Here is a 55,831-nt window from a genome sequence, read left to right as displayed (position 1 = left end):
GCAGGCGCAGCACCGTGCCGCTGTCGGAATTTGCGGGCACATTCATCCTGACTGTGCCGGTAGGCGTCGGCACCATAATGGGGCCGCCCAGCACAGCTGTTTTGATATCAACCGGCAGGGTCTCACGCAGGTCCACACCATCACGCGTGTAAGTGGCGTCGGGCTGCACGGTTACGGTAATCAGCGCATCGCCATCCGGCCCGCCCTGCACGCCGGGATTACCTTTGCCGCGCAGGCGCAGCACCTGACCATCCTCTATCCCCGGCGGGATTTTTACATCCAGCGTGCTGCCATCAGGCAGGGAAACGCGCGACGTGGTGCCGTTGACCGCATCCTGAAAGCTGACTTTGAGCGCGTAGGACGAGTCCGCCCCCTGTCGTGGCCCGCCCCGACGCCCGCGCGCGCCGCCAAACCCGCCGAACATGCTGCCGAACAGGTCATTGAGGTTTTCCTCATTAAACCCGCCGCCTGCGCCACCGCCATGAAAGCCGCCGCCATAGCCGTGGGGAGCCCGTTCCTGACCCGAGGCGTCTATTTCACCCCGGTCAAAACGGGCGCGCTTTTCCGCATCGGACAGCAGATCATTGGCCTGATTGACGGCCTTGAACTGCTCTTCGGCCTTTTTGTCATCCGGGTTGAGGTCCGGGTGATATTTCTTGGCCAGCTTGCGATATGCCTTGCGGATGTCATCCTGGCTGGCTGTCCTTGCTACACCAAGAACCTCGTAGGGATCACGTCCGCTCATGCAACCGGTTTCTCCATGTCTTGCCCAATGGCGGAACCCGCGCCGGGCATTGTCTTTGTCTTTTTATCCATTGCCTTAAATAATGGGAATGCTCCATGCCCCGGTCAATGGAAAGCCGCACCGAAATGGAGCGCCGCACCGGGGCCGCGCTGTGTCCACAAAGCCCCGGCCCGGAGCGTTGGCATAAAGTTGGGGCGGAACATCTGGCGCGCCAGCCTTTATCCTCTATAGGTTCAAAGGCAGAAGAGGAGATACCAAGCGCGTGAAGGGCTTGTGTATCCCGGATTGAATGGAGAACCGGCCATGGCTGACAGACCCCGTTTCCTTGATGACCTTGCCGGTGTGGCAGGTGGTGCCGTTTCCGCCCTGACAGGCGTGCGCGAGGAAATTCACGCCATCGTCCGCAGCCGTGTGGATGAAGTGCTGACCACGCTACAGGTCGTCCGCCGGGAAGAATTCGAAGTCATGCGTGAGCTGGCCGCACAGGCCCGCATCGGGCAGGAAGAGGCCGAACGCCGCCTGAACGCCCTTGAAGAGCGTGTACGCACGCTTGAGCACGCATCGGCGCACAAGGCTGAACAACGCGCCTTTACCCCTTTTGCCAGTGTGTCAATCCGTTCATATCTCACGCAGGCACGGAGAACCGCCACCATGCCAGCCCTGACGAGCGATTCCACGCCAGTACCCGCCAACCCGCTTGACCTGATGGAACAGGTTATCGGGGGGCTGGGCTGGACATTCGACCGCTGCACCCCCACCGAAATGGCCGCCGAAGCCCCGGCTCGCTGGTGCGATTACGGCCTGTTCTTTTCATGGTCGGCCGAACTGGGCACGATCCTGTTCACCTGCGCGTTTGACCTGCGCACAAGCGCAACCCGCCGCGCAGCCCTGTATGAACTGATCGGCCTCGCCAACGAGCAGATGTGGATTGGCCATTTCAGTGTCGATGCGGAAGACGGCGTGCTGCTGTTCCGCCACGCGCTGCTACTGCGCAACACGCAGGCCGTGGCCGATATTTTTGAAGACATGATCGACATCGCCCTGAACGAATGCGAGCGGTTTTACCCCGCGTTCCGTTTTTTCCTGACGGAAAAGCTCTCCGCCTCCGAGGCGCTGGGCATGGCCCTGCTGGACTGTCAGGGCGAGGCCTGAGCACCCAAGCCCGCGCATGAACAGGATTTTGCTATGAGCACACCCACACAACTGCCCTCTATCCTTCTGGTCGGGTGCGGCAAAATGGGCGGCGCCATGCTTGATGGCTGGCTGGCCTGCGGGCTGCCGCCCTCCGCCGTGATCGACCGCCACCGCGACAGCCTGCCCGCGCCGCATATTCTCGTGCCTTCGCTGGATGACCTGCCCGCGGACTTCCAGCCCGATATCATCATACTGGCAGTCAAACCCCAGAAGGCCGATGCCACTCTGGAAATACTGGCCCGACGCTTTGCCCGCGCAACCCTGCTATCCGTCATGGCGGGGCGCAGCATTGCCAGCCTGAGTAGCGTTTACACTGCCGCCGCCGAGGGCACCGCCCCGGTTTTCATTCGCGCCATGCCCAATACCCCCAGCACGCTGGGTGCGGGCATGAGCGGCCTGTACGCCCCGCCCACCGCCACCCCTGAGCAGAAGCAGCAATGCGACAGCCTGATGCGCGCCGTAGGCGAAACCGTGTGGGTGGAAACGGAACAGCAAATCGATGCCGTAACTGGTATTTCCGGCAGTGGCCCGGCCTATGTGTTCCTGCTGGCCGAACTGCTTGAAAAAGCCGGGGTGGAACAGGGCCTGCCACAGGCCACAGCCCGCACGCTGGCCCGGGCCACGCTGTACGGAGCCGGGCAGATGCTGCACAGCCTGCCAACCGATGCCGACGAACTGCGCCGCAATGTCACCAGCCCCGGCGGCACCACCGCTGCGGCACTGGGTGTGCTGATGGCCCCCGATGCCTGGCCCGCCAGCACATCGCAGGCCGTAGCCGCCGCCGTACGCCGCGCAGGTGAACTGGCTGGCTAAGCCCCCACCCACGATTGCAGCCCCAGCCTGACGACTCCACCCGGAAAGTGCCACCATGACAACCGATCCGTTCGAAACAGCCCTTGTAACCTCCGCCCTGTCTTTGGCGGCTGAAAAGGGCTGGGGGCAGTTTGGCGTGCAGGATGCCGCCCGCGCGGCGGATCTGTCCGAAACCGAGGCGCGCAGGCGTTTTTCCTGCAAAACCGGCATTACTCTGGCACTCGGTCGTATGGCGGATGATGCAGCCCTTGCGGACGAGGCAGGCTATGGCTCCACGCGCGAGCGGCTTTTTGACCTGCTGATGCGCAGGCTCGATGTGTTTCAGGCCCACAGGCCGGGTGTACGCGCCCTGCTTAAAGCCATGCCGTTCGACCCGCCAATGGTTCTGGCCCTTGGTGCCGCCACACTGCAAAGCATGCGCCAGATTGCTCAGGCAGCGGGTATCAACGCCTCTGGCTGACGGGCATGGCCCGCGCCTCCGCCCTGACCGCGATCTGGACTGCGACATTCCACACATGGGAAAAAGACGACAGCCCCGATATGGGCCGCACCATGGCGGCACTTGATCAGGCACTGGACAAGGCCGGGCGCTGGGGGCTGTTTACCAGCAGCAATACCGCTCAGGACGAAGACACAGGCCTGCCTGATCTGCCCGATGATACTCTGGCCGATACCAACTGGCCGAGCAGCACTACAGCATAGGGTTTCGAAATCTCGCCCAGCCGGTCTTTACGAAAGCCTGCGGTTCAGCCTAAAAGGAAACCGCTGGGCAGGACGGTTTATCCCGTCCACCATAATGGGGCGTAGCCAAGCGGTAAGGCAGCGGATTTTGATTCCGCCATGCGGAGGTTCGAATCCTCCCGCCCCAGCCATTTTTTCCAGCTTTTTCACACTACATCTCATCGGCTGGCAGGCATTGAAGCCCTTTCAGCCCCACCACACCCAGCCGCCCTGTGCAGGGTATCTCTCTTCCGTGACTTTTCTTTTTGTCGCGATGAGTGCCAAAGTGCTCCCCCTTAAAAACACCGGCGCCGGGCGCGGTCTTTTCTGCCCCTCAGGCCACCCGCGCCGGATGTCCGTTCTGTCTCTCACTTCTTCCACGGCCATCCCCCATGTCTGAACCGTCTTCTCCCTCTCTTTTCAGCCAACCCGGCCTGCCTGCCGTTCTGGGCGGGCGTGCCCTTTCGGCCTTTGCCGCACAGGTGCTGGCCGTAGCCGTGGGCTGGCAGATTTACGCCCTGACACACAGCACAGCGGCTTTGGGTTTTGTCGGACTGGCGCAGTTCCTGCCCATGTTTGCGCTGATTTTGCCCGCAGGCCACGCCGCCGACCAGCATAACCGCCAGAAAATCGTCCTGACCTGTCAGGTGCTGGAAATGCTGGCAACAGCCGCCACGGCCTATGCCGCCTTCACCCACAGCCTGACACCGGGCATGCTCTACGCGCTGGTTGCTCTTTTTGGAGCCTGCAAGGCGTTTGAAATGCCAGCCCAGCAGACATTCCTGCCCTCTCTGGTCACGCCCGCCCTGTTTCCACGCGCGACAGCCCTTTCTGCCTCGCTGTTTCAGGTCGCCAGCATTGCCGGGCCATCGCTGGGGGGGCTGCTATACGGTGCCGGGGCGGCATTATGCTACAGCCTGTGTGCCATAGGCTTTGGCATGGCGGCTCTGGCCACCGCCTCGCTGAATATCAAAAGACCCGCCAAGGCCCGCCAGCCTGCAACGCTGGCCAGTGTTTTTGGTGGCATTGCCTTTCTGCGGCGCAAACCCGCCATGTTTGGCGCGATTTCGCTGGATCTGTTTGCCGTGCTGCTGGGCGGTGCTACCGCGATGCTGCCGGTTTTTGCCACCGATATCCTGCATGCGGGGCCAGTCGCCCTTGGCTTTTTGCGAGCCGCCCCGGCCGTGGGCGCGCTGATGGTAGCCGCCGTTCTGGCCCGGCACCCGCTGGGCCGCCATGCGGGGCTGTGGATGTTTGGCGCTGTCGGTATTTTCGGCCTTGCCACCATTTGTTTCGGCCTGTCACGCTCAGCATGGCTTTCGGTTATCATGCTGGCGATACTGGGCGGGGCGGATGTTGTTAGCGTCATGGTGCGTGGCGCGCTGGTACAGCTTGGCACACCGGATGAAATGCGGGGCCGCGTTTCCGCCGTGAACATGCTGTTTATCGGCTCATCCAACCAGCTTGGCGAATTCGAAAGCGGGATGCTGGCCTCACTTACCGGCCTGTGGGGGCTGTTGTGCTGGGTGGAGTCGGCACCCTGCTGGTGGCGGCAAGCTGGATGCTGCTCTTCCCCGGTCTGCGCAAGCTAGACCGGCTGGAGGATATTACCCCCGAGGGATGAGGGATGTTGCCCCCCGGAGACTGGACATAAAAAACCGCGCTGGCTTAAAACCAGCGCGGTTTTTTTTATACGCTCTGCCTGAACAGACGGAATGACAGCTTGTGTCAGACCGCTTTTTTCAGGTTGGGGCTGGCCTTGAAACGCACCGTCTTGCCGGCCTTGACCTTGACCGGCTCACCCGTGCGGGGGTTCAGCGCCTTGCGGGCCTTGGTCTTGCGCACAGTGAACGTGCCGAAAGAAGGCAGGGTAAAGCCACCTTCGCGCTTGAGTTCCTGCACGATCGCATCAATCAGATCATTAGCGGCCTGATTGGCAGCAACACCGGTGCAGCTGATCGAATCCTGGATCACCGCCGCAATAAAGGCTTTGCTCATTGAGTTTCTGGCTCCCTACTTTTTCAGACAGAATTTTAGAGACAATAATTACCTGGCCGTGACGCCCATACTTTATGGGCTTGTAGTCATGTTTTTCTGAAAAACCAACCCAAAAATGTCCCCTCTTTCGATTCTTTCCGACAGGGACAGCAGAAAGGACGGTCGCATTTTGCAGTATTCACCCCTATCCATAACGGGGAGCTTACGAGAAATCGCCATTCCCTGCGGAATTATGTGACCTTTTCCACCCGGACAGAGGGTATATATATCCGTAAAAAATAAATTAATTACTCATTCTGTTCTCCTTATTATTACAAAAAACGCACTACCGTTTTTCTGTTTTTTATTCGTAATAACTACCCTGCGCCGCCCCCCCTTATCCGTGGAGGCATGAAGTCACGTTTTGAGGAGTGGATTTTTGTATTTTATTTATTCCACTATTTTTTGTTGACTAATAAAATATAACACCATAAAGATTCGTTCCATTGACGCGCAAAGAGGCCGCCAAAGTCACTGCGCGCGTTAACACCACTGCCGTCAGGAAAGTTCCCATGACTCCCGCACGAATGCCATGGCCGCCGCGATGTCTCGCGGCACCAATTCAACAGGCTTTTCCTTTCCCCGGCTGAACGCAGCGTCTGGCCGGGAGCTGATTTTTCCCGATCCAGGACAGAAAACCATGCGTGACTCGATCATTCTTGAAATCAACGGCGTTTTTGTCGGCACCGTCATTTCTTCCGGCAACCCGCGCCAGAAGCGCTTCTATGCCGTGCATGAAAGCGTGCACGCCCTGCATAACCATGTTTTTTCAGACCGCGATGATATCCGCCGTCTGGTTATCGGGCATTTTCATCATTCAACGCCTCGGAACGCCCTGCCTGCCTGAGCAGTTCGCGGATAAAAATCTGCAGCACATTCCGGCTCTGATCGATGGCTCTGAACGCAATATAGTGTTGCGAAACAAAGTGATAGGCAGCAGGCAGAATGGGCCGCAGGCGGCCTGCGCGCCGGTACGGGGCTGCTGACTGCTCGGGCAGAAAACCAATGAACCGGCCTGACAGGATCATCATCAGCTGTGCTTCCATATGCACAATACTGCCACTGGCGCGCGGGTGGTTGATGCGTTGCAGGTCTTCAAGCTTACGATAAGCCCGCACGGAAAAACGCGCACGGTCTATCATGTCCTTGGTGATCAGCTCATCCGCCATGTCAAAAAACGGATGACCCTGCCCGCAATACAGCGCATGCGGCTCCTCACACAGGGACAGGTAGCGCACACCGGGGGCATGGCGGGCAAACGGGCCTATCGCCACATCCCGCGTGCCATCCGCCACCTGTAATTCCAAATCCTGCGGGATACCCAGTTGCAGATCGACATGCACGGTGGACACCTGATCGATCACGCGGGCCAGCACATCCTGCAACCCGATATCCGGGTTGTTGATAATACCGCCGATACTACCAATACGTAGTCGCCCGCCCAGTTCCTGCGGGGCCTGACTGACACGCGCCTGAAAAAGCTCAATACTTTCAAAAAGGTCCTGTATGGCTTCAAGGGTTTCCTGACCGAACGCGGTCAGGCGGAACCCCTTGCGCCCACGCAGGCACAAAGGCCCGCCCAGACGCTGCTCAAGAGACGCCAGATGCGTGCTGAGTGTGGACTGGCTGAGGTTGAGGGCAATCTGTGCCGCGGCAAAGCTGCCGGTTTCAGCCAGCACGGCAAAAACCCGCAGCAACCGCAGGTCTATGTTATCGAGCCGCCGGACACGGGTTGCCCCGGAGACAACGCGCTTGGGCGGAAAGCCCGGCTCCACCGCCAGAGCTTTCTGACGGCGGGCCGGGTTGGGTGGTGTCGAACGCTGCTCTGGTTTATCGCTCATTGTTCCTGAAATACAGGATACGGCCGATCAGATTAAGCAGAAGCTGCGCCGCCAGAATGGGCGTTACGCGGGCGGGGTCGTAATCGGGGGCGACTTCCACCAGATCCACCCCGGCAATACGGCCGCGCGCGGCAAGCCCCGCCAGAAATTCCAGCATTTCATAATACAGGAATCCGCCATGGCTGGGGGTACCCGTGCCGGGTGCTATCGAAGGGTCGAACCCATCGATATCGATCGACACGTAGTAGTTTACTCCAGCAGGTATCCGCTCCAGCAGAGCCTCAACCCCCATGGCGCGCACCTGTCGCACGCTCAGAATATCCGAACCGAAACCGCGCGCATCATCATACCCTTCGCGCGCGGTGGAGGACACGTTGCGGATACCGATCTGGGTCATGCCCGTGATATGCGAACGCTCAGCCGCCCGGCGCATGGGGTTACCATGGCCATGGCGCACGCCGTGACGCTCGTCCACAAAGTCCAGATGCGCATCAATCTGCACGAGGTGCATGGGCGGCTGGTCATCAAACGCGCGGATACAGGGGATATTGATCGAGTGATCTCCCCCCAGCACCACCGGCAACGCCCCCGCTGCCAGAATGGCGCGCACCCCGGCCTCTATGCTCGCATGGCTGCGCTCGGTATCGGTATGAACGATATCGGCATCGCCCACATCGACAATGCGGCTACCCTCACCCCCCAGATAGACGCGGTCATCCTCATGATCATAGGCCCCTGCATGGCCGAATGCGAACAGGGTGGACGCCTCGCGGATACTGCGTGGCCCAAAACGAGCCCCCGCGCGCCACTGGGTGCCGCCATCAAACGGTGCGCCCAGAATGGCAATATCCGCATCAATAGCCGACCAGTCTGTCTGGATCGGGTATTTTCCAAAACTGCAAATGCCGACAAAAGGCAGGTCCAACCTGCCGCTGTCATACCCGTTGGCACTCATGCGCCCCTCCCTGCCGCGATAGCGCACAGCAATTCAAACATAATGGTTGCGCCTGCCAAAGACGTAACCCCCCCCACATCGAAGGGTGGCGAGACTTCCACGACATCCGCTCCGACAATATCGAGCCCGTTCAGCCCCCGGATCATGCGCTGGGCCTCACGCGTGAGGAACCCGCCCGCTTCAGGCGTGCCAGTACCCGGTGCTACGGCCGGATCGAGGCAGTCGACATCAAACGAGATATAAACCGGGCCATCGCCCACGCGGGCGCGAATGGCCTGCACAATGCCGTCCGGCCCCAGTTCCGTGGCTTCATCCATCAAAATCAGCTGAAAACCGGCATTGCGGGCGTAATCATAGTCGCGCGGAGTGTACAGCGAGCCGCGCAGGCCGATCTGCAACGTGCGTTCGCAATCGATCAGCCCTTCCTCCACCGCGCGGCGGAACGGTGTGCCGTGCGTGTAGCGGTTTTTACCGAAATACGAATCCGCCGTGTCAGTATGGGCATCGAAATGGATCAGCCCCACCGGACGTTCCGCCGCAAGACCGCGCAGAATGGGCAGGCTGACCAGATGGTCGCCCCCTGCCGCTACGGGAATAGCCCCGGCAGCCGCAATACGGGCAAAATGGCGGCTTATCAGGTCAAGGCTGTCCATCACGTCAAACGGATTGACCGGGCAATCGCCTATATCCGCCACTTTCAGCGTATCGTACGGGGCTATGCCATTGGCATTGACCTGCCGCATGAGCGATGAGGCATTGCGCAGCTCACGCGGGCCATGGCGCGCACCGGAGCGATTGGTTGTGCCACCGTCATAGGGAATACCGGTAAAAACGACATCATACCCTTCCGGGCCTGTCGCCAGCGGCAGGCGCATGAAGGTCGGCACCCCGGCAAAACGCGGCACCATGCTGGCATCGGCCACCTGCGTTTCCACGGCATGTGGTTGGGTGCTCACAGATCAAACTCCTTGCGCAGGGCAGCGGAGAGCAGACGCACGTGGTCATCCATCAGCCACTGACCCTTTTCCGCCGTGGAGCCCTGCGCGCGCGCCAGCACGCCCGAAGCGGGCACCACACCGGGACGCAGGGGCCAGCGGTCATAGGTGGGGAAATCGGCCGGGCCATCCGTCGGCACTTTTGTCATATCCACCAGATCCTCGCGCAGCAGCAGCATGAGGGAGGTTTCAAGCAGGCTGGCATGCTCCAGCTCAGTGCCGGGGAAACCATCGGGGAACAGCTTGTCCAGCGTAGAGCGCTCGACAAAATCCCAGTATTCGAGGCGCATGGCCACAAAATCCGTAATCCCGTCGCGCCGGATTTCGCGCATGGCCAGATCCAGCCCTTCGACCGCAGGCCAGGCGTTTTCAAAATGCCCGTTCACCAGCACCAGCCGCCGCACGCCATTTTGCGCCAGACGATAGACCACATCGCGGATAACCAGCGACAGCGTGGCCGCATCCAGCCCGATACAGCCGGGAAACTGCTCACCTCCGCCAGAACGGGGCTGCGACTTGTAGCCATAAGGCAGAGTGGGGGCCACAAGCCCGCCCAGTTCCGCCGCCACGCAATTGGCAACACCGGAGGGCAGAACCTGATCGACATTCAGCGGCAGGTGCGGGCCATGCTGCTCCGTGGCACCCAGCGGCAGGAACACAACCGGGTTGCGGGCAATCCGCTCCGCAAAGGCGGGCCAACTCAGTTCGGCAAGCTGAACGGTTTCAGACATGATGAACGTATTCCTCTAGTTTTGAAAAACGATCTTGTTCTTAAAAAACACCCGGCACAGGCACTGTTCAGTGCATGGCCGCCCCGCCATCCACACTCAGGCACTGCCCGGTAATGAACCCCGCATCGGGCGATGCAAGGAACAGTGCCGCACGCGCTATTTCGTCAGGCTGGCCAATGCGGCCCATCGGGTTGGACATGTCCTGCGCACGGGTTTTTTCATCCTGTGCGGCAAAGTTGAGCAGGGGCGTATCCACCGGGCCGGGTGCAATGGCGTTCACCCTGATCCGTGGGCCAAGTTCACGCGCCCATGAGCGCGTGAGCGAGAGCATGGCCCCCTTGGTGGCACAGTAGAGCGACGCCCCGGCCCGGCCCAGATACGCCAGTTCGGAGGCGATATTGAGAATGCACCCGCCTTCCCCCATGAAAGGCAGGGCCGCCTGCGCCACCAGAACCGGCGCGCGCAGATTGACCGCCAGCGTCAGGTCGAGCGCCTGCTGCGTAACCTGTGCCAACTCCTGCTCCAGCATGACACCAGCACAGTTCACCACCACATCGATACGCCCATCCAGCAGGGCGGCAGCCTGTTTTACAGCACCCGCCGTAGCCTGTGGGTCCGCCAGATCAACCGTTACGATCTCTAGCCCAGAGCGGGTATCAGCCTTGATATCCAGCCCGACAACACGCCCGCCCGCAGCCTGCCACGCAAGGGCAATGGCCTGCCCGATACCTGATGCGGCCCCTGTTACCAGCACATGCTGGCCTGTCCTGCGTTCACTCATGATCCACGCCCCTAAAACGGATGTTCGCCGCGATCGACGCCGAATGTCTGCCCGGTAATGCTGGCGGCATGGCAGATGCCAGAAACAGATACGTGCTGCTGATATCGTCAGGGTTCATGAAACCGGACAGAGCCTGCCCATCCAGTATTCCCTGCATCAGATCAGCCTCATCACGGCCTGAGCGCTCGGCCATAGCGGCGAGCGAGCGTAGCGAGGCCTCGGTTTTGACCCAGCCGGGCGCTACCGCGTTCACGCGGATTCCGCGTGGCCCGAGTTCTTTCGCCCATGTTTTGGTCAGGCCGATAATCGCGTGTTTGGACGCCACATACGCGCCAAACAGCGGCTCTGCCACACGGCCCCAGATGGATGCGGTGTTAAGAATGCACCCGCCCTCACCCATATGCGGCAAGGCCAGCCGCGTAACATGATAGGTGCCCACAATGTTGGTGTGGATAACCTGCTCAAACAGGCCCACAGTTTGCTCATCCTGCGCCGTTACAGGCGTCAGGCGCTCAAGCCCTGCATTGTTGACCAGCACATCCACCGGGCCGTGATCGTGCAGAATGTCGGCCATGGCAGCCGCATTCCCGATATCGGCCACATAGCCGCGCGCGCCGAGCGTTGCGGCCACTTTGGGCATGGTTTCATCCTGCGCGACAAGGCTGAGCGAAGCCCCTGCGGCGGCAAAGGCACGGGCAATACCCAGCCCTATCCCCCTGCTGGCGCCGGTAATCAGAACCGACCGGCCAGAAAAATCGAACGCTGTCATGCGCCCTCCAGCCCACCTTCGCGCATGCGCCCGCGCAGGAGGTGAAGAATATCCGTGCGGATATGAAAAAACCGTTCACTATCACGCAGGGTTTCATCACGCACGGAACCTATCATGACAGGATATCCATATCCGCCATAACCCGCGCGGGCCTGCTGCCAAACACGATGATACGGTCGGCCAGAAAAACCGCTTCCTCTACGTCGTGGGTTACAAAAATAGTTGTCTTGCCCGATTTTTTCTGGATTTTCCGTAGTTCATACTGAAGGTCTTCACGCAGATTGGCATCGAGCGCGCCAAAAGGCTCATCCATCAGCAGCACATCAGGGTCCGCCGCGAGCGTACGGGCAATGGCCACACGCTGGCGCATACCGCCCGAAATACGCGAAGGATAACTGTTGGCGAAATCCGCAAGACCAACAAGATCAAGAAAATATCCGGCTCTTTCGCGCTTCTGTGCCTTTGTCATATCGCGGCGAAAACGCATGCCAAACTCGACATTTTTGCGCACGCTCAGCCACGGAAACGACGAATAGGACTGAAACACCATGCCCCGGCGGATATCCGGCCCACCCACAGGCTGCCCCTGCAACAGGATACGCCCGGAGGACGGTGTATCCAGCCCGCCGATCATGCGCATGAGGGTGGTTTTGCCACAGCCCGAAGGCCCCAGAAACACCACGAACTGCCCTGCGGGAATATCCAGCGAAAACGGCTCCTGCACGACAGGCACGGCGCCGAAAGTCTTTGTTACGGACTCGAAGCGCAGATACGCGTCCTGCCCTTCGGGTGCGAGACCCATGCTGTTGTCCGTATTACCGAGCGTGTTACTCATGACGACTGATACCTGAAAAGATAGCGGTGCAGCAGGCGCAGGCACTGATCTGTCAGCAACCCGATCAGACCGATCATGATCACACCCGCCATGACCTGATCCGTTTTCATGAACCGGCGCGCGTCCAGATAACAAAACCCAGACCGCTATCCGAGGCCACGATTTCGGCAATGATGACATACGTCCAGCACCAGCCGAGGCTTATGCGCATGCTGTCCATAAGCTGTGGCAACATGGCGGGCAGCGCCACCGTGCCTAGTGTCTCGTGCGGTTTGGCCCCCAGCGTATAGGCCGTTTCAAAATACTCACCGGGGACACGCTTCATATCGGCGGCCACCATCAGCACAAGCTGGAAGAACGTACCCAGCCAGAGCAGGAAAATCTTGGTTTCCTCCCCCACGCCAAACCAGATGATGGCCAGCGGCACCAGTGCGGGCACAGGCAGGTAGCGGATGAAATCGATCAGCGGCTCAAGAAACGCACCTATAATCCTGTAGCCGCTCATCAGAATACCAAGCGGCACCGCAATCAGCACGGATAGTAGGAAAGCGGACCATACCCGGCCAATGGAAATCAGCGCATTGGGCATGGCCACGCCATCGGCACACATGGTCCAGAACGCGCGGGCCACGGTTGCAGGAGAGGGCAGGAAGATGGGCGCTACAACATGCAACGCCACAATAAGCCACCACGCCCCCAGAAATGTCGCGGCCCCCAGAAAGGCCGCAACCACAACCGCTGCACGCGGCACCGCCGAGCGAAAACGCAGCAGCCCCCCGGAAGAGGATGCGCTGCTCATGGCGTGGACAGAGCCGCGATCGGCGCACTGTTGATGGCGCGTGTTGCATCCAGCTTTACCGAGGCCGCGCCGTTTTCAACATTCAGATCCATGAGGGTGTTAAAAATACCGTTAATGGGTCCGGGTTTCTGCGGTGTGCCCATATAGGCGGAAGACTGTTCAAGCCCGGTATACTCAAGGCTGCCATTAATGCTTTTCTGGAAATCATCAACTGACAGGTTGAAATGCGGCGCAGCCATGCGCGCAAATTCCGCATTATGGGTTTTGTGGTAGTCCACCGCCTTGTAGATGCACGACAGAAAGCGCGAATACTTGCCGGGATTGGCCGCCAGATCATCATTGCGGGCAATCATCACATCCACAATATAATCAGGATAGTCAGCCGAAGACACAAGAACTTTTGGCTTACGGGCCTCATCAATGCTCATGATCTGCTGCAGGAACGGCTGATAGGTTACAACGGCCGCAAGGCTCGTATCGGCAAAAACCGCAACGCTATCGGAAGTCAGGATTTCCTTGATCTTCATATCCGCAAGCGACATGCCGTGCTTGTGCAGTTCAAGCTGCAAAAGCATAAGCCCGGGCACATTGCTTTCTGATGCAATGGTCTTGCCCTTGAGTTCCGTTACGTCGTGGATAGCCCCGTCAACCACAACACCATCGCCGCCCATGCTGCGGTCAATCGGCCCGATGATAACGCCGGGGGTATCATTGTCGCGCGGGCGGCCCTGATACTCGCTGATGGTGCGCATTTCCATCTCGATGCTGCCATGGGCCATGGCGGCCATGACATCGGCGCGTTCATCCGCGAATTTCAGATCCACATTCAGGTTGGCATCGTGGAAGCAGCCATATCCTGCGCCACAAAAACAGGTGCGAATCCGGACCAGACAGGCGCCATGATGCGGATCGTATCCTCCGCATACGCACCAGTAGAACAGGTCAACCCCAGAGCAACGGCCAGTACTTTGACAGACTTCATCTCACACCCCACTACCACAACGTTACGTTAACATATTAATCGCACGTTTGGTTAAGGTGTATCAAAATATTCCGAACATTATATCGATATCTGCCAATGTATGGCGCAGACCTCACACGCGCCACCACCCCACCGAACCGGGCATGATAGCGTAATTCATTAGACCCATAACAAGACTCAATACATTGTATTTGTTGAGTTTTTTATTTTTTGGTCAGAGTGAAACAGACAGCGGAGCTATGATGAAGGGCGGCGCAGCGTTTCATCCGGCAAACGGAACTGAGTGCATGGAACGCATCTGTTACAACGAGTTCAGAAACAAGCAGGGGGCCGGACTCGGCATGGTATATCCCTCTGGAACGGATATCAGGGCTCACCACAAGACGGCGAGAACTTCCAAACAGGATCGCTCGTCGCAAGCAAGACCATCATGACGCAATGGCGTCGCTCTCACGATGGCTATAACATAACAGTCAGCATGATCGCAGACTGCCCCCGGGCAGGCTCATGCACTGCCTTTGGCGGTAGCCATGCTCGACGCTCTTGCCACCATTCCTCTGTGAATGGTGGCAAGCAAAACCTCTGTCAGGCATCCTTGCCGCAGGCAGGCTCCAATCCTGACCGGGGATCAGCTTTGTGTAATAAACAATTATGCCTGCGGGTCAGGGCTTTTATGGCGCGACCGTCGTCTGATTAATTTAACAGCCAGTTTATGAAGACCATATATAATGACACCACAGAACGCCGCTCCGAGGAATATAACTATGAGCTCGGCGAAATCTTCACTTCGGGAGGGTCAATCATATCTTCAGGTTCTATAAAACGAAGAATGGTTTTTAATGTTATCTCGAGATCGGGAGGCATTTCCCCGGGGAACCTATTAATGCAATCTAAAATAATTCCACCGCCAATCAAGGCGGCATAGGATGCTGTAAGGAAAAGAACAATTTTAAGAAGAAAAATAGATATTTTAATAACTTTTTTCATTTTACAACGACCGATCAGTAAATCATACCGCCGCCCAGCATGGATAATGAAGCCCCATTTTTTCGCAAAACATCAGACACTCTCTAAAAATCAATCAAATTAACGACAGTAATACAGCCTTCACTGAACTTCAGCTCACCTTCTGGACAAAGACGAAAATTTCCACGACGAATACCGTTAACGATTGTCTGTTTCCCTATTTTTTCTTCTTTTTGCATAACGCAGCCACCCCTCTTCTGTATAAGACAGATATACATTCCCTTCATAAAGTATTGGGTATTGGCTTCCTTGTTTTGATTTATGGCATTCGTCCTTTACGTTCTAAATCTACATCAGATCACATCATTCTCGTGGCACCAGAATATCGCGGATATTGAATCTTTATGCAGCGGGGTCTTGCCTTATGGGCACACCGCTTCAATCAGCCTCTCCCTGATCACCCCTGTTTTGATCTGTGAAAATGTCTGACCTGTATGCTGACACTCTGGAAAAAGTTTCCAGAGAGAACAGGCCCTAGATCGCAAAGAGAAACCGGGCATAATGCGCACATGACTACGCTGATTCGCGCTTTTGCAAACTCCGGAGCCACCGGGCAGGCTCCCCTTCTTCGTCCAGCACAGGTCGAACGATTATTCGCCGATGGTCTGAGCCAGATTACCGCACAGATTTGCGACTGGGCTTTTCCCGTTACACTTGTCGGGGTGCTGGGGCATTATTCCGACCGGGCCCCCAAGGCACCCCGTTATTATCAGGTGCCTATCGAGGATCTGGCGGATGGGTCGGTCATCCATATGGATATCGATAAAACAGCACTCAATGGTAGCGGTATCGAACCCGGCGATCAGGTGCGGGTGGTGGGCCGGATTGGTGCCAATCTTTTCCGTGGAGAGATTTCGCTCAGGCTCAACGCGCTGGCGATTTCCCTTGATGAAGAGCCGTCCCATAACCGCCGCCGTCAGGAACGTCCCCTGCTGGACCTGCTGCGCCACCTGCCCCGCAAACGTCATGCTTTTCCTGAACAGCCAGAGCCGACACTCACCCTGATTCATTCCGCCTCATCAGAAGCCCGCGTGGCGGACGATTTCCTGAACGCCCTGCAGGACAGGGTTTCGGCAGCCCGGCGCACTCTGGTACCGGTATCCATGAATGACCCTATCCGCATTGCCGCAGCCATTCGCTATGCCAGCACGGCGATTGTGGCCGTTGTACGGGGCGGTGGGCCTGCTTCGGATTTTCGCGTGTTCGACCACCCCGATGTGCTCGAAGCCCTTGCCCACTCGCGCGCGTACAGGGTGCTGGGCCTCGGCCATAGTGCAGACACGTCGCTGGCGGAACTGGTGGCCGATCACCCCGCTACCACGCCCTCCGCGGCGGGGCAGTATGTGGGAGACCAGATCATGAAAATCCGCGCGACGCGCTTTCGCGAGCAGCGAGAGGCGGAACCACGACGTGTGGAAACGATCATCCGCCTGCCATGGCTGGCACGCATGCTCCGGCTGGATCAGCCCTGCCAGAATGGCTCAGAAACCATACAACCCTGAAACTGCTCGCACTGGGCACACTGGTCGGGCTTGCACTCGCCCGGATGCTCTAAACCGCACAGTAAAACCCTGCCCGGCAAACGGGCAGGCCCCAACACCATGCAACATGGCGGATAGCAAACAGATTAATCAGGAAAAGCCCTGATAGGGTCTGCTTTTATACTGAATTTTTCTATTGATTATCGACAATGCATAAGGATGAAAGAAAAGTTTTTTCTTTATCCTCAACCGCTCCAGACTTACGAGAAAATCTGGAGCGGGCGATGGGATTCGAACCCACGACCCCAACCTTGGCAAGGTTGTGCTCTACCCCTGAGCTACGCCCGCATTGGATGGCTGCCTTTTACGGCTGATGAGCACACTGCGCAAGAGGGAAAATTGAAAAATCTTTCTTTTTTATCATCTTCACCCCTGTTCGCGCTTCTGTGTGTTCTGCGCTGGCGGGTTGGCGTGGTTTTTTTTACCCTGCTAAACAGGGGGCGGCCATTCCGGCAGCAGGAAGGGTAAGATTGTGGCTTCATCCGTATTCCGTTCGCTCTATCATCAGGGATTTGCCCGGATTGCGGCCTGTACCGTGCCTGTCAGTCTGGCGGACCCCGCCACCAATGCCGAGCAGATTCTCGCCGTGGCGCAAGCCTGTGCGCGGGAAGGAGCCAGCCTGTGCGTTTTTCCCGAACTGGGGCTGACCGGCTATTCGATAGAAGACCTGATCCAGCAGGAAGCCCTGCTGAACACCGTGGAAACCACGCTGGCCGATCTGGCGGCCCGCACGCGCAACCTGCTGCCCGTTATTGTGGTGGGCGCCCCCCTGCGGCTGCGCCATACGCTTTACAACTGCGGCGTTGTTATCCATCGCGGGCGGATTCTGGGGGCGGTACCCAAGAGTTTCCTGCCTGATTACCGCGAGTTTTACGAAAGCCGGCACTTCACTTCGGGGGCGGGCCTCTCTCAAGAAACCCTGCCCCTTCCCGGTGGCGCCATTCCCTTTGGGGTTGATCTGCTGTTCGAAGCCTCGGACCTGCCGGGTTTCTGCCTTGGCGTGGAACTATGCGAAGACCTGTGGGTGCCCGCCCCGCCCTCCACCGCGCAGGCTCTGGCGGGGGCCACGCTCATTGCCAATCTCTCCGCCAGCGACATTACCGTGGGCAAGGCCGAAACACGCGCCATGCTGTGCCGCTCGCAATCGGCCCGCTGTATTGCCGCCTATCTTTACGCTGCCGCCGGTGAGGGCGAATCCACCACCGATCTGGCATGGGACGGCCAGACCGCCATTTTTGAAAACGGCGCGCTGCTGGCCCAGAGCGAGCGCTTTCCCTCCGGCGCACGCATGGTGCTGGCAGATACGGACCTGACACTGCTGCGGCAGGAACGCCAGCGCATGGGCTCGTTCAGTGCGTGCGCGCGGGCGCAGGACAGCGGCAGGCCGTGGCGGCGCATCGGGTTTACGCTGGCCCCCCCCATGGACACTCTGGGCCTGCGGCGGCCCGTGGCGCGCTTTCCCTTTGTGCCCTCAGACCCCGCAAGGCTGGAGCAGGACTGCTCCGAGGCTTTTGCCATTCAGGTTTCAGCCCTTGTGCAACGGCTCAAAACCAGCGGCGCACGCAGCATGGTTATTGGCATATCGGGCGGGCTGGATTCGACACATGCGCTGCTGGTGGCCGTGCGTGCAGCCGATGCCCTTGCCTGGCCGCGCGAGGCCGTGCGCGGCTACACCATGCCCGGTTTCGGCACCACCGATAAAACACTGGACAGCGCACTGGCCCTAATGCGCGAGTTGGGTATCCACGCCCAGACACTAGATATCCGCCCCGCGGCCCGGCTCATGCTGGGTGAAATCGGCCACCCCTTCGCGCAGGGCGAGCCTGTGCATGACATCACCTTTGAAAACGTGCAGGCCGGATTGCGGACGGACTTCCTGTTCCGTCTCGCCAACCAGCACGGGGGGCTTGTAATCGGCACGGGAGACCTATCGGAACTGGCGCTCGGCTGGTGCACCTACGGCGTGGGCGACCAAATGGCGCATTACGGCGTCAATGCCGGTCTGCCCAAAACGCTCATCCAGCATCTGATCCGCTGGTGCATTGCCTCGGGTCAGTTCGCGCCTAGCGTCAGCACCGTGCTTGAAACGGTGCTGAACACCGAAATATCGCCCGAGCTGGTACCCACTACTGAAGGGGAAAGCCAGAAGACCGAAGAAATCATCGGCCCGTATGCGCTGCATGACTTCACGCTTTATCACATCCTGCGCCATGGCTTTACCCCCACGCGCATTGCCTTTCTGGCAGAACACGCATGGGCCGATGCACAGAAGGGGGAATGGCCCCCCGGCTTTGACCCTCAGGCCCGCACGGCTTATGAGTTGCCCGTTATCCGCCACTGGCTGGGTGTTTTCCTGCGCCGTTTTCTGGCTACCAGCCAGTTCAAGCGCTCGGCCATGCCCAATGGCCCAAAAGTGATGGCGGGTGGTGGCCTCTCCCCCCGGGGTGACTGGCGCGCCCCCTCGGATGGCAATGCACGGCTCTGGCTGGAAAACCTTGAGCAGGGCGTGCCCAAAGCCTGACCCCATACCCTACCACAGGCACAACGCATCACGAACAGACCCAAACCCGCAAGGCCGATAGCGCTACCGGGTCTCTTGGGCTATAAGCGGCACATCATGACCATATCACGCCAAGCCACGCTCCATCGCGTCACAAGCGAAACCGATATTGCCATCACCCTGAACCTCGACGGTTCGGGAACCGCACAGGTTGAAACCGGTATCGGCTTTTTTGACCACATGCTGACAGCACTGGCCAAACACGGGCTGTTTGACCTGACTGTGCGCGTGCAGGGCGACCTGCATATCGATGGCCACCACACGGTGGAGGATACCGGCATAGCTCTGGGGCAGGCCATGCGGCAGGCTCTGGGCGAAAAACGCGGCGTGCGGCGCTTTGGCCATGCTCTGGTGCCGCTGGACGAAGCGCTGTGCGAAGCCGTGGTGGACCTTTCGGGCCGCCCCTTCCTGACGTTTGACGCCCATTTCGACCGGGACCGCCTCGGCACGCTGGATACCGAACTGGTGGAGGAATTTTTCCGCGCCTTCGCCATGTCCGCCATGCTCACCCTGCACCTGAACCAGAAAGCAGGGCGCAACTGCCACCATATTGCCGAAGCCGCGTTCAAGGCGCTCGCCCGCGCCCTGCGCATGGCCTGCGAGCCCGACCCCCGCGCGCTGGGGGCCATCCCTTCCACCAAAGGGGTTCTGTAACCCGGTGCGGCAGAGCACCACCCTGACCCGGCCAACCCCGGTCAGGGAGGATCAGACCAGCAGGAGGGTTCCATGACCCAGCCGCTTTCCATTGCCGTTATCGATTACGAAGGGGGCAACCTTGCCTCTGCCGCTCGCGCGGCCGTACGCGCCTCGGAACTCTCCGGGCTGGCCGCTGCGGTGGTGGTAACCAACGAACCCTCCGAGGTTCGTCGGGCTGACCGCATCATCCTGCCCGGACAGGGGGCCTTTGCCGCCTGCGCACAGGGGCTGGAAGCCACACCCGGCCTGAAAGACGCCATTGCGGGCGCGGTTGCGGGGGGCACGCCGTTCCTTGGTATCTGCGTAGGTATGCAGCTTATGGCCGAGCGGGGGCTGGAACACGGCGTGACCGAAGGCTTTGGCTGGATCCGTGGAGAAATCGCCCCCATGGACGCACCCGGCCTGCGCCTGCCGCAGATGGGGTGGAACGAGCTGACCCTTACCCAGCCCGAACACCCGCTGGTGCGCGGCCTTGGCCCCGCACCGCACGGTTATTTCGTACATTCCTACGCCCTGCATGGCACGGAAAGTGATACCCTACTGGCCACCACGGATTATGGTGGCGCCGTACCTGCCATTGTCTGCCGGGGCAATGCGGCGGGCACGCAGTTCCATGTGGAAAAAAGTCAGACCGTCGGCCTGAAAATTCTGGCCAACTTTCTGGCTTGGGAACCAGAAGAGCAGCTCTGATGCCCGAAAAACTTCGCGTTCAGCGCATTCTGAGTCTGGATGAGGACGACCTGACCGCCCTGTGCGAAGTCGTGGATGCCGCCATTCTGGATGGTGATGGCTTCGACTGGCTACAGCCGCAGGGGCGTCAGGTGCTTGAGCGCTATTTCCGTGGCCTGCTCATGGTGCCCGAGCGCATGCTGTTTGCCGTCCGTCAGGATGGCGTCATCATGGGGGGGGCGCAGCTTGTCCGCTCTCCGCGCAATAACGAAATGCAGGCCATGTGCGTAACACTGGCGCATCTGTTCGTGGCCCCTTACGCCCATCGCAGCCTGCTGGGCGCCATTCTGTTGCAGGAAGTGGAAAGTGCGGCCCGCAACATGGGTTTTCGCGTTATGAACGCCGATCTGCCTGAAAACCGCACCAGCGCCATTACCCTGCTGCATCAGGCGGGCTTCACGCAGTGGGGCAGCCACCCGTTTTACGCCCGCGTGGGAGAAGACACCCTGCGCGGCCTGTTTTTCACCAAGCCGCTGGACGACACGCCACCTTTCAGGGTGGACCAGCTTTCTTCCTCCGCCTCCAGCACCATGCAGGACTGAACCATGCTCCCCCCTGCCTCCTCCCCCCGCCCTCTCACGCTTTACCCGGCCATCGACCTCAAGGACGGCGCGTGCGTGCGCCTGCGCCGGGGCGAAATGGACGATGCCACAGTCTATTCCGACAACCCCGGTGCACAGGCCAAAGCCTGGCATGATGCGGGCTTTACCCGCCTGCATGTTGTGGACCTGAACGGCGCCTTTGCCGGGACTTCGGTCAATGCAGACGCGGTGCGCTCGATTATTGCAGCCACGGATGTGCCGGTTCAGCTCGGCGGTGGCCTGCGCGATATGGCCGCCATTGCCGGCTGGCTGGAAGCCGGGGTTTCGCGGGTTATTCTGGGGTCTGTGGCGGTCAAAAACCCCGCTCTGGTGCGTGAGGCCTGCCGGGCGTTCCCCGGTCAGGTCGTGGCGGGCATCGATGCGCGCGCGGGCCATGTCGCTACCGAAGGCTGGGCCGAGGTTTCTGACATGCAGGCTACCGACCTCGCCCTGCGCATGCAGGATGCCGGGGTGGCGGCCATTATCTTTACCGAAATCAGCCGCGACGGCATGCTGGAAGGGCTGGATATCGAACAGACAGCCGATCTGGCGCGGGCTGTCAGTGTGCCGGTCATTGCCAGTGGCGGCGTGGGCGCGCTGGAACATCTGGTCGCCCTGCGCGATGCCGCGCGTGACGCGCCGGGCATTGAAGGCGTGATTATCGGCCGCGCGCTATATGACGGGCGGGTAGACCCCGCCGAGGCCCTGCGGGTGCTTGGCGCATGTTGAAGCTGCGCGTCATCCCCTGTCTGGACGTCAAGGATGGGCGTGTGGTCAAGGGGGTCAATTTCGTTTCCCTACGCGATGCGGGCGACCCGGTGGAACAGGCCGCCGTGTACGATGCCGCGGGCGCGGATGAGCTGACCTTTCTCGACATTACCGCCAGCCACGAAAACCGCGATACCATTCTGGATGTGGTCAGCCGCACCGCATCACGCATTTTCCTGCCGCTGACGGTGGGTGGTGGTGTCCGCACCACCGACGACATGCGCCGCCTGCTGCTGGCCGGGGCCGATAAATGCGCCATGAACTCGGCCGCCGTCAGCCGCCCCGAACTCATTAACGAGGCAGCTCGCAAATTCGGCAGCCAGTGCGTAGTGGTGGCCGTGGATGCCCGCCAGACAGGCCCGGACCGCTGGGAAGTCTTTACCCATGGTGGCCGCACCGCCACCGGGCGCGATGCCATTGCCTGGTGTCAGGAAGTGGCCGAACGGGGTGCAGGCGAAATCCTGCTGACCTCCATGGACCGTGACGGCACGCGCTCCGGCTTTGACCTCGCCCTGCTGCGCGCGGCCACCCGTGCCGTGCGGCTGCCCATTGTGGCCTCGGGCGGTGTGGGCGCGCTCGAGCATTTTGTGGAAGGTGCCGCCGCTGGCGCTACCGGGCTGCTGGCGGCCAGTGTATTCCATTTCGGGCAGTTCACCATTGCCGAGGTCAAGGCGGCACTAGCACAGGCCAGGCTACCCGTGCGCCCTTCTCCCGCTCCCTTTCAGGATTTTTCGTGACATGATCAAGAAAGTCGATACCGCAGCGGCAAGCCCGGCCGCCACTCAAGGCAAGCGTGGGAAAACCGCCAAACCCGCAAAGCCTGCCAAGCGCAAGAACGAAGCCGCAACCGATCTGGCCATCGAAGCGGACAGCACCGTGCTGGAACGGCTCTATGCCGTTGTCCAGAGCCGCAAGGGGGGCGACCCCTCGCTCAGCCACTCGGCACGCCTGCTTTCGCGCGGCACCTACAAGATCGCGCAGAAATTCGGTGAAGAAGCAGTCGAATGTCTGATCGAAGCCGTGGCTGGCCGTAACGACCACCTTATTGGCGAAAGTGCTGATGTCCTTTACCATCTCATCGTCCTGTGGGTGGACGCGGGCATTACGCCTGAAGAGGTGTGGGCCGAGCTGCGCCGGCGCGAAGGCACGAGCGGCATTGCCGAAAAAGCCTCACGGCCACGCACGCCCCAGCCAGAAAAGGAATAAAGCATGAGCACGCCTGTTACCGGCAAGGGGCCTTACGATACGCAGAATATCTTCGCGCGCATCCTGCGTGGTGAAATTCCGTGCAAGACCGTTTTTGAAAATGAATGGGTGCTGGCGTTTTACGATATCGCCCCCAAGGCCCCCGTGCATGTGCTGATTATTCCGCGCAATCCGTATGTTTCTTTCATGGATTTCAGCAAAGCCCCGGCCGAGGAAATAGCAGGCGTCATGCAGGCCACGGGCGAGATTGCCCGCACCCTCGGGCTGGAAGAAAACGGCTACCGCATCATTACCAACGCAGGCACCGACAGCGGGCAGGAAGTGCCGCATTTCCACCTGCACCTGCTGGGTGGCAAAGCCCTGCCCGCCTTCCCGCTCTGAAGTTCGGCACGGGCGGTGTTGGGCTTAAAATCCCCCGCCCGGCCATGGCTGACACGGCCCCGCACAGACGCTGAACAGGAATCCATGCCATGACCTCGCCTATGGATGTTCTTCTCTCCCGCGCTTCCACCGACCGGCTGAAAGACCCTGCCCCCTCCGGTGCGCAGCTTGAGCAGATTGTAGCCACCGCCCTGCGCGCGCCCGACCACGGGCGGCTCCAGCCATGGCGCTACGTGATCGTGCAGGGAGAAGCCCGCTCCATTCTGGCGGAAAAAGTGGTGGCCAGCACGCTGCGGGTAGCCCCGCAAACCCCACAGTTCAACCTTGATAAACGCCGCCAGCGCATGGCCACCATGCCCATGACCATCGTGCTGGGCATGCACCTGCAACCGGACCATAAAATTCCGCTCTGGGAACAGGAAATGAGCGTGGGCGCTGGGGCCATGAACATTCTCAATGCCCTGCACGCGGAGGGTTTTGGCGGTATCTGGGTTTCCGGCCCTATTACGCAGGACCCCGTTCTTGCAGCGGAATTCGGGTTTGAAGCCCCCCACAAGCTGGCGGGTTTCATTTTTGTGGGCACACCAGATGCGCCGCTGCCCGCCCATACCCGCCCCGACCCGGCTGGTTTCATGGCACTATGATGGCACGCCGCCAGTGTTCGGGCAGGACGAAAGCCACACACCATGACAAACAGCCCTAAAACCACCCCCACCACGGCCGATGTTGTCGTCATCGGTGGTGGCCCAGTCGGGCTCGCCACGGCCCTGATGATGGCCAAGGCCGGGCTGCGCACCACCGTTCTGGAACGCGGCGCGCGCAACCAGTGGGAAGAACCGGGCTTTGACGGGCGCGAAATCGCCCTCACGCATGAATCCGTCCGCCTGCTACAGCAGGCCGGGGCATGGGACTTCATTCCCTCCGCCGTAATCTGCCCGCTCAAGGAAGCGCGTGTTGAAACCGGGCATTTCCGCCACCCCCTGCGCTTTGACACTCAGGGACAGGGCGTTGAGGCACTGGGCTGGCTGGTTTCCAACTGCCTGATCCGCCGCGCGCTGTTTGCCGCCGCCAGCCGCCAACCCGGTCTGACGCTGCTGGCCGGTACCGAGGTGGATACGATCCGGCAGGGACAGGATTACGCAGCGATCCATTTTGGCAACAGCCAGATCAACGCGCGGCTTGTGGTCGGGGCTGATGGCCGTTTTTCCCCCACCCGCAGGCGGGCTGGCATTGGTGCCATTATTCATGATTTCGAGCGCTCCATGCTTGTCTGCCGCATGGCGCATGAGTCCGCACACCACAATGTGGCCCTGCAATGGTTTGATGAGGGGCAAACCGTTGCCCTCCTACCTGTTAATGGCCACGCCTCATCGCTGGTGCTGACACTGCCCGCCACCGAGATCCAGCGGCTGCAGACCCTCCCGCGTGAGGCCTTCAATGCCGAAGTCACGCAGCGGGTAGACCAGCGGCTGGGCACCATGCGGCTGGTCAGCACGCGGCATGTCTATCCGCTCAAAGGTGTTTATGCACATCGGTTTACCGCACGCAGGCTGGCCCTTGTAGGCGATGCCGCCGTGGGTATGCACCCCATTACCGCCCATGGCTTCAACCTGGGCCTGAAAGGCCAGAAAACGCTGGTGGATGCCGTGGCCGCAGCCGTTGCCCGCACGGGAGATGCAGGCAACGCGCAGGGGTTGCGTCAGTTCGAACGCCAGCACCGCATGGCCACGGCCCCGCTCTTTGCGGGCACAAACGGTATTGCCTCGCTTTACACCCATGATGGCCCGCCATTCCGGCAAATGCGTGAGGCTGGCCTGCGACTGGCGGAGCGTTTCACACCCTTCAAAAAGGCCGTGACAGCCCTGCTGATGGACCGCGAGCCCTCAACGCCCTGATGTTTTCCCGGCCCCCCGTGGGCCGGGAGCCAGAGCCTCTGCCTGTCGCGCTCAATCCATGCGGCAATAACCGCCAGCACATAAGCCTGCTGGCCAGCATCAAGCGCCACTCCCTCGGGCAGACCATGCCATTTGTGCAAACACCCCCGGCAGCATGTGCCGGTGGCATGCTGTGCGACAAAAACCGGATGCCCTTTCCACGGTGTCTGCCGTCCATCCCGCGCGGGATGCGCCGGGGCAAGGCGTTTTGCAATGAAGTCCTGCCCGTGAAGCAGAACAGCGTCTTCCCCCTTTTCCTCCAGATAGGCTCGCTCCTGCGCGCCAGATGAAAACGGCTGCGAAAGGCAGAACGCGCTAGCCTGTTCCATAAATCCGCAGGAACGGCAGTCTGCACAGAGGGCACCGATACGGGCTTAGAAGGCGGGGGAGCCTGCGCAAAAAGGTCTTCCTGCTGCACGGGGGTGGGCTGTCGTGTCATGCCTGCCCATATGGGGTGGCCGTGCAGGTGTTTCCAGCCACCGGGCGGGAAGCATGTGGCCAGCCGGAACCGTATCGTTTTTTAATTTCTATTATTTGTGCTGTATCGTAGTCCGCAACGATAACACTCACGGTAAAACCACGCTGGACATTGCCATGAGCCAGTCAAACATTCGGATATGGTCGCTGCGCATGCTGAAAATTTTAGATACGAAAATATTAAGCACCCCCATGGCGCGACTTTTCATATCCTCGTTATTTATCAATGTCTGCCTGATTGGTTTTTTTGCTCTTGTTTCGCAGCCTTTTGGCAAATTCCCCGGAACCGTGTGCCGGTGGGACTGCGGCTGGTATAGTGATATCGTACTGAACGGCTATGACCACACCCCCCCGGTGCCCGTGCTCGGGATGTATAAAAACTACGCTTTTTTCCCGTTCTTTCCATTATTGATGCATTATATCCGTGCGGTTATTCATCTGAGCTTCCCCACGCTGGCCATTATTGCAAACGCGACTTTTGCTTCCGTGATGAGCACGGTTGCCGTTTACTACATGAAAGAACGGTATAGTTTTCAAAACAGCAACCTTATTATCGTTCTTTTTTCTATGTTTCCGTACAGTTTTTACTTTATCATTCCCTATACAGAAGCCATTTATGGCCTTGCTCTCATTGCATTTACATTTCTGCTATACAGGCGCCACTGGTGGCAGGCGGGGCTGGCAGGTGTTGTTTTGTCAGCAACACGGCCTACGGGGTCTCTGATCATTGCCACCTTATGTATCCTTACGTGGCTGAGCATCTGGTTCAGAAAAAACACCATGCAGGAAAAACTGCACCAATCTCTCCCACTGGTTGGTACGGCAGTCATAAGCAGTGCAGGCCTGCTGGCCTATATGACGTTCCTGCAAATCCGTCTGGGCGATCCGTTTGCATTTGCTCATGCAGAGATTGCCTGGGGCCGAGGGCTTGGTTTTACCAATCCGCTCGTACATGTTCTGCAGGGTTTACAGACACATGACCTGAAGGCCAGTTTATTCGTTACCGCTCAGGCAAGAAGCCAGACCTATCTGGCGGGTATGGCCCTTGCGGGGCTCGGCATTGCTCTTTGGGGTGCATGGCGCGGCTTTTATACAGAGGCCGCCTTACTGATTGTCACGTTCTGCGCGGCCGTTGGAGAAGGACCACTGGAATCCTCCCCGCGCTATCTGTTCGCCAACCCGGCCATGCTGTGCATCCTGTCCTCAGCCTTTGGCATGTTCCCTCCGTTTATCCGTCAGGTCATGCTGCTGTTATGCGCGATGCTTCAGGCCGTATTTCTCGTGCTGTGGAGTTCAGGACTAAGTGCATTCCTGATCTGATGCCGCGATAGGCCTCCCCTCTGCCACACCACGCTCCTGACAAACAGCATGGAGCGTGGCGTAGACACTTCAGGGATTATTAGCGCTATAGGCCGCGTGCATGGCGGCCAGCAGGCCGCTATCGGGTGTGCCAAGCGGCATCTGGTACAGCCTGCCCTCTACCCGGCGCGACAGCAGGCCCCATGCCTGTGCGCATCATGCGAGACCATGATTTCAAGCTGGTTATCGGCGCAGTCATGCGGTTTGCACAAATGCCCAACCAGATAAGACTTGCCGTTAAAGGTGATATTGCCCATGGGCGTGGAAACCGCCGCCGCCTTGCTGACCCATTCGGGCAGTTCGACCATGGCGTGATACGCTTTGGAAAAATTTGGCCTCTGCATCATGTCCGCCGTATAGGGCAGGTCCTCGGCCCATGCGGGTGCGGCACAGCACAGGGCGGCCAGTACAACCATTACCTGACGCATGTCTGTTTTTTCTCCCCCAGATGATGCAGAGTGTCCGCCAGACAGGCGCGAAGGTAAAGAGGGTCGCGGGCGGGCCAGCCCCCCACCCGCGATAAAAAACGCACCCTGTGTTCAGGCCTCGACGTTCTGCAACACCGTAAAGCCTTCAAAAACCGGGCCGCCAATGGTCAGCTTAACCCCTTCCCCAGCGGTGGCGTGCGCCTGACGGAACTGCTCCGATTTTGTCCAGCCGATAAAGGTTCTTCCGATGCCCAGACCGTATGCGAGGCATACAGCACATAGTCTTCGCTCGCTGGGCCTTTGAGAAACTGGAAGGAAACAAAACCCGGTACGGTGCGCAGCAGAACCTCGCGGTCAAGCCACCGGGCCATGAAGGCCTCCTGCTTGTCCGGCGCAACCCTGAAGCGGTTCATGGCGATGTACATCATCTGGTTATTCTCCATTCTGTTCAGAAAAATCATGGCCCACAATATCATGCGGCACCACAAACGGACGGCCCGTGACAGCATGCACAGGCACACGCTCCGTCACCAGCCCGAACACATCGCGCAGCAGGCCAGCGGATACGATCTGCTCTGGCCTGCCATCGCCCTCTATCCGCCCGTTACGCAACACGATGATCCGATCAGCAACACAGGCGGCCCAGTTGAGGTCATGCAACACCATCAGGCACGCACCACCCTGCCGGGCATGCGCACGGGCCACATTCAGCACCAGCCCCTGCCGGGCCAGATCCTGCGCGGATACGGGTTCATCCAGCAAGAGCAGGCCCTGCCCTCCTGCGGCTGAACGAAGCTGCACCAGCACGCGTGCATAATGGGCGCGCTGGCGCTCCCCGCCGGACAGGCTGGTAATATCCCGATCCGCCATGGCCAGCAGGCCAACCTGCTCCAGTGCGGCCCTGACATGCCCAGCCATGGCCACAGCACTACAGGCACGCCCGGCATGCAGCCCGCCCATATAGGCCAGTTCACGCACGGTAAAACGGGCCTGTGCCGGGCTATTCTGCGCCAGCATGGCCCGCAATCCAGCCTTGCGGGCTTCAGACAGGGCGGTGATGTCATGGCCGCCAAGCAGGATTTTACCCTCCGTAGCGGGCCCAAGCCCGGCCGCCAGACGCAGGAGGGTGCTTTTGCCAGCTCCATTAGGCCCGATAATAACCACCACCTCCCCACGCGCGACATTCAGGCTTACATCCCTGAGCAGCAGGCGCTCCCCCACGCCATAGGCGACATGCTGCATCGTCAGAATCATGAAAACCTGCCTGTCTGCTGGCTTCGGGCGAGCTGCCAGACAAAAACCGGCGCACCAATGGCCGCCGTTACCACACCCACCGGCACATCGGACGGAATGGCGATAACGCGCGCCAGCGTATCGGCTACCAGCAACAGAGCTGCCCCCAGCAACGCGCTGGCAGGTAGCAAAATCCTGTGATCCGGCCCGCTTACAAGCCGGACAAGATGCGGCACCACCACGCCCACAAACCCGATCACCCCCACAAAGGAGACAATCGGCCCACAGGCCAGCGCCACACACAACATGGCCAGACGCCGTATCCGCCCGACAGAACAGCCTGTCAGGGCGGCATCCTCATCCCCCAGCAAAAGCACGTTCAGCCCCCCGGCAATCCGCCCCATGATAAAGGCTGCGGGTAATAGAACGGGTAGCAAAACCCCTATCTGCGGCCATGCGGCCCCTGACAGGCTGCCCATGGTCCAGAATGTAAGGTCTCGCAGGGCCGTATCATTAGCCCGAAACACAAGAATACCCGTGAGCGCGCCTGCAAACGCACTGAGTGCCACGCCCGCGAGAATAATAAGCGTAGGAGAGGACACACCCCCACGCGCAGCAAAGAGATACAGCACCACCGTACTGGCCAGTGCCCCCGTAATACCCCCGGCAGGCACGGCCCAATGCGCCACAAACCCGGCCCCTGCTCCGGCATTACCCAGCACGATAACCAGTGCGGCCCCCAGAGCCGCCCCGGACGAAACCCCCGTAAGCCCCGGATCAGCCAGAGGGTTGCGAAACATCCCCTGCATAACGGCCCCTGAAGCCGCAAGTGCTGCCCCCGTAAGCAGAGCCATGACAGCACGCGGAGCCCGGATCTGGCTGATAACAAGCCAACTGGCCCGCGCTGCCTCCGAGTGAGGCTGTGTCCATAAAGCCCCGGGGCCAAAACCGGTGGCCCCGGTCATCAACGCACAGAGCAGCGCCACAAGCAGCAGAACAGACAGCCCCCCCAGCACCAGCCGGGGCGCGGGCCGGACAACCTTCATGCCGGAGACGCCGCCTCGATCATGCCAGCCAGTTTCAGTGCGGCTTCGGGCGTGCGGGGGCCAAAGCCCAGCAATTCTTCTCCCTCCAGCGCAATAATGGCATCATGCCGGACGGCGGGTGTCATCCTGAAACCGGCATCGGCCAGAATATCCTTGTGCAGGGCTGCGGAATCCTGCGCCATGATAAGAATAACATCGGGCTGGAGCGTAATAAGCGCTTCGTGCTCCACCACCTTGTACCCCTGCATGGCATGCCCGGCATTGGTGGCCCCGGTCAGGCCGATAATCGCATCTGCTGCGGTACCGCTCCCTGCAACCATAGGGTGGCCGTTTGTCATGCGCATGACAAACAGCACGCGCCGTTTGGTGGTATGGGTGGCACGCCACTGGGCCAGGGCGTCAAAACCTTTTTCAATCTTTGTCACAAGCTCCCTGCCTGCCTCATCTGCCCCGACAATCCCGGACAGAAAAGCCGTGCGCGCGACAATGGCCTCTACCGAAGGCGTTGCCTCCACAAACACCACCGGCGGCCCGGAGGCCACAAGCTGGTCCATGGCGGCGGGCGGGCCTGCATTGTTCATGGCAAGGATCAGATCAGGCTGGAGCGACAGAACGCCCTCAGCCGAGACCGTGCGCATATACCCGATGGATTTTTTATCTTTTAGAGCGCTTTCCGGCCAGGTAGAGGTAGTATCCACTGCGATAATGCGCGCCTGTGCCCCCAGATCATACAGCGTTTCGGTAATGGTGCCGCCAATACACACGATCCGGCGCGCAGGCCCGACTGCCACACGGCGGCCCCGGCAGTCTGTTACCACATGCCCTTCCTGCGCATGGGCATAAGACAGCGCCAGCGGCACTGCCACGCTGCCCATACCGGCAAGGGCTATCAATTTCCTGCGTGAAAACAAAAGGTTTTGTTCAGTCATCAGAAATCGATCCTTGCTGTTACCTTGAAAGAACGGCCGGGCTGGCTGTAGTAGCGCATATCAAGCGAGCTTGAACTCTGGCCGTAGGGGAGTGCAGCGGCATTGTAGTATCGTTTATCAAAAATATTGTACATGCCAGCTTGAATACGAAGTGACTTGTAAAAAGTCGGGCTGTACCAGCCTGTCATGTCAAACAGAACATAGCCGGGTGTGTTCCACTGATTCTGAAGAGCTCCTGATGAAGTAATGAATTTTGCGTTATCTCTTGAAAGGGCGAACGTGCCTGAAAGATCAGCACCCCAGCGCGGTGTTTTATAACCAAAGCCGATAATGCCACGGAATGGCGCAACTGACGCCAAATGGAAATGCCGGTCGGTATCCTGCCCATCGGAATAGGCGAACGACCCCCATGTGTGCCAGTGGTCGTCGAAGTCCCAGTTGACATTGGCTTCCACGCCATAAATGCGCACATTTGCAAGATTGGTATAGCCGTAGCACAGGTAATATCCTGAACAGCCAGAAATACCCTGCATATCAATGTAGTTTTTGTAATAATTGTCAAAGAATGAAATATTCGCGCCGCGTTTTTCGTTGCCGTATTTCACCCCGACTTCCCACCCGCGGCTGCTTTCGGGCTTTAGATCCGGGTTGCCGACCACCTGATAGAAAGGCGGGGTGCTGTAGTTCAGATATTCCTCCGTAGCGGAGGGCGCGCGGAATGCCTGTGAATACAGGGCATACAGCGTGACATCATGCGCGACCTTTGCCTCGATCAGAACCTTGGGCGAGAAATGCGAGCCATGCGCCCCATGGGGCAGGCCCGTATAGCTGCATTCGCCTGATATGAGGCGGTATTGGACGGATCACGCTGGAAGTAATCAAAGCGAACCCCCGGTGTAATATGCAGCCAGTCAGCCCCCCTGAACCCGATACGGTCCTGCACGAGTGCGCCCAGATCCGTACCGTGGACTCGAGGCATGTCAGAAAAATTATTGTGCAGATAAGGGCTTGATACCGCACGCTCGCCAGTCTGGGTCTGGTAGGTATCGGTCAGGAAGACCTCGCCCCCATAGGTCAGGTCATGGCGGAACGGCCCTGTGACAATATGGTTGGTTGCCGACCCTCTGACACCATAGGACTCGACAGGCAGGGTCAGGTGTTCGTGGTAATACGAACTGGCATTCGCGCTATCGCGGTTGGTGATGTCGGTATCGGTCTGGATGCTTTGCCAGTAGGCCAGAAAATGCGCCTCGCTGAACAGCGCATTCGGGGTTTCGCTCTTGTAGTCATAATCGAACGATACGCGTGAGCGCTGGTTTTCGCTGCGGGTATCGTAACGGCTGGTGGCGGTTTTTTCCGATGTGCGGGTCCGCTCATTGTACTGGCGGTCATACCATTCGCCAGTCAGGGTAATCCTGTGCCCGCCCTCAAAATAATGTCTGATTTTTCCAAGGAAGTTTCCCTGCTCATACCATGCCGGGTTTTTTTCCGTACGGGTTGTACCATAGCCGCCGACATTGCCCATATTGCCGGTCTGGCTACCGTTCTGGTAGCCGCCCTGTACCAGAAAGACCGTATTATTATAGCGCGCGGCAAAAGCCTGATTGAGCAGTGCCGCTTCAGCCGCCCCGTTATAGGTAACTTTGGTAATGCCACCAAAATTCTTGCCGGGTTTAAGAATATCCTCGGGGTCTAGCGTGCGCAGGGCAATGACACCACCAAGCGAGCCCGTGCCGAAAAAGCTGGAATCCGCACTTTTGACAACATCAATCGCGCCGAGCGAATTGAAATCGAAATCCGACACGCCGCCTTGAGCCGTGCTGAAAGACCCCGCATAGGCACCATCATTAGCCCATGGCATGCGAATACCGTCGATGGAGTCAGGATACGGTTCTGGTCAAGCCCACGGATGTTGATGCTGGAATTGCCCTCACTATAATTGACCGAGGCATCAACACGGCGGGCATAGTCTTCAAGATTATCGATCTGCCGGTCACGGAAGGTCTTGAACGTGGTGGTTTTGGTCAGAACCGATGCCTTGCCCACTGCGCTATGATCCTGATCGGGATCATATTTCATTGAATCAATAATATCGGCCTTGCCGCGCACCCGAACGGGGGAGAGAGCGATCGGCTTTGCGGTGGCGGGGGGCTGCGCACTGGTCGTGGCCTGCGGCGTGGCGGCCGGTTTCGCGGGGGTGGCGGTGGTGGTGGTTTCAGCCCGCGCGACGGGAACAGAAGCGCAGAAAAAGACCGTCGTCATCAGGATATAATGCCGATGACTGACAGTGTGCTTCGAAAAGAAGCTGGGCATCGCGGGTCACGTCCTTTTCGTTGCATTATCGTTTATGATTATCATTCTCATCTGACGGAATGACCGCACCCTGTCAATAGTTGATTATGATTCTCATTTGCACTATTTTGGGATAGGAGAATAACCCCGGCCCCTAGAACAAGGATGTCGCGCCATGTCGGAAACGCTCTCCCCCGCACCGCTTTCTACCCGGCTGAAAACCGAAACCGCCGCACAGCACCAGTTGCTCGATAACGAGATATCAGGCCGGAACCTGTTTGGCTCCCCGCAGGGATACCGTGATTTTGTCCGCCTGCAATACCGCTTCCACCGCGATCTTGACCCCGTATACCGTGATACCCGGCTAGAGGCCTTCATTCCCGATCTGCAAAGCCGCAACCGCTTTGCTCATATCACACAGGATATGAAAGACCTCGGGCTGGATATACCCCGGCAGAACACGCCTAACGGGCCAGATTTTTTCACCCGCCTGCACACGGAAACAGCCATCGGCTGGCTATACGTTGCCGAAGGCTCGAAGCTGGGGGCCAATATTCTTGACAAACTGGCCCAGAACCTCGGCTACAGCGCCGATTTTGGAGCGCGCCACCTCGCCCCCGACCCGGCAGGCCGTGGCCCCTCATGGCTGGCGTTCAGAAATATGCTCGATGATACGGCCATAGACCCAGAGGCCTGTATCGATGGGGCGCGAGACGCCTTTGCGCATATGGCGCGCTACCTTGCCGAACAGTAAGGCCGCTTTTTCCATCCCTCCCGCACAGCCCGCAGAAATGCTCCGTTTATCCTTGAGGTAAAAAGCCATGTTGAACATGCCTCCTCCCCAGTTCTCTCCATGGGACATGTTTTCAGGTGCCGGGCCTGTCGTGCGGGGTGTGATGATCCTGCTGGCACTGGCCTGCCTGCTTACATGGACGATCTTCATAGCCAAATCTGTTGAACTACTGCGTGTCCGCCGTGCGCTGGCGGCTGCTGCGCGCCAGATGGAGCAGGCTAACTCGCTGGAACAGGCAGGGGACCTCACGTGCAGGCGGAATATTGCGCATGCGCTGCTTATGGCGGCCGGGGCTGAGCGCGCCCGCTCGCACGATATTCCCGAAGACCGCGAGGGCATGAAAGAGCGCACTGTCCTGCATCTTGAACGCCTTGAAGCCGCCGAAGGCCGCAGGCTCATGCGTGGCACCGGCCTGCTGGCTACCATTGGGGCAACGGCACCGTTTATTGGCCTGTTTGGCACGGTATGGGGCATTATGACCGCTTTTACGGGTATTGCAGCCAGCAAGGCCACAAGCCTTGCCGTGGTGGCCCCCGGCATTGCCGAAGCCCTGCTGGCAACGGCTCTGGGCTTGGTTGCGGCCATTCCGGCGGTGGTTATCTACAATTTTCTTGCCCGCCAGACCGCCGCATGCCGCGCGCAGGTGGCGGACCTGACTGCACTTGTCATGCGGCTTGTTTCACGGGATCTGGGCCGCATGCAGGCCCTGACCACACGCGGGCAGGTCGTGCGCCTGACCCCTTCGCGCCTGGCGGGTGAGTGAGACGAGACCATGATCCGTATCCGCCATGCTGACGAAACCCCGCATGAAGCGAGTGAAATCAACGTCACACCGTTTATCGATGTCATGCTGGTGCTGTTGGTCATTTTTATGGTCACCGCCCCGCTAACCACGGTCAACGTACCGGTAGACCTGCCCTCATCAACCGAAAAACCGACACCCCGGCCTGACAACCCTGTTTTTCTTACTATCCGGGCGGATCACTCCCTTGCCTTGGGGGAGGATAACGTTACCGCCGAAACCCTGCCCGCAACGCTGGATGCAGCCACGCACACCAATAAAGACGAACGCATTTTCCTGCGGGCAGACAAAACCGTGGATTACGCCACACTCATGCAGATTATGGACCAGCTGCGTGCCGCAGGTTATCTCCGGGTGGCGCTGGTAACCCAGCAGGGGCAGGAAGAAGGACAGGAAAGCGCGTCAGTTCCCATTCAGGCGCCCCCGCCATGAGCGGTGCAACCCGTTTACCGCAGGACAGGCTGCTACCGCACCAGCAGGCAGGCGGCTGGCTGTCTTTTGCAGACTGGCAACAGGACCAGCAACGCCAGATCCGGCGAGAAGACTCCCTTCGCTGGACGGCGTCCTTTCTGGCTACGCTGGCTATAAGTGCCACCTGCCTGTGGTGGGTACTTAAACGGCCCCACCCCGTGACACCATTGCCTGAGCAACCGCCCACAGCGATTGCCATTGATCTGGCACCCGAACCCGCTACCATACCGGCTCCGGCAACGGATAAATCTCCAGCGCCACAGCCAACACAGGCTCCCGCTGTACCCACAGCATATGAACCACCAAAGGTAATGGCCCAGCCATCCCCCGCGCCCAACCCGCCAGAACCGGTAGCCAGACAACAAAAACCAGTCAAAACCAGCAAAAAACATAAACGGCCAATACCACAGAACAAAATGGCCGATGCCAGCAAGCAGCCCGCAACCACCTCAAGTGCGCCGCCGCCATCCGAAACACAGAAAACGCCCATTGCAGCGGCCGCGGCGGCGGGAGGTTCATCCACCCAAACAACGCATGATCCGCAGACATGGCAGAGCGCATTGCTGGGTCAGTTGGAAAAATTCAGGCGTTATCCCTCTCAGGCCATGGCCGAGCATCAGGAAGGCACACCCAGAGTGACATTCTCGATGGACCGGCAGGGTCATGTGCTGTCGGTCATTCTCGCCCAGACATCAGGTTACGCCCAGCTCGATCAGGAAGCACTCTCTCTCCCCGCCCGCGCGCAGCCTTTGCCGCCGCCTCCAGATGAAATCATGGGCAATCCCGTAACACTCACCGTGCCCATAGAATTCACCCTCTCACGGAACTGATGGCCAAAAGGCGGAAGGGGCAACACCACCCCAACCAGTCTGACGCCATCTGCCCCATGCTATTTATTGCGGCATATCGGGATATTTGACCCTGACATGCTCGGAAATTCCGCCATCCCACACTCCGCCACGCGTCGTGTCAGGGGTATCGGGGTGCATGACCTTAACCTGCCGGGCAATACCTGCATCCCACACTCCGCCTTTTGTCGTATCTGGCGTGGCCGGGTGCGCGACTTTGACATGTCTGGAAACACCGGCATCCCATGTTTCAGCATGGGCCGTGTGCGTAACAGCAAGACCCAGAACCAGCGCACAAGCATAGTATGTTTTTTTCATCATACTGCCTCCTGTTTAACAGAACTGTAACAGTATTTATTTACGCATCTCTAGCATTCAAGGTTCATTTTTTAAAACTTATTATATACCAACCATTCCTGCATATGAGCCTGACGTCTTGCGCAGGGCTGTGGCCGCACTAGCCATGCCAGCAAGGCATGAAAACCACGCGCCAGAATCAGCCTATTTCTGAAAAAACAGTCTGATAACAACAGGATATGAATAAGGAAGAAAAAGCCCCGTGCCGGAACAACGCAGGCAAAGAGGTTCTACATGAACAGGGCGTAAAGCTGGGCTACCTGCCTGGCTTACCACCTGAAAACCACCAACATTTTTTGAAAGATTGGTGGGCGCACAAGGACTCGAACCTTGGACCCGCTGATTAAGAGACACAGAACCCTAGATACAGTTAAGACGCAGGGAGCCGCAAGGAGACGAAAAAATGGCAGTCTTTTGCGGGTCTTAAAAAAGCGATCATGCAACGTGACGCAACGAGCCACACGGATTACCTTTTCAAATGACTCCGGATTGACTCCGGAAAACGGCATCAGCGGGTGCAGGAGGGGACAGGTGCCAAAAATTCGGGCCGGGTTACACCAAATGCGGTGTAATAGGTGTATCAGGTGTAACACTCATATATATTATATTGATTTCATTAGGTTTTTTGGCTCTCAGACTGATACACCTCACCAGTTCGTGAGGTGTATCAGGTGTGACAGATGCCCCGGAGGGGCCGCATGAAGCTGACAAAATCGGGAATAGACGCCCTCACCTGCCCGCCGGATAAGCGGGACGTGATGTTTACCGATAGTGAGGTGAAAGGCTTTGCCGTGCGGGTAAATGCCACCGGCACCAAGACTTTCCTGTTCAACTACCGCTTTGCCGGTAAGCCCAAACGGCTGGTGCTGGGGCAGTATGGAGCCTTAACACTGGCACAGGCCCGCAAGCTGGCCGAAGCCGCACGGGGCCGCGTTATGGCGGGCGGAGACCCTGCTGGCGATAAAAAGGCACAGGTGCAGGAATATCAGGCGCAGGTGGCCGAGCAGGCCGCACAAGCTGCCGCCAATGCCTTAACGCTGGATGTGCTGATAGACCGCTGGCTTGCCGGGGCATTGCGTGACCGGGCGGCCAGCTACCGGCGCGATGCCCCACAGCGCATACGCTATGCCCTGCCCCACCTGCTTGACCGTGCAGCCCACGCCATTACGCAAGCGGAGGTGCAGGCCCGGTTGGATGAAATAGCCGAGGACCACCCGACCACAGCCCGCCGACTCCATGCCTATGGCCGCGCCATGTATGGCTGGGCAGTCAAACGCGGGCTGGTGCCAGACAACCCGTTCTCTGCCGCGATTGTGGAAGGCCGCGAAGTCTCCCGCGACCGGGTGTTGTCCGATGCAGAACTGGGGGAGTTCTGGCGGGCTTCCGGCCTGCTACCTTACCCGTTCGGCCCGTTCTTTCGCCTGCTGGCATTAACCCTCCAGCGCAGGAATGAGGTGGCGGGGATGCAATGGGGCGAGATAACCCCCGACCTTTCAACCTGGACCATTCCGGCCGAGCGCGCCAAGAACGGCAAAGCCATATTGTCCACCTGTCCGAACCGGCCCGGCATGTGCTGGCAGGGCTACACCGGCAGACCGACCCAAAGACCGGGGCCATATCGCCCTTGGTGTTTACCTGCACGGGCAAAACGCCCATTTCCGGCTTCTCGGCTGCCGTGGCACGGCTGGAAGCTCTGATTATGCGTGAAAGAGCCGAGCAGGCCACCGGTGGGCAAAAAAAAGCGGGAAAAAAGCCCCTCCACCCTGCAAGCTACGGTGGGGTGGCGGTTGCATGACCTCCGCCGCACGGGAGTGACAGTAATGGCCCGGTTAGGGATTGGCCCCCATGTGGCCGATAGAGTGCTGAACCATACGGAAGGCGCCATTAAAGGCGTTGCAGCCGTTTACCAGCGCCATGAGTTCCTGACAGAGCGGGCGGCGGCGCTGGATGCGTGGGCCGGGCATGTGTTGGATGTGGCTTCCGGAGTGGAAACCGAACCCACGGCAGGGAATGTGGTGGTGTTGAGACAATAAAGAACGAAGGGCCCCCTCCGTGTAAGAAAGGGTGCCCTTCTATAATCTATGTTGCACATAAGCTTGTCATAGCTCTGCGGCTAGGTGCTTGGACTTAGTATGTACTCGCTCTGAGTTGTGTCATCGAAATCACGATACGAAAATAGATAACAAAATATATTCGAATGTTTTTGATATATTCTGATAAAGTATAATCAAAAAAAAGAAAAAAGAAAATATCAACAGGATATAACAAATTACTTTAGATATTGTTTTTGTTTTTTCATTTATATCAAATAGAGAAAGGACTATTTCTTTGTAATTCTCTGATATTTGAATATCAGATGATTTGCTATCTGGATTGTAATTAAAAATTAACGTTTTCCCTTCAAAATTTCCATAAATTGTAAAACTATTGTTCGAAGAAATTAAAATTCCAGATTTATTTTCATTAATGAATTCTTTAATATATAATTCTTCTAAATCTTTTTTTGTATTTATTTCTATATTGACACGTGAATTAAATGATGAGTCGCGTAATTTTTGGAAAAAATCGTTATTATCTATCAATATTTCCTTATTTTTCCTAATAAACTCCAACCATTCATGCGCTATATTTCTATTCGGAAGCGCTTTTGATATATAATTTTCAATATTTTTATATTTCCTTATGAAGGGTGGACAGAACAATAAATAAACTACGTACGCAATCAAATAAATTATTGATGCAATCCACATAGCTTCCCAAGAAAAAGGAAGGCTTAAACCGCTAGATATAATACAAATATTATTTGCGGAAACCCCACTCAATCCACATGATTTTTTATTTATTAAGTCAATAAAATTTACAAATATTGGCGTTACCGTAAACCCAAATAGAAAAAATCTAAAATACTCTATTGTAAATATCCTATTCAAAAACTCCCACGTCATTTGAGGATAGTGTTTATCTTTCACTAATTTACCAATTCCCATATTAAAAACTTTCTTTTTGCAATTCTATCCGCAACCTAATCCCAACCCCTCGGCCATTTTCGGGGATAAACTCGACCCCGGCGGCTTCTAGTACGGAACGGATGGCTTCTATTGTGCTGGCTTTTAGTTCTTCGCCTCGTTCAAGGCGGGCAATGGATGGTGCGCACTCTCAAACCAGCCTGACCATAACTGCTCGTATCAAGAGCTAACCGCGCCTATACCATCATGGTTTGGCAGTGCTTATCCTTGCTCGTCTGTATGAAGATACTCTGGTCGCTACAATGACCGCTCTGCCCGCTATGGCCTGCGCTGCCACCACCAATAAGAATTCAGTATTTTACTCCTTCAAAAAATTTTTTATGTTATGCGGACTATAAACGTCAAAAAAAATATTTGCACACTCTTGGAAATATAATCATTATAGATGCAAAATAACAATATCTAACCAATTCACTATCTCCAAATTTAACTTTCTCATAAGCAATAATCATAGCGAGGAAAAAAGAAGAAAATATATAAACTCCCTCTAGTATATTCTTAATTATTCTAACAAACCTATCGACATCTTTCTGTGAATATTTCATTGGGTTTAAAATGAATTTGATCTCGAAGATTTTTACAGTACAAACAGCTGCCATAATAAGTGATGCAAATAGAGCTAAAAGCCCCCAAATTCCAATATCTTCAAAAAAAGCTGATATAACTCCAACGAAAATAAATGAAAAACAGCATGATATATCAGATGCTAGCGCAAAATATATGAAATATTTCCATCTTATTATTGTTGAATTTGCACACAATAATGCTTTTACAACAAAAAAAAGGCGCAACAATTATTGCCCATATTATTTGTTTATAATTATATAAAAACCTTACAATATCTGCTTTTGTGGTCAAAATTTATCTCCGTAACCTAACCCCAGCCCCTCCGCCGTTTTCTGGGATGAACTCGACCCCTGCAGTTTCTAGTGCGGAGCGGATAGCTTCTATTGTGCTGGCTTTTAGTTCTTCGCCTCGTTCAAGGCGGGCAATGGTGTTGGGAGACACATCAGCAGCCGCTGCAAGTTCGCGGACACCCCACCCGACAGCCACACGCGCCATTTTACACTGAACTGCCAACAAAACAGTAACCTCGTTACAATTATTCTTGCAAACAAAGAGTAACCGTGTTTCGATTATAGGGCAATGTAATTGCGGCCAGAAAGGGAAGGTCGAAGCTCCCGATCTGGCCTAACCACAACCGCTCGTATCAGGAGACGGTAATGGCTAACCACGCCTATACCATGCCCGGCTCACGCCCGGCAGTGCTTACGCTTGCTCGCCTACGTGGCGAGGCTCTAACCGCCCTCGGGGCTGCTAGCCTCTGCATGATCGCTCTGGCCTGTTTCCTGCACCCAGAACACCTGCAAGCCCCCTCCGAGCCACAGGCCCACCACGCACAGCCCCAGCACAAGCCCGCCACGCTTTACATGGCCTGCCTGCCTCCCAGCCCGGAGGTGGCAGAATGAGCCAAATACAGCATCCCTCTACTGGCCTGTCTCGCCGTGGTGCTCTTACCTCTGTGCTGGCCGCCACAATGACCGCCCTGCCCGTTATGGCCTGTGCGGCCACCACCAATGAGGATAGTGCCGCTCTGGCCCTCTGCGCCGCGTTCTGGCGGGTGCATGGGCGCATTAGGGCAATGGATGCAGACCCGGAGTTGCCCTACGGCTCGCCCGAACAAAAGCGGTTTGAAGCGGAGTTAGCCAAGCTGTGTTGGCAGGAGGCTGACATCCTAGGCCAGCTTGCCAACACCCCAGCCCGCACCACGGCAGGCCAGCAGGGCAAGGCATCCATCCTGCAGGCCATTCTCCCCACCGCCCTTGCCGACTTTGATCTTGGCGCGGAATGTGAGGAAATCCGGCTGGTCATGAGCCTGCTGGATGATCTAGCCGGAGGGCAGGCAGCATGAGCAAGCAAGCCCCCACACAAACCGGCCTATCCCGCCGCACGGCACTGGCCGGTGTTCTGGCCCTCGCAGGGAGTGCAGCCCCCGCTCTGGCGGCTCCTGTGGAGCCAGATGATGCGGAATTGCTACGGGTGGTTCAGGCCGGGCTAGAAGCCGATGCAGCCTTTTGCCTGCTATCCGAGGCATGGGCCGATGAAATTGACACCCCGCCGCATGTGGAAGCTCAGGAGCACGCGCTAGTAGATGCCCTGTCCGATAAATGGGATGAGGCCGGGAGCCTGCAAGCCCATACGCTGCTTGGGCTACAGGCCAAAGCCCGGCTGGCCCTTACCGCCATGCCCCTTAACCGCAACCGCACAGTCAGCCCCGGTGCTCCGGACTATCTTATGTGGTCGCTCTGCCGTGACCTGCTGAATGGAGTTTGAAACGCCTCACAAAAAAACAATGACAATTTTGGTGGACAAATGTGATGGATGTGCTTTTATGCCCCGGTGAACAGAAAGGAACCGCCGTGGCCACCTACAAGAAAAGCCAAGCTCTTTACGCCCTATGGCGCACATTGAGCAATCCGGCCTTGGCAGGTGGTGCGGAGCGTCCTCCGGGCATTTTTGGCCGGCGCTTTGACAAGCTAGTTTCAGTCAACGTCCCTCTGCTGCCAGAAGAACGGGTAGGACAGGCAGGGCAAGACAATCAATTTACAGCAGACCAAGTGTTTCTCATGGCCGTGGCCTTGACCATTATGGACTCAGGCCTTGGCTTGGGTGCAACCGGGTTCTTTATCTATCATGCACGGGAAAGCCTGAAAGCGCGTTACAGAGCAATTATGGAAAACCCGCCGTCACCTTTCCCAGAATACGAAAGGGACGATAAGCGCGTTTATCTACTGTTCCAGAACCGCGACATTCAGGAATTTTATCCCCCGATAGACTCTGGCAAGGTTGAAGGATGGGCGGGCACAGGCACCCCTCCTCTCATTGTTAACCCGGTTTATGCGGTGGGCCTTGATGGTCTTAAAGAGAAAATGAACACCTACCTGCAAGGTGGAAACTATAACCACGCCTTGGTAGTTGAACTAGCGAAAATGGCTTCTGTTCTCACATACAATCTTAAACATGCACCGATTGCTAAAAGGGGGCGTCATAAGTGATGCCTTTTACCCATAAGACCAACAAAAAAGAGGAACAATGAAAGTGAGACCGCCATTCCCGGCAGCCCCTATTCTGGATGAAACCCGTATCTATTCAGAAAAATGGGCAGCAGATTTTCTCGGGCTATCAAGCAGGACTCTGCAAAACATGCGCAAAGATGGCGGAGGGCCAATCTTTGTAAAAATCTCTGAAAGGCGCGTGGGTTATACCCTATCCGCCCTCCGCACATGGGTCGTCTCTCGGTCTATGCGGAGCACAGCAGACTCAACGGTAAAGCTCGGAGGTGTGGCATGAGAACCGCGCTTACTCCTCTTGCCTTCGATTTTGAAGGCCACGCGGTTCGCACCATTAACCGCAATGGTATCACATGGTGGGTTTTGGCGGATGTCTGTGCAGTGCTGGAGATCAGTAAATATCGAGATACCGCTACTCGATTGGATGATGACGAAAGGGGGGCGGTATTAGTGGACACCCTTGGTGGACCACAAGAAATGACCGCCATTAACGAGTCCGGCCTGTATTCCCTTATCCTGACCAGTCGGAAAGCAGCAGCCAAGCGGTTCAAAAAATGGGTTACAGCGGAGGTGCTACCAGCCCTCCGGCGCACAGGCACATACAGCATTGGCGCACAGCCTGATATTGGCCATGTCTTGGGCGTTGCCGAAGCCGCCATTCACGCCAGCCAAAATGCCGTAAGGGTGCTGGCGCCTAAAGCACAGGCATATCACAACCTGACGTGTATGGACGGCCTGCATACCCTGACAGACGCGGCCAAGCTGTGCGGTCAAACCCGTAACCAGTTCCTTAGCAAGCTGGAAGCAATCGGCTGGATATACCGCTCTGGTGGCGCTGGACGTTGGCAGGGCAAAGCCGACAAGATCAAGTCGGGCTGCCTGACGCACAAATATCACGAAACCCGTGACGAGAACGGACACCTCAAGGAACGCTCTCAAGTTGTCGTAACTGACCGGGGCGTTGCTAAACTTCGGCTTATCCTTGCCCGCCTCGAAACCATCATGCTGGAAGGAGATGCGGCATGAGGCCCCTTCAACCGACATGGGCGCATGATGCCATGCTCTCAACCGTGGAAATGGCCATGGTTGCAAAGCAGTATGAGGAAACGCCCTGCACATGGCTATGGTCGGACTATGACGCCCATGGACCTAATCTGCTTACTAAGCTGCTCAATGTCTTGGCTGGCGTTGAGAAATATCTCCCTGAAAGCATGTCACAGCCGAACTTAACCAAAGCCCTCCGGCCTTATGGCATCACGGATTTTGCAGCGGTTCCCTCGCCTATGGCCATTACCGGGCTGGCAACAGTCTGGAGCTATGTCCTTGAGCTTTTGGAGGCTGATGCAACATTCTCAAGCCTCCTTGTGGACGAAGACAGACCCATACATGCGGCACGGGAGTTCATCCCCATTCGTGCAGGACTGGTGCGTTTGCGCGTGGCGCTATGCCGCAACAGCCGCTCATCTGAAGCTCTCTTTTGGCTGGAGCAGATCGGCTGGAGCGAACTGCTGGAACTGGCTGACAAGCGTGATCATGCAGGCCGTGAACTGATCGCTGGCCGTGCTTTCTGTTCACCGGAGGGTGGTGTTGCCATTCTCCCCAAAGACTGGCGTGGCCATGCGGCTGTTTAGCGCCTCTGAACTGGCCCGGATTCTGGCGGACCATATTACGCGCCTCGCACCTGAACTGCTGCCACATGGCAAAAAGGACGGTGCAGAATGGCGCGTGGGGTCTTTAGCTGGAGAGCCGGGACAAAGCCTTGCCGTGCGTCTGACAGGTGCACGGCGGGGGCTGTGGTGTGACTTCTCCAGTGGGGAGCGTGGCGATGCTCTGGACCTTGTAGCCGCCTGCCTGTTCAGCCATGCCCGCAAAGACGCAATGGCATGGGCTAGCACATGGCTTGGGCTGGCGAACAACGCGTCACATGCCCCCGTCCTGCGCCCTCCGGTTCAAGAAAAACTGAATAGTCCTGAACTGGACAGGGAAGCGCAACAGCGCCGAGCTAAGGCGCGGCGGCTGTGGCAGGACGCAGCACCCGGCATTGCTGGCACTCCAGTCGAAACCTATCTGTCTGGCCGTGGCATAGACCTGCGCTTGCTTGGCCGTGCGCCGGGTGCGTTGCGCTTCCATCCCGCCGTGTGGTGTGCGGAGGCGCAGCGCCCTTTGCCTGCCATGCTGGCCGCAATCGTTGGGCCAACAGGGAAAATGGCTGCGGTGCACAGAACATGGCTGGCACAGGCACCCTCCGGCGCATGGGGCAAAGCTGAACTGGCAAATGCTAAAAAGGTGCTGGGCAGTTTTGCAGGTGGGTGCGTGAGGCTCTGGCGTGGTGCCTCTGGTGCAGCCCTTGGCATGGCTCCGGATGGTGATGTGACCATTCTGGCGGAGGGCATAGAAACAGCCCTGTCCTGTGCCATTGCCTGCCCGGAATACCGTGTTCTGGCCTCTGTCAGCCTAAGCAATATGGCTGCCGTCAAACTGCCTGACACCATCACCGAAATTATTGTGGCGGCTGATAACGATGCCGGAAATCCGGCTGCGCGTAAGGCGCTGAAAGCTGCCCTTCACCAATTTGCACAGCAGGGCCGCACGGTTCGGCTCGCCGTGCCAGAAATCGAACATGGAGACTGGAACGATGTCCTCCGAAACGAACCAGACACAGGCCGGAACAGGCCGTGAAGGTGTGCGGGCAGCTTTGTCGGGTGCCAAAGTTATCAAACTGAAAAACGGCAAGGATAAAGGCACCGAGCGCAAGCCCTCCGCTAGACGGACAGAAACAGAGGACGGGCGCTTTTTCGTTGATAATTTTGGCCTGTTCCGAAAAGCAGCGGACAGCACCAAAGCCGATATGAAACTGTCCGGCCCTATTGAAGCCCTAGCCGAAACACGCGGGCCAGATGGCAAAGGCTGGGGCATCCTGCTGAGCTGGATTGACCGGGACGGACAACAGCATGAACAGGCTTTTCCGCGTTCCATGTTCAGTGGCGATTGTGGCGAACTCCGGAGCCAGCTTGCAGACGGAGGGCTTACGCTTGCAAGTAGCCCGGCAGCCAAGGCCGGGTTTACGGACTGGATAAGCAGCATTTCCACACCAGAGCGGGCGCAGTCGGTCGGACGCATTGGCTGGCATACACTGCCGTCTGGCCGGGCGTATGTGCTGCCAACCGGCACCTACGGCAACATGGACGAACGCGTTGTGCTGCAAACAGCCGAACCGGAAACGGATCTGTTTGGCGTATCTGGCACGGTGGAAGAATGGCAGCAGCACATAGGTTTGCTGTGCCGGGGCAACAGTCGCCTTGTCCTGGCTGTATCGAGTGCGTTCGCTGCACCATTGCTTGGCCTGCTGGGGCTGGATGGTGGTGGCATATCGCTCTTTGGTGCCAGCCGGGCTGGTAAATCCACAGCTTTGCTGGTTGCTTCCAGCGTATGCGGCGGCACGGCAGATGCCGGGGCCAAAGGCTATGCCCGCTCTTGGCGCAGCACCTCTAACGGGCTGGAAAGTGTTGCGCTGGCAAGCTGTGATGCCCTGCTACCGCTGGACGAAATAGGTCAGCTAGACCCAAGAGAAATTGCTGATGTGAGCTACATGCTTGCCAATGGGCAGGGCAAAGTCCGTGCCAGTCGCACTGGCTCTGCTCGGGCGGTTGCTCGCTGGCGGGTGCTGTTCCTGTCCACGGGCGAAAAAACACTGGATGATGTGAACCGCGAGGCTGGCCGGGCCACCAAAGCTGGCATGGAGGTGCGCTACTGTGACGTGCCAGCCGATGCCGGGACCGGTATGGGCCTGTTTGAGAACACGCACCATATGGATACCGCTGGGGAGTTTGCGGACCATCTGGGCAATGCCTGCGGGCAGTTTTACGGCGCACCCTTTCGGGCCTTTCTGGAACGTCTGACCGTCCTCATGGCGGAGGAAGGCATACGCCCGCTGCGGGAGCGCCTGCTTGACCGTCTGGAGGCCATAGCCGCCGGATACCTGCAAAACTGGCCTCGTGCCTCAGGACAGGTGCGTTCTGTTGCCCGGCGCTTTGCCATGATCGCCGTAGGCGGTGAACTGGCAACCACCTTTGGCCTGACCGGCTGGGATGCAGATACGGCAGACGTGCTGGTTGGCCTGTGTTTTGGGGACTGGTTACGGGCGCGTGGTACCTCCGGCCGGAGGGAGGATGAACAAGCCGTGCAGCAGCTCCGCGACTTCATTGCCCGCAATGGTGCATCCCGCTTTCAGGATTGGGTGGACAGAACAGCAGAGGAACTGCCGCAATCATGGGATGAAGCAAACCACCACCAGAGAGATACCGCACACAGAACCAAGCAGGCTGGCGGCGCTGGGCCAAAACGCAAGAGGGGCAATGGGGCTGGGGTTATATGCTCACGTCCTCGGGGATACGTGAGGCTCTGGCGGGCCTGAACCTGCGGGACGCAACCAAGGCGCTGGCCGAGCGTGGTGTGCTGATACCGGATAAAGAGGGCAAGTTTTCGCAATCTGTCCGCCCACCGGGGCAAGCGGCCAATGTCCGGCTCTATGTGGTGGCCGGAAACATTCTGGCACTCTCTACCGGCAATGAATGACCTATGGCCGGAGGGAGGGAGCGTGTCCGTTTGCCTCCGGTCTATTTTTGCTCGGTATGCACCAGCAGCATGACTCGCCGTGTCTCTTTGAAGTATACCCCATAGAGACAAATTTATGAGACAGTGGGATGGCGGTTTTCTGCGTCTCAAATAGGTTGATTTTTAATTTTGAGACAGACAAAAGAGAAAGTCTAAACCCTATTGAGACAAACGAGACGCGAAATGACCATTTATGGATATGCGCGAGTCAGTACGACTGACCAAGACCTGACCATTCAAGAGCAGACCCTTGCCGCAGCCGGGTGCACCGTCATTCGCTCCGAAAAAGTTTCAGGGTCGAGCACCAGTGGCAGGAAAGAACTGCAAACCCTGCTTGCCTTCCTCCAGCGGGGCGATGTGCTGGTCGTCACACGCATAGACCGGCTGGCCCGCTCCATTGCTGACCTTCAAACCATTATGATGGAACTCAAGGCAAAGGGTGCGGCCTTGCGCTGCACAGAACAGCCCGTGGACACCAGCACAGCAGCAGGCAAAGCCTTTCTGGATATGCTGGGCGTATTTGCTGAGTTTGAGACAAACCTCCGCCGGGAACGCCAGATGGAAGGCATAGCCAAGGCTAAGGCGGACGGACGTTATAAAGGGCGCAAGCCCACAGCCCGCAATCAGGCTACAGAAGTGCAGGCACTTATGGAGCAGGGTATGAGCGCCGCTGAGATTGCCAGCCGCCTTGGTATAAGCCGGGCCTCTGTTTATCGCTGCAAGGATGCAATCGAGCCTGCGTGAGCCGTGGCCATGACATGCGTGGTGTGGTGCGCGGGCAGCGCGCGGGTTTCTTTTCCGATTTTTGAGCATTTGAGGGCTGAAACAAGCCAAGCCATGCACCAAAAGCATAACAAAAAGTGTGCATTTTAAGCGGCTAAAAGCAGGGAAAACCAGCCGTTTAGAGCGGCAATATCCTTATGAATGGCAGAAAACAGCCATTTTCACTTTCAAAGTGATACACCTATTTTCGGCAGGTGTAACAGCCAGAACAAAAAAGGTGTATCACTTTTAGATAAGTAAATCAGTCACTTATCTAGAGTGATACACCTGTTACACCTGATACACCTTTTTTGGGGTAGGGGTGGTAAGAACGGGAAGGTGTGACGCGGCCAAGGTCATGCGTAAAACGCATATCTTAACCTAGGCTCGTAGGTGGGGGGCTATCTGAAAGTCGGGATGCCCTTGGGCACCGCAACCGCATCAGGCTCACGCGCGGATTTTTTCTGCCAATTGAAAACAATCAAGTTTTTCAAACAGCGGAGGCACCCATAGGGATAGGGGTGTTTAATCTCTCACAGGCATGAGCACCGGGACCGCGCCATAACCAAATTTTTGCATCCGCGAAATTGAAACAAAAAGACACATAGAGATCCGGGGGGAAAGACAGTCATATTTTTCGGGTGACAGAACCGCTGGCGGGAAAGAACCCTGCCCCATGCGATCTAGAAAAAACGGTTTCAAATGACTCCGGATTGACTCCGGAAGCTGGACACCCTGCCAGCCTGAAACCTTAAAACCACCAAAATCTAAGGAAAAGATTGGTGGGCGCACAAGGACTCGAACCTTGGACCCGCTGATTAAGAGTCAGCTGCTCTACCAACTGAGCTATGCGCCCTTACAGCCTGTTCGGGCTGAAGTAGGCGCTTTCTAACACCTCTTCCGCCTCTGCACAAGCCATAAAAATCAAGATTTTAACAAAGCCAGCACCACATCGAGCTGATCAAGGTTTTTGTAGTGAATTTCCAGCGAACCGCTCTGGTGTCCGTTAAATTTCACAGCCACACGCAACCCGAGCCTGCTGGCCAGATCGCGCTCAAGCGCCTTGATTTCGGGGTCTTTGGGCGCTTTGTCCTGCGGGGTGGCGACAGGGCTCCCCTGCTGGCTCAGAGCCTTCTGTACAAGGGCTTCTGTCTGCCTAACCGACAGGCCACGGCTAATGACCTCGGCCGCAGCAGCCACCGGATTGGGATGCGACAGCAGCGCTCTGGCATGACCGGCTGACAGGTTGCCGGTCTTAAGTTCTGTCCGCACGGCTTCGGGCAGGCGCAAAAGCCGCAGCATGTTGGCGACATGCGGGCGAGACTTGCCAATGGCTTTGGCAAGGTCTTCCTGCGTAAGGTTATAGTCTTCCTGTAGGCGGTTAAGGCCTTCGGCTTCTTCAACCGGGTTCAGGTCTGCCCGTTGCAGATTTTCCACCAGCGCCGCCGCCATGGCATCGGCTTCGTCCAGGTCACGCACATGCACTGGCACATCGTGACACTGTGCAAGCTGTGCGGCCCGCCAGCGACGTTCACCGGCGATAATCTGATACTGCCCTGGCTGGTCGGGGTCAGGCCGGACCAGAATAGGCTGAAGGATACCCCGCTCACGGATAGACTGGGCCAGTTCTTCCAGCGCTTCAGGCTGCATATCCTGACGCGGCTGGAAAGGCCCCGGCACCAGAGCTTCCACCGGAAGAGAACTGACACCCACCACACGCACTGGCTCAGTTGGCTGTGTGTGCGCCTCAACAACAGAGGCGCCAGCCTGCTGTGCTGCGGGGACAGAAACGGACTGCGCCACAGCCGCATCGCCCAGCAGCGCAGCAAGGCCACGGCCCAGTCTGGGACGGGCGGCTGGTTTTTTCACGGTTCCGCTCATGCTGTCCTCTCGATGATTTCAGCGGCTAGTGCCTGATAGGCCATAGCACCGCTAGCCCTGCTGTCATAAACGGTCACGGGCTGGCCGTAGCTCTGCGCCTCGGAAATACGGATATTTCTGGGGATAACGGTTTGCAGCACGTCATCCTTGAAAAAGCTCCGGGCATCCGCCGCAACCAGTTCGGACAGATTATTGCGCCGGTCATACATGGTCAGCACAATTCCGGCCATTTTCAGTGCCGGGTTAAGTTTTTTGCGCACACTGCCAATGGTGCGCACCAGATGGCCCAGCCCTTCAAGCGCAAAGAACTCGCACTGCAACGGCGCCAGTACACCATCCGCCGCAACAAGGGCGTTCAGGGTCAGCAGGCCCAGACTGGGGGGCAGTCGATAATGATATAATCTGCCTCAGCCTGAAGCGGCGCCAGCGCCGAACGGAGCCGGGTTTCACGGTCAGGGGCATCGACCAGTTCAATTTCTGCGCCAACCAGTTCCGTATCCGAGGCGATAACGGACAGGTTTGGTACTTCGGTTGGCTGCAACAGGTCATGCGCGGTTTTTTCGAGCATGAGCAGCCCGTATGTACCGCCCTTGCGGGCATCATACGCAACGCTAACCCCTGTGGAGGCATTCCCCTGTGGGTCGAGATCGACCAGAACAACCCGTGCACCACCAGCAGCCAGAGCCGCCGCCAGATTGATGGATGTGGTTGTCTTGCCTACGCCGCCCTTCTGGTTGGCGACAGCAAGAATACGACAGGTCTGTGTTTTTTTATCTGACACGATTGAAATTACTCACTTCCAGAATCACGCCATCGGACGCGGTTTGGCTCGGATAGGTTCGGATATCCATCCGCCAGTCCTTTTCCGCCTCCCTGATTTCCTGTGCGGCCTGCTGCCCTTTCAGGAACAGGCAGCGTCCTCCGGCCTCCAGCAATGGAAAGGCCCATTCAAGCAGCTTACCTAGCGGAGCCAGCGCGCGGGCTGTTACCACGGGGGCAGCGGGCACCTGTGCCTGCTCCAGCCGGGATGCCACAACCTCAAGCCGTGCACCGCTCACCCGAGCGGCCTCGCGCAGAAACGCCGCCTTTCTCTGGTCAGACTCGATCAGCACACCGGGGATATCTGCCGCAATACCCAGCACCACACCGGGAAAGCCACCGCCTGACCCCATATCGGTAAACCGCTCGTGCCCTTTTAACAAAGGAAGGAGTTGCAGACTATCCAGAATATGCCGCTCCCACAGGTTCTCCATATCTCTGGGCGAGACAAGGTTGATCCGTGGGTTCCATTTTTGCAGAAGCTCCGCATAACGGGTGAGCCGCTCGCCTGTTTCACGTGAAACAGGCAGGCTCTCATACGGTGCGGGCATGGGTTTTTCCCTTACGCAGATAAGCCAGAACCGCCATCAGTGCGGAGGGGGTTACCCCCTTAACCCTCTGCGCGGCCGAAAAACTTTCCGGCCGGGCGGCTTCAAGCCGTTCCTGCATTTCAGCACTCAAGCCACCAATAGCCGCAAAGTCCATATCGGGGGGGAAGCGGATTTCCGTTTCCACCTCAAGCTGCCGGATTTCGCGCTGCTGGCGCGCCAGATAACCGCTATAGCGGGCCTGCGTGACAATATAGTGCCGGGCACGCTCAGGCACCTGTAAAAACCATGGGGCAAGGCTGCTTATAACGGCCTCATCCGTGCCGTAGCCCAGAATCTCCACCAGACTGCGCCGCCGTCCATCCTGCGAGATTTTCATCCCCAGCCGGGTGAGTTCCTGCGGCTGCCAACTCTGCTCTTCCGCCTGCCGGGTGGCACTCTCTATGGCCGCAACATCACGCGCAAAGACCGCCTGCCGTTCTGCCCCGACACACCCCCATTCCGCACCCAGTTGGGTCAGTCGCATATCGGCATTGTCAGCCCGCAAGGTCAGCCTGTATTCCGCCCGCGAGGTAAACATGCGGTATGGCTCACTCACCCCTTGGGTGGTCAGATCATCGATCATGACGCCAATATACGCCTTGCCCCGATCAAGGCTGACTGCCTCCTGCCCGCCAGCACGCCGGGCCGCATTGACCCCAGCAACAAGCCCCTGTGCCCCGGCCTCTTCATACCCGGTGGTGCCATTGATCTGCCCTGCCAGAAACAGGTTGGGCACGGCACGCAGTTCCAGTGCGGCAGTCAGCTCACGCGGGTCGACATAGTCATATTCCACTGCGTAGCCATGCTGGGCAATCACCGCGCGTTCCAGCCCGGGGATAGAACGGATCATCATTTCCTGCACCGTGGCGGGCAGGCTGGTTGAAATACCGTTCGGATAAACGAGGTCTCCCCCTTCATGCTCGGGCAGGGCTTCAGGCTCGAGAAAAATCTGGTGACTGGTTTTTTCCGCAAACCGCACCACCTTGTCTTCTATCGATGGGCAATAGCGCGGCCCACGGCCGGAAATGCCGCCACCATAAACAGCCGACAGATGCAGATGCTCGCGAATAATCCGGTGCGTTTCTTCCGTGGTAGCCGTAATGCCGCAGGTTAGCTGGGGCGTGGTAATGGCCTGAGTCATACGGCTGAACGGTTCCGGCACAACATCACCCGGATCACGCGCAAGGCTGTCCCAGTCAATGCTCTCGCTCTTGATGCGTGCGGGCGTGCCGGTTTTCAGCCGCCCCATTCGCAGGCCCAACCCTTTGAGCCTTTTGGCAAGCTGGACGGACGGCGCCTCGCCAATACGGCCTGCCGGGCGGCTTTCATGGCCAATATGAATCACGCCATCAAGAAACGTGCCGGTTGTCAGCACCACAGCCCCGGCCTGCAAATGCCTGCCGTCTTCCGTAACCACGCCACACACACGGCCCAGCGCATCGCATACGAGATCAGCCGCAGCGCCTTCCACAACTTCCAGCCCGTCCTGCTCGGCCAGCAGGGCCTGAATGGCAGTGCGATACAAAAACCTGTCCGCCTGCGCGCGCGGCCCCTGCACGGCTGGCCCCTTGGAGCGGTTGAGCAGCTTGAAGTGAATACCGGCCCGGTCAGCCGCCTTGCCCATCAGCCCATCCAGCGCATCAATCTCGCGCACCAGATGCCCCTTACCAATACCGCCTATGGCCGGATTGCAGGACATGGCCCCTAGTGTGGCCCGGCTATGGGTCAGCAATGCGGTACGCGCACCACAACGCGCAGCGGCAGCGGCAGCCTCGCACCCCGCATGGCCTCCCCCCACCACAATGACATCATAACCCGCCTGCATGACCCTAACCTTTTCCCTCACTTGGGCTGTATAGCCAGCCCCCTATTTTCCTATGCAGAACTGCCCGAATATCGCATCCAGCAGATCTTCAACCCCGACTTCCCCCGTCAGGCGGCCTAATGCCCGCATGGCCAGCCGCAGTTCCTCGGCACGCATTTCGGGCCAGTCCTGCACCATCGCGGCATGCAGGTGCTCGCAGGCTTCCTTTACACCCGCGGCGTGCCGTGCCCGCGTCAGCAATGGCATGCCGGAGGAAGATGCTGTCAGCATTTCGGCCCGGCGTTCCAGCACAGCCCGCAAGTCTTGCAGGCCATTACCAGTTTTGAGGCTGACGGCCACAACCGGCACATCTTCAACCGATTCTGGCACGCTCCCGCAATCGGTTTTGTTTCCTACCAGAACAGCGCCGGGAAACACAGTGCGCGGTGGCGTATCTGCCGCGAACATCTGAATAACACAATCAGCCTGTTTCACGTGAAACAATGCCCGGCGCACCCCTTCCGCCTCAATGGCATCTTCCGTCTCGCGCAGGCCCGCCGTATCAATAAACGTCACCCGTATGCCCGCAAGGGTAGTGACAATTTCAAGTGCATCACGCGTGGTGCCAGCAACGGGTGAAACAATCGCTGCATCGCGCCCGGCCAGCCAGTTCAACAGGCTTGATTTACCCGCATTGGGGGGGCCTGCAATGGCAAAAACCATCCCACCCCTGATCCGCTCTCCCTGCTGACCTTCGGCTATATGCTGCTCCATATCCGCCAGCAGCGCCCCCATGCCAGATAACAGACCCTGCTCGACCTCGGGGGGGAGTTCTTCATCCGCAAAATCTATCAGCGCTTCCTGCCAGGCCAGACTTTGCTTGAGCTGGTCGGCCCAGTCCTTATACATCCGGCTGAGCGCACCATCGGTCTGGGCCAGAGCCTGCCTGCGCTGGCCTTCGGTTTCAGCGGCAACCAGATCTGCAATGCCTTCAGCTTCCAGCAGGTCCAGACGCCCGTTTACAACGGCGCGGCGGGTAAACTCCCCCGGTTCCGCCGGGCGGGCACCCTGCTCCACCAGCACATCCGACACCGCGCGGATAATGGCTGGCCCGGCATGCAGGTGCAGCTCAAACCCGTCCTCTCCCGTATAGCTGGCCGGGCCGGGAAACCACAGCACAACGGCGTGGTCCAACTCAGTCTCGCGGGTCTGTGCATTACGCCAGAGCCTGCGCAGGCCCGCATGGCGTGGGGGTGGCAGGCGTCCGCACAGATGCTCCAGCAGGGCTGCACTCCCTTTCCCGCTCACACGCATCACGGCAATGGCGGCACGCTCCACACCGCTGGCCAGAGCAAAAATCGTCTCTTCACCCTGATAGCCCAATGCCGCGCTCCCCCTTTGCTGCTTCCTGCCCTTGTGGCACCACCGCTTCTAATGCAGTTTCCGCGCCAGTCGTAGATTCAAAAAATGATAAGATGCCAATAAGCTGGCAGGCGTGGCACAATTGCGCATTATCCAGAGGGTTTAGGCACCAGCCTGCCCTGATTATTCCCCGGAAGGTTTCTTTCTGACCATGCCCCAGCTTTCCCTGCATTCCCCCCTCGGCCCGCTCACCCTTTCGGAAGAAGACGGCGCCATTATTTCTCTGGACTGGGGCTGGGGGCGCGATCAGACCGAAACGCCCCTGCTCAGTCAGGCCTGCTCGTGGTTGGATACATGGTTTGATGACCCCGCAGCCCAAGGGGCTTTCCCCCTTGCCATGGCACCTTTTGGCACGGCCTATCAGAAAAAAATCTGGGCAGCCCTCTGCACAATCCCTGTCGGGCAGACCCTCACTTATGGCGCACTGGCCGCACAGGTAGGTGGCAGCGCCCAGTCTGTCGGGCAGGCAGTGGGCCGTAACCCTATTCCCATTCTCATTCCCTGCCACCGTATTGTCGCGCAGCAAGGGCTGGGCGGTTACTCCGGTGATGGCGGGGTGGAAGACAAAGCGTGGCTTCTGAGGCTCGAAGGGGCCGAGTTCCCGAGCAAGGCCTGAGACAAAACCGGCCCGGCTCCCCTTATGGGAAACCGGGCCGGGCACGCCCTCACACTCTCTCTGACCAAGCGTTACGGGCTGTCACAGCTCTGGGTCATGACGTTAAAGAACCGCCCACTCGCACAATGCACAACCGTTGGATCACCCTGCGTTGTACCGGGGTTTGTGGTCGGGGTTGCGGTATAAACCGGCGAGGGAAAAGGCGCCTGCCCGTTCACCTGCGTCATGCTCTGCGCCCCACCCGGCACGGCATAGCTGGGGTAGGATGTCATACCCCCGGACTGCATTGGCTGGGAGGTTACATACTGCCCCTGCTCATTGTAATACGCGCCACCGGACGAACCGGCCGACTGGCCATTACCCCGAACAACAACAACATTGCCAACTGACGAGCCCATGGCAGCCCCAAACATGAACGGAGCAGACCAGCCCCAACCCCAGCCAGCCCAGCCGGGGCTGATCCACGGATCGTTCCAGCTATCATAGCCCCAGCCATAAGCCGGATAGTTCCAGCCGCCATAGTAATCAGGGGCCCACCAGCCCATGGACGGATAACCGCCGCCCCAGCCGCC

Annotated in this window: 53 protein-coding genes, 3 tRNA genes and 11 pseudogenes (1 of these 67 cut by a window edge); 33 read left to right on the top strand and 34 right to left on the bottom strand. The window is 58.1% G+C overall.

Features of this window, described 5'->3' with window-relative positions; genetic code table 11:
- Positions 1-745, bottom strand: the 5' portion of a protein-coding gene (locus JCM25143_RS04130) for a DnaJ C-terminal domain-containing protein (protein ID WP_025860121.1). 128 nt of this gene lie to the left of the window's left edge; the window shows 745 of its 873 coding nt (coding positions 1-745); its start codon is at positions 743-745; its stop codon lies beyond the left edge, outside the window.
- Between the two features lie 303 nt (positions 746-1,048).
- Between JCM25143_RS04130 and JCM25143_RS21330 the strand changes: the two are divergent.
- The 6 genes and pseudogenes from JCM25143_RS21330 to JCM25143_RS16735 form a co-directional block, all read left to right on the top strand.
- Positions 1,049-1,303, top strand: a pseudogene (locus tag JCM25143_RS21330) (accessory factor UbiK family protein); the annotation flags it as partial.
- Between the two features lie 93 nt (positions 1,304-1,396).
- Complete coding sequence (locus JCM25143_RS04125) at positions 1,397-1,897, top strand: type III secretion system chaperone family protein (protein WP_025860120.1); 501 nt, start codon at positions 1,397-1,399, stop codon at positions 1,895-1,897.
- A 33-nt stretch (positions 1,898-1,930) separates the two neighbouring features.
- Complete coding sequence (proC, locus tag JCM25143_RS04120; protein WP_025860119.1) at positions 1,931-2,752, top strand: pyrroline-5-carboxylate reductase; 822 nt, start codon at positions 1,931-1,933, stop codon at positions 2,750-2,752.
- A gap of 55 nt (positions 2,753-2,807) precedes the next feature.
- Positions 2,808-3,454 (top strand): annotated as a pseudogene (locus JCM25143_RS25370) (TetR family transcriptional regulator).
- A gap of 95 nt (positions 3,455-3,549) precedes the next feature.
- A tRNA-Gln gene (locus tag JCM25143_RS04110) sits at positions 3,550-3,624 on the top strand.
- Positions 3,625-3,864: 240 nt separating this feature from the next.
- A pseudogene (locus JCM25143_RS16735) lies at positions 3,865-5,096 on the top strand (MFS transporter).
- A gap of 104 nt (positions 5,097-5,200) precedes the next feature.
- Here the strand turns inward: JCM25143_RS16735 and JCM25143_RS04100 are convergent.
- Positions 5,201-5,470 carry an HU family DNA-binding protein gene (locus JCM25143_RS04100; protein ID WP_025860118.1) on the bottom strand — a complete coding sequence of 90 codons (270 nt, stop codon included), beginning with the start codon at positions 5,468-5,470 and terminating at the stop codon, positions 5,201-5,203.
- Between the two features lie 571 nt (positions 5,471-6,041).
- Here JCM25143_RS04100 and JCM25143_RS04095 point away from each other — a divergent pair.
- Positions 6,042-6,356 carry a hypothetical protein gene (locus tag JCM25143_RS04095; RefSeq protein ID WP_148300005.1) on the top strand — a complete coding sequence of 105 codons (315 nt, stop codon included), beginning with the start codon at positions 6,042-6,044 and terminating at the stop codon, positions 6,354-6,356.
- Here JCM25143_RS04095 and JCM25143_RS04090 read toward each other — a convergent pair.
- From JCM25143_RS04090 to JCM25143_RS21325, 11 genes are all read right to left on the bottom strand, one after another.
- Entirely contained in the window at positions 6,307-7,350 is a 1,044-nt protein-coding gene (locus JCM25143_RS04090; protein WP_025860116.1) for a LysR family transcriptional regulator, read from the bottom strand. The genes JCM25143_RS04095 and JCM25143_RS04090 overlap by 50 nt on opposite strands.
- Complete coding sequence (speB, locus tag JCM25143_RS04085; protein ID WP_025860115.1) at positions 7,340-8,305, bottom strand: agmatinase; 966 nt, start codon at positions 8,303-8,305, stop codon at positions 7,340-7,342. The genes JCM25143_RS04090 and speB (JCM25143_RS04085) overlap by 11 nt, the downstream gene beginning before the upstream one ends.
- Positions 8,302-9,261 carry an agmatinase gene (gene speB / locus JCM25143_RS04080; RefSeq protein ID WP_025860114.1) on the bottom strand — a complete coding sequence of 320 codons (960 nt, stop codon included), beginning with the start codon at positions 9,259-9,261 and terminating at the stop codon, positions 8,302-8,304. Before speB (JCM25143_RS04080) ends, speB (JCM25143_RS04085) begins: the two co-directional genes overlap by 4 nt.
- Positions 9,258-10,031 (bottom strand): creatininase, encoded by a 774-nt coding sequence (locus JCM25143_RS04075; RefSeq protein ID WP_025860113.1) that lies wholly within the window; start codon positions 10,029-10,031, stop codon positions 9,258-9,260. Before JCM25143_RS04075 ends, speB (JCM25143_RS04080) begins: the two co-directional genes overlap by 4 nt.
- Positions 10,032-10,098: 67 nt before the next feature.
- Positions 10,099-10,812 (bottom strand): SDR family NAD(P)-dependent oxidoreductase, encoded by a 714-nt coding sequence (locus JCM25143_RS04070; RefSeq protein WP_025860112.1) that lies wholly within the window; start codon positions 10,810-10,812, stop codon positions 10,099-10,101.
- Positions 10,805-11,581, bottom strand: a complete 777-nt coding sequence (locus JCM25143_RS04065) for an SDR family NAD(P)-dependent oxidoreductase (RefSeq protein WP_025860111.1) — start codon at positions 11,579-11,581, stop codon at positions 10,805-10,807. Before JCM25143_RS04065 ends, JCM25143_RS04070 begins: the two co-directional genes overlap by 8 nt.
- Before the next feature lie 112 nt (positions 11,582-11,693).
- On the bottom strand, positions 11,694-12,416 hold the full coding sequence (locus JCM25143_RS16730; RefSeq protein WP_234394947.1) for an ABC transporter ATP-binding protein: 723 nt from the start codon (positions 12,414-12,416) through the stop codon (positions 11,694-11,696).
- A gap of 106 nt (positions 12,417-12,522) precedes the next feature.
- Entirely contained in the window at positions 12,523-13,215 is a 693-nt protein-coding gene (locus JCM25143_RS16725) for an ABC transporter permease (protein ID WP_234394946.1), read from the bottom strand.
- Entirely contained in the window at positions 13,212-14,039 is an 828-nt protein-coding gene (locus tag JCM25143_RS16720; protein ID WP_234394945.1) for an ABC transporter substrate-binding protein, read from the bottom strand. The genes JCM25143_RS16725 and JCM25143_RS16720 overlap by 4 nt, the downstream gene beginning before the upstream one ends.
- Positions 14,040-14,041: 2 nt before the next feature.
- Positions 14,042-14,197 carry a hypothetical protein gene (locus JCM25143_RS23385; protein ID WP_234394944.1) on the bottom strand — a complete coding sequence of 52 codons (156 nt, stop codon included), beginning with the start codon at positions 14,195-14,197 and terminating at the stop codon, positions 14,042-14,044.
- 1,070 nt (positions 14,198-15,267) lie between these two features.
- Complete coding sequence (locus tag JCM25143_RS21325) at positions 15,268-15,402, bottom strand: DUF2778 domain-containing protein (RefSeq protein WP_199897825.1); 135 nt, start codon at positions 15,400-15,402, stop codon at positions 15,268-15,270.
- 330 nt (positions 15,403-15,732) lie between these two features.
- Here JCM25143_RS21325 and JCM25143_RS16715 point away from each other — a divergent pair, with 330 nt between their 5' ends.
- Positions 15,733-16,725 carry an exodeoxyribonuclease VII large subunit gene (locus JCM25143_RS16715; RefSeq protein ID WP_051542861.1) on the top strand — a complete coding sequence of 331 codons (993 nt, stop codon included), beginning with the start codon at positions 15,733-15,735 and terminating at the stop codon, positions 16,723-16,725.
- A 252-nt stretch (positions 16,726-16,977) separates the two neighbouring features.
- Here JCM25143_RS16715 and JCM25143_RS04035 read toward each other — a convergent pair.
- A tRNA-Gly gene (locus JCM25143_RS04035) sits at positions 16,978-17,052 on the bottom strand.
- A gap of 184 nt (positions 17,053-17,236) precedes the next feature.
- Here JCM25143_RS04035 and JCM25143_RS04025 point away from each other — a divergent pair.
- From JCM25143_RS04025 to ubiM, 9 genes and pseudogenes are all read left to right on the top strand, one after another.
- Complete coding sequence (locus JCM25143_RS04025) at positions 17,237-19,285, top strand: NAD(+) synthase (RefSeq protein ID WP_025860109.1); 2,049 nt, start codon at positions 17,237-17,239, stop codon at positions 19,283-19,285.
- A gap of 96 nt (positions 19,286-19,381) precedes the next feature.
- Entirely contained in the window at positions 19,382-19,978 is a 597-nt protein-coding gene (hisB, locus tag JCM25143_RS04020; RefSeq protein WP_025860108.1) for an imidazoleglycerol-phosphate dehydratase HisB, read from the top strand.
- A 72-nt stretch (positions 19,979-20,050) separates the two neighbouring features.
- Positions 20,051-20,710 carry an imidazole glycerol phosphate synthase subunit HisH gene (hisH, locus tag JCM25143_RS04015; protein ID WP_025860107.1) on the top strand — a complete coding sequence of 220 codons (660 nt, stop codon included), beginning with the start codon at positions 20,051-20,053 and terminating at the stop codon, positions 20,708-20,710.
- Positions 20,710-22,059, top strand: a pseudogene (hisA, locus tag JCM25143_RS16705) (1-(5-phosphoribosyl)-5-[(5-phosphoribosylamino)methylideneamino]imidazole-4-carboxamide isomerase). Before hisH ends, hisA begins: the two are co-directional and overlap by 1 nt.
- A complete protein-coding gene (gene hisF / locus JCM25143_RS04005) occupies positions 22,053-22,835 on the top strand; it encodes an imidazole glycerol phosphate synthase subunit HisF (protein ID WP_025860106.1) in 783 nt (260 codons plus the stop codon). Before hisA ends, hisF begins: the two are co-directional and overlap by 7 nt.
- Before the next feature lies 1 nt (position 22,836).
- The gene (locus tag JCM25143_RS04000) at positions 22,837-23,304 is read left to right on the top strand and encodes a phosphoribosyl-ATP diphosphatase (RefSeq protein ID WP_025860105.1); all 468 of its coding nucleotides are present in this window, start codon (positions 22,837-22,839) and stop codon (positions 23,302-23,304) included.
- A gap of 3 nt (positions 23,305-23,307) precedes the next feature.
- On the top strand, positions 23,308-23,685 hold the full coding sequence (locus tag JCM25143_RS03995; protein ID WP_025860104.1) for a histidine triad nucleotide-binding protein: 378 nt from the start codon (positions 23,308-23,310) through the stop codon (positions 23,683-23,685).
- A gap of 89 nt (positions 23,686-23,774) precedes the next feature.
- A pseudogene (locus JCM25143_RS16700) lies at positions 23,775-24,375 on the top strand (nitroreductase family protein).
- A complete protein-coding gene (ubiM, locus tag JCM25143_RS16695; RefSeq protein ID WP_051542855.1) occupies positions 24,372-25,580 on the top strand; it encodes a 5-demethoxyubiquinol-8 5-hydroxylase UbiM in 1,209 nt (402 codons plus the stop codon). The pseudogene JCM25143_RS16700 and the gene ubiM overlap by 4 nt, the downstream one beginning before the upstream one ends.
- A gap of 35 nt (positions 25,581-25,615) precedes the next feature.
- Here ubiM and JCM25143_RS23380 read toward each other — a convergent pair.
- Positions 25,616-26,037, bottom strand: a pseudogene (locus JCM25143_RS23380) (DUF4186 domain-containing protein); the annotation flags it as partial.
- Between the two features lie 251 nt (positions 26,038-26,288).
- Between JCM25143_RS23380 and JCM25143_RS03975 the strand changes: the two are divergent.
- A complete protein-coding gene (locus tag JCM25143_RS03975) occupies positions 26,289-27,416 on the top strand; it encodes a hypothetical protein (RefSeq protein WP_148300004.1) in 1,128 nt (375 codons plus the stop codon).
- A 158-nt stretch (positions 27,417-27,574) separates the two neighbouring features.
- Here JCM25143_RS03975 and JCM25143_RS16690 read toward each other — a convergent pair whose 3' ends face one another.
- The 8 genes and pseudogenes from JCM25143_RS16690 to JCM25143_RS23365 form a co-directional block, all read right to left on the bottom strand.
- Positions 27,575-27,883 (bottom strand): Ivy family c-type lysozyme inhibitor, encoded by a 309-nt coding sequence (locus JCM25143_RS16690; RefSeq protein ID WP_081773467.1) that lies wholly within the window; start codon positions 27,881-27,883, stop codon positions 27,575-27,577.
- Between the two features lie 111 nt (positions 27,884-27,994).
- Positions 27,995-28,308: pseudogene (locus JCM25143_RS16685) on the bottom strand (antibiotic biosynthesis monooxygenase family protein).
- Between the two features lie 7 nt (positions 28,309-28,315).
- On the bottom strand, positions 28,316-29,137 hold the full coding sequence (locus JCM25143_RS03960) for an ATP-binding cassette domain-containing protein (RefSeq protein WP_025860101.1): 822 nt from the start codon (positions 29,135-29,137) through the stop codon (positions 28,316-28,318).
- Positions 29,134-30,162 carry a FecCD family ABC transporter permease gene (locus JCM25143_RS03955; protein ID WP_025860100.1) on the bottom strand — a complete coding sequence of 343 codons (1,029 nt, stop codon included), beginning with the start codon at positions 30,160-30,162 and terminating at the stop codon, positions 29,134-29,136. The genes JCM25143_RS03960 and JCM25143_RS03955 overlap by 4 nt, the downstream gene beginning before the upstream one ends.
- On the bottom strand, positions 30,159-31,091 hold the full coding sequence (locus JCM25143_RS03950; protein WP_081773466.1) for a heme/hemin ABC transporter substrate-binding protein: 933 nt from the start codon (positions 31,089-31,091) through the stop codon (positions 30,159-30,161). Before JCM25143_RS03950 ends, JCM25143_RS03955 begins: the two co-directional genes overlap by 4 nt.
- Positions 31,091-31,834: a TonB-dependent receptor domain-containing protein gene (locus JCM25143_RS23375; RefSeq protein ID WP_369347356.1), complete on the bottom strand. Its 744-nt coding sequence runs from the start codon at positions 31,832-31,834 to the stop codon at positions 31,091-31,093. The genes JCM25143_RS03950 and JCM25143_RS23375 overlap by 1 nt, the downstream gene beginning before the upstream one ends.
- Before the next feature lie 29 nt (positions 31,835-31,863).
- Positions 31,864-32,895, bottom strand: a complete 1,032-nt coding sequence (locus JCM25143_RS23370) for a porin family protein (protein WP_234394943.1) — start codon at positions 32,893-32,895, stop codon at positions 31,864-31,866.
- Entirely contained in the window at positions 32,784-33,353 is a 570-nt protein-coding gene (locus JCM25143_RS23365) for a hypothetical protein (RefSeq protein WP_234394942.1), read from the bottom strand. The genes JCM25143_RS23370 and JCM25143_RS23365 overlap by 112 nt, the downstream gene beginning before the upstream one ends.
- Positions 33,354-33,558: 205 nt before the next feature.
- Here JCM25143_RS23365 and JCM25143_RS03940 point away from each other — a divergent pair, with 205 nt between their 5' ends.
- The 4 genes from JCM25143_RS03940 (at position 33,559) to JCM25143_RS03925 (ending at position 36,279) form a co-directional block, all read left to right on the top strand.
- Positions 33,559-34,137 (top strand): biliverdin-producing heme oxygenase, encoded by a 579-nt coding sequence (locus JCM25143_RS03940; RefSeq protein WP_025860098.1) that lies wholly within the window; start codon positions 33,559-33,561, stop codon positions 34,135-34,137.
- A 67-nt stretch (positions 34,138-34,204) separates the two neighbouring features.
- The gene (gene exbB, locus JCM25143_RS03935; RefSeq protein ID WP_025860097.1) at positions 34,205-34,939 is read left to right on the top strand and encodes a tonB-system energizer ExbB; all 735 of its coding nucleotides are present in this window, start codon (positions 34,205-34,207) and stop codon (positions 34,937-34,939) included.
- 9 nt (positions 34,940-34,948) lie between these two features.
- Positions 34,949-35,410, top strand: coding sequence for a TonB system transport protein ExbD (gene exbD / locus JCM25143_RS03930; RefSeq protein ID WP_025860096.1), 462 nt, complete (start codon positions 34,949-34,951; stop codon positions 35,408-35,410).
- Positions 35,407-36,279: an energy transducer TonB family protein gene (locus tag JCM25143_RS03925; protein WP_025860095.1), complete on the top strand. Its 873-nt coding sequence runs from the start codon at positions 35,407-35,409 to the stop codon at positions 36,277-36,279. Before exbD ends, JCM25143_RS03925 begins: the two co-directional genes overlap by 4 nt.
- A 63-nt stretch (positions 36,280-36,342) precedes the next feature.
- Here the strand turns inward: JCM25143_RS03925 and JCM25143_RS03920 are convergent, their stop codons facing one another.
- On the bottom strand, positions 36,343-36,618 hold the full coding sequence (locus tag JCM25143_RS03920) for a hypothetical protein (RefSeq protein WP_234394941.1): 276 nt from the start codon (positions 36,616-36,618) through the stop codon (positions 36,343-36,345).
- 734 nt (positions 36,619-37,352) lie between these two features.
- Here JCM25143_RS03920 and JCM25143_RS16675 point away from each other — a divergent pair.
- Positions 37,353-38,687, top strand: a pseudogene (locus JCM25143_RS16675) (tyrosine-type recombinase/integrase).
- Between the two features lie 129 nt (positions 38,688-38,816).
- Here JCM25143_RS16675 and JCM25143_RS21870 read toward each other — a convergent pair.
- The 3 genes from JCM25143_RS21870 to JCM25143_RS21315 form a co-directional block, all read right to left on the bottom strand.
- A complete protein-coding gene (locus JCM25143_RS21870; RefSeq protein ID WP_148300003.1) occupies positions 38,817-39,641 on the bottom strand; it encodes a hypothetical protein in 825 nt (274 codons plus the stop codon).
- Between the two features lies 1 nt (position 39,642).
- Positions 39,643-39,795 (bottom strand): XRE family transcriptional regulator, encoded by a 153-nt coding sequence (locus JCM25143_RS23355; RefSeq protein ID WP_148300007.1) that lies wholly within the window; start codon positions 39,793-39,795, stop codon positions 39,643-39,645.
- Between the two features lie 746 nt (positions 39,796-40,541).
- A complete protein-coding gene (locus tag JCM25143_RS21315; RefSeq protein WP_456303592.1) occupies positions 40,542-40,760 on the bottom strand; it encodes a helix-turn-helix domain-containing protein in 219 nt (72 codons plus the stop codon).
- A gap of 143 nt (positions 40,761-40,903) precedes the next feature.
- On the opposite strand from JCM25143_RS21315, the gene JCM25143_RS16670 reads away from it, so the two are divergent.
- From JCM25143_RS16670 to JCM25143_RS03860, 9 genes and pseudogenes are all read left to right on the top strand, one after another.
- On the top strand, positions 40,904-41,149 hold the full coding sequence (locus JCM25143_RS16670; protein ID WP_025860092.1) for a hypothetical protein: 246 nt from the start codon (positions 40,904-40,906) through the stop codon (positions 41,147-41,149).
- A complete protein-coding gene (locus JCM25143_RS03895; protein ID WP_025860091.1) occupies positions 41,146-41,592 on the top strand; it encodes a hypothetical protein in 447 nt (148 codons plus the stop codon). The genes JCM25143_RS16670 and JCM25143_RS03895 overlap by 4 nt, the downstream gene beginning before the upstream one ends.
- Positions 41,589-42,014, top strand: coding sequence for a hypothetical protein (locus tag JCM25143_RS03890; RefSeq protein WP_025860090.1), 426 nt, complete (start codon positions 41,589-41,591; stop codon positions 42,012-42,014). Before JCM25143_RS03895 ends, JCM25143_RS03890 begins: the two co-directional genes overlap by 4 nt.
- Before the next feature lie 86 nt (positions 42,015-42,100).
- Complete coding sequence (locus tag JCM25143_RS03885) at positions 42,101-42,736, top strand: hypothetical protein (RefSeq protein WP_148300002.1); 636 nt, start codon at positions 42,101-42,103, stop codon at positions 42,734-42,736.
- 291 nt (positions 42,737-43,027) lie between these two features.
- Positions 43,028-43,777 carry a phage antirepressor KilAC domain-containing protein gene (locus JCM25143_RS03880; protein ID WP_025860088.1) on the top strand — a complete coding sequence of 250 codons (750 nt, stop codon included), beginning with the start codon at positions 43,028-43,030 and terminating at the stop codon, positions 43,775-43,777.
- A complete protein-coding gene (locus JCM25143_RS03875) occupies positions 43,774-44,382 on the top strand; it encodes a hypothetical protein (protein WP_025860087.1) in 609 nt (202 codons plus the stop codon). Before JCM25143_RS03880 ends, JCM25143_RS03875 begins: the two co-directional genes overlap by 4 nt.
- Positions 44,369-45,430 carry a DUF7146 domain-containing protein gene (locus JCM25143_RS03870; protein WP_025860086.1) on the top strand — a complete coding sequence of 354 codons (1,062 nt, stop codon included), beginning with the start codon at positions 44,369-44,371 and terminating at the stop codon, positions 45,428-45,430. Before JCM25143_RS03875 ends, JCM25143_RS03870 begins: the two co-directional genes overlap by 14 nt.
- A gap of 4 nt (positions 45,431-45,434) precedes the next feature.
- Positions 45,435-47,326 (top strand): annotated as a pseudogene (locus JCM25143_RS16665) (DUF927 domain-containing protein).
- 222 nt (positions 47,327-47,548) lie between these two features.
- Complete coding sequence (locus tag JCM25143_RS03860) at positions 47,549-48,109, top strand: recombinase family protein (protein WP_025860085.1); 561 nt, start codon at positions 47,549-47,551, stop codon at positions 48,107-48,109.
- A 798-nt stretch (positions 48,110-48,907) separates the two neighbouring features.
- Here the strand turns inward: JCM25143_RS03860 and JCM25143_RS03855 are convergent.
- The 6 genes and pseudogenes from JCM25143_RS03855 to mnmE all read right to left on the bottom strand — a co-directional run bounded on the left by JCM25143_RS03855 (position 48,908) and on the right by mnmE (position 54,604).
- Positions 48,908-48,983: transfer RNA gene (locus tag JCM25143_RS03855), tRNA-Lys, on the bottom strand.
- A gap of 68 nt (positions 48,984-49,051) precedes the next feature.
- On the bottom strand, positions 49,052-50,008 hold the full coding sequence (locus tag JCM25143_RS03850; protein ID WP_025860084.1) for a ParB/RepB/Spo0J family partition protein: 957 nt from the start codon (positions 50,006-50,008) through the stop codon (positions 49,052-49,054).
- A pseudogene (locus tag JCM25143_RS16660) lies at positions 50,005-50,792 on the bottom strand (ParA family protein). The gene JCM25143_RS03850 and the pseudogene JCM25143_RS16660 overlap by 4 nt, the downstream one beginning before the upstream one ends.
- Entirely contained in the window at positions 50,779-51,378 is a 600-nt protein-coding gene (gene rsmG, locus JCM25143_RS03840; protein ID WP_025860083.1) for a 16S rRNA (guanine(527)-N(7))-methyltransferase RsmG, read from the bottom strand. Before rsmG ends, JCM25143_RS16660 begins: the two are co-directional and overlap by 14 nt.
- Complete coding sequence (gene mnmG / locus JCM25143_RS03835) at positions 51,362-53,242, bottom strand: tRNA uridine-5-carboxymethylaminomethyl(34) synthesis enzyme MnmG (protein WP_025860082.1); 1,881 nt, start codon at positions 53,240-53,242, stop codon at positions 51,362-51,364. The genes rsmG and mnmG overlap by 17 nt, the downstream gene beginning before the upstream one ends.
- 42 nt (positions 53,243-53,284) lie before the next feature.
- Positions 53,285-54,604, bottom strand: a complete 1,320-nt coding sequence (mnmE, locus tag JCM25143_RS03830) for a tRNA uridine-5-carboxymethylaminomethyl(34) synthesis GTPase MnmE (RefSeq protein WP_025860081.1) — start codon at positions 54,602-54,604, stop codon at positions 53,285-53,287.
- A gap of 190 nt (positions 54,605-54,794) precedes the next feature.
- On the opposite strand from mnmE, the gene JCM25143_RS03825 reads away from it, so the two are divergent.
- Complete coding sequence (locus JCM25143_RS03825; protein WP_025860080.1) at positions 54,795-55,259, top strand: methylated-DNA--[protein]-cysteine S-methyltransferase; 465 nt, start codon at positions 54,795-54,797, stop codon at positions 55,257-55,259.
- Between the two features lie 71 nt (positions 55,260-55,330).
- Here JCM25143_RS03825 and JCM25143_RS22240 read toward each other — a convergent pair.
- Positions 55,331-55,831 (bottom strand): annotated as a pseudogene (locus JCM25143_RS22240) (hypothetical protein); the annotation flags it as partial.

Origin of the sequence: Acetobacter papayae JCM 25143 (assembly GCF_000613285.1) — a bacterium.
Lineage (GTDB): Bacteria > Pseudomonadota > Alphaproteobacteria > Acetobacterales > Acetobacteraceae > Acetobacter > Acetobacter papayae.
Note: the sequence above shows the minus strand (reverse complement) of the source record. Positions and strands in the feature narration are given on the sequence as shown.

Excerpts from the sequence above, each read along its gene's own strand:
- JCM25143_RS04125 (WP_025860120.1), top strand. The coding sequence starts at position 1,397 with ATGCCAGCCCTGACGAGCGATTCCACGCCAGTACCCGCCAACCCGCTT.
- proC (WP_025860119.1), top strand. The coding sequence starts at position 1,931 with ATGAGCACACCCACACAACTGCCCTCTATCCTTCTGGTCGGGTGCGGC.
- JCM25143_RS04100 (WP_025860118.1), bottom strand. The coding sequence starts at position 5,470 with ATGAGCAAAGCCTTTATTGCGGCGGTGATCCAGGATTCGATCAGCTGC.
- JCM25143_RS04095 (WP_148300005.1), top strand. The coding sequence starts at position 6,042 with ATGGCCGCCGCGATGTCTCGCGGCACCAATTCAACAGGCTTTTCCTTT.
- JCM25143_RS04090 (WP_025860116.1), bottom strand. The coding sequence starts at position 7,350 with ATGAGCGATAAACCAGAGCAGCGTTCGACACCACCCAACCCGGCCCGC.
- speB (WP_025860115.1), bottom strand. The coding sequence starts at position 8,305 with ATGAGTGCCAACGGGTATGACAGCGGCAGGTTGGACCTGCCTTTTGTC.
- JCM25143_RS04075 (WP_025860113.1), bottom strand. The coding sequence starts at position 10,031 with ATGTCTGAAACCGTTCAGCTTGCCGAACTGAGTTGGCCCGCCTTTGCG.
- JCM25143_RS04070 (WP_025860112.1), bottom strand. The coding sequence starts at position 10,812 with ATGAGTGAACGCAGGACAGGCCAGCATGTGCTGGTAACAGGGGCCGCA.
- JCM25143_RS04065 (WP_025860111.1), bottom strand. The coding sequence starts at position 11,581 with ATGACAGCGTTCGATTTTTCTGGCCGGTCGGTTCTGATTACCGGCGCC.
- JCM25143_RS16730 (WP_234394947.1), bottom strand. The coding sequence starts at position 12,416 with ATGAGTAACACGCTCGGTAATACGGACAACAGCATGGGTCTCGCACCC.
- JCM25143_RS16725 (WP_234394946.1), bottom strand. The coding sequence starts at position 13,215 with ATGAGCAGCGCATCCTCTTCCGGGGGGCTGCTGCGTTTTCGCTCGGCG.
- JCM25143_RS23385 (WP_234394944.1), bottom strand. The coding sequence starts at position 14,197 with ATGAAGTCTGTCAAAGTACTGGCCGTTGCTCTGGGGTTGACCTGTTCT.
- JCM25143_RS21325 (WP_199897825.1), bottom strand. The coding sequence starts at position 15,402 with ATGCAAAAAGAAGAAAAAATAGGGAAACAGACAATCGTTAACGGTATT.
- JCM25143_RS16715 (WP_051542861.1), top strand. The coding sequence starts at position 15,733 with ATGACTACGCTGATTCGCGCTTTTGCAAACTCCGGAGCCACCGGGCAG.
- hisB (WP_025860108.1), top strand. The coding sequence starts at position 19,382 with ATGACCATATCACGCCAAGCCACGCTCCATCGCGTCACAAGCGAAACC.
- hisH (WP_025860107.1), top strand. The coding sequence starts at position 20,051 with ATGACCCAGCCGCTTTCCATTGCCGTTATCGATTACGAAGGGGGCAAC.
- hisF (WP_025860106.1), top strand. The coding sequence starts at position 22,053 with ATGTTGAAGCTGCGCGTCATCCCCTGTCTGGACGTCAAGGATGGGCGT.
- JCM25143_RS04000 (WP_025860105.1), top strand. The coding sequence starts at position 22,837 with ATGATCAAGAAAGTCGATACCGCAGCGGCAAGCCCGGCCGCCACTCAA.
- JCM25143_RS03995 (WP_025860104.1), top strand. The coding sequence starts at position 23,308 with ATGAGCACGCCTGTTACCGGCAAGGGGCCTTACGATACGCAGAATATC.
- ubiM (WP_051542855.1), top strand. The coding sequence starts at position 24,372 with ATGACAAACAGCCCTAAAACCACCCCCACCACGGCCGATGTTGTCGTC.
- JCM25143_RS03975 (WP_148300004.1), top strand. The coding sequence starts at position 26,289 with ATGGCGCGACTTTTCATATCCTCGTTATTTATCAATGTCTGCCTGATT.
- JCM25143_RS16690 (WP_081773467.1), bottom strand. The coding sequence starts at position 27,883 with ATGCGTCAGGTAATGGTTGTACTGGCCGCCCTGTGCTGTGCCGCACCC.
- JCM25143_RS03960 (WP_025860101.1), bottom strand. The coding sequence starts at position 29,137 with ATGATTCTGACGATGCAGCATGTCGCCTATGGCGTGGGGGAGCGCCTG.
- JCM25143_RS03955 (WP_025860100.1), bottom strand. The coding sequence starts at position 30,162 with ATGAAGGTTGTCCGGCCCGCGCCCCGGCTGGTGCTGGGGGGGCTGTCT.
- JCM25143_RS03950 (WP_081773466.1), bottom strand. The coding sequence starts at position 31,091 with ATGACTGAACAAAACCTTTTGTTTTCACGCAGGAAATTGATAGCCCTT.
- JCM25143_RS23365 (WP_234394942.1), bottom strand. The coding sequence starts at position 33,353 with ATGACGACGGTCTTTTTCTGCGCTTCTGTTCCCGTCGCGCGGGCTGAA.
- JCM25143_RS03940 (WP_025860098.1), top strand. The coding sequence starts at position 33,559 with ATGTCGGAAACGCTCTCCCCCGCACCGCTTTCTACCCGGCTGAAAACC.
- exbB (WP_025860097.1), top strand. The coding sequence starts at position 34,205 with ATGTTGAACATGCCTCCTCCCCAGTTCTCTCCATGGGACATGTTTTCA.
- exbD (WP_025860096.1), top strand. The coding sequence starts at position 34,949 with ATGATCCGTATCCGCCATGCTGACGAAACCCCGCATGAAGCGAGTGAA.
- JCM25143_RS03925 (WP_025860095.1), top strand. The coding sequence starts at position 35,407 with ATGAGCGGTGCAACCCGTTTACCGCAGGACAGGCTGCTACCGCACCAG.
- JCM25143_RS03920 (WP_234394941.1), bottom strand. The coding sequence starts at position 36,618 with ATGATGAAAAAAACATACTATGCTTGTGCGCTGGTTCTGGGTCTTGCT.
- JCM25143_RS21870 (WP_148300003.1), bottom strand. The coding sequence starts at position 39,641 with ATGGGAATTGGTAAATTAGTGAAAGATAAACACTATCCTCAAATGACG.
- JCM25143_RS16670 (WP_025860092.1), top strand. The coding sequence starts at position 40,904 with ATGGCTAACCACGCCTATACCATGCCCGGCTCACGCCCGGCAGTGCTT.
- JCM25143_RS03895 (WP_025860091.1), top strand. The coding sequence starts at position 41,146 with ATGAGCCAAATACAGCATCCCTCTACTGGCCTGTCTCGCCGTGGTGCT.
- JCM25143_RS03890 (WP_025860090.1), top strand. The coding sequence starts at position 41,589 with ATGAGCAAGCAAGCCCCCACACAAACCGGCCTATCCCGCCGCACGGCA.
- JCM25143_RS03880 (WP_025860088.1), top strand. The coding sequence starts at position 43,028 with ATGAGAACCGCGCTTACTCCTCTTGCCTTCGATTTTGAAGGCCACGCG.
- JCM25143_RS03875 (WP_025860087.1), top strand. The coding sequence starts at position 43,774 with ATGAGGCCCCTTCAACCGACATGGGCGCATGATGCCATGCTCTCAACC.
- JCM25143_RS03870 (WP_025860086.1), top strand. The coding sequence starts at position 44,369 with ATGCGGCTGTTTAGCGCCTCTGAACTGGCCCGGATTCTGGCGGACCAT.
- JCM25143_RS03860 (WP_025860085.1), top strand. The coding sequence starts at position 47,549 with ATGACCATTTATGGATATGCGCGAGTCAGTACGACTGACCAAGACCTG.
- JCM25143_RS03850 (WP_025860084.1), bottom strand. The coding sequence starts at position 50,008 with ATGAGCGGAACCGTGAAAAAACCAGCCGCCCGTCCCAGACTGGGCCGT.
- rsmG (WP_025860083.1), bottom strand. The coding sequence starts at position 51,378 with ATGCCCGCACCGTATGAGAGCCTGCCTGTTTCACGTGAAACAGGCGAG.
- mnmG (WP_025860082.1), bottom strand. The coding sequence starts at position 53,242 with ATGCAGGCGGGTTATGATGTCATTGTGGTGGGGGGAGGCCATGCGGGG.
- JCM25143_RS03825 (WP_025860080.1), top strand. The coding sequence starts at position 54,795 with ATGCCCCAGCTTTCCCTGCATTCCCCCCTCGGCCCGCTCACCCTTTCG.